A 55,513-nucleotide genomic window follows, 5' to 3' on the forward strand; every position below is an offset into this window, starting at 1 on the left:
CCTCGGTCTCGCCCTCGAAACCGGGGACGACGAGGGAGACCTGCGCGAACTGGAGGGGCTTGAGAGTGCTGCCCCAGCGGGCCCGCGCACCGAAGAGGTCGGCCAGGGCGGCGGCCTCCTCGGCGTCGTAGTCGCGCCGGGCCGGCTCGATGCGGAGCTGGCAGCGCAGCGCCAGCGCATGCACCCGCGCCCCGCCGGCGGCGGTGATCCGCAGCCGGAAGAGGAGGGTGGGGGCGGCGGCGTAGCGGTCGGCGCGGACACCGGTGCAGACGAAGGACAGATCGGTCACGGCCGCCGGCCCTCCTCCCGCGACTCCCGGGCCCGGCCCGCGATCTCGGCGAAGAACTCCGCCAGCGCGGCGCGAGCCTCGGTCCCGCCGTCGAAGCCCCGCCACAACAGCCGCAGCCGGCCGGTGAGTTCGTAGACGAGGTCGACCGGCACCAGGTGGCAGTCGATCCGGCCGTCGGTGCGGTGCAGCAGCAATGCCTCCACGTCGGGGGTGAGGAGCCCGGCCAGGCGGGTGGCGTCGCGGACGGACTGCCAAGCGTCCGGGGCGAGTTCGCTCTCCGTGGCACCGGCCGGGCTCGGGTAGAGCGCCACCACCCGCCCCAGTGCGGTGTTGTCCAGGAGGAAGGCGACGCCGACGGGGATCCGGAGCCGGTCCCAGACCGCGTCGTCGAGGCGGTGGCCGGAATCGGTCAGCACGCGGTCCGGGACGGTGCGGAACCGGCCGCCGCCGGCGCCGGGCCGCTCGAAGAGCAACGCGCAGTGCGGACAGGCACAGGCCAGCGCTCGGCTCTTGATGTCGGCCAAGTGGCGGTGCCGGCCCGCGAGTTCGGCGTTGCACAGTTCGCAGCGCTCGGGCTGTGCGGGCGCCGGGGCCCGGAAACGCCGCAGGCCGCCGTGGGCGGCCGTGCGCGGGGCGCTCACGACGCCGGGGCGGCGGTCGACGGGCGGCGGGAGATCTGGAGCAGCGGCAGCTCCGGCGCCGCGCTCCGCTTCTCCCAGGCCACCGAGGCCACCTCCGGCGCGAAGCAGGACAGTGCGCCCTCGACCGCCGGCCGGTCGGCCGCACCACCGCACCCGCAGCCGCCGGAGGAACTCTCCGCCAGCCGCAGCGCCCCGGTCTCCGGCACGAACTCCACGACCTCCACCGCGTCCTGGCTCCGTACGCTCACCAGCGCCCGGCCGATGCGGGTCAGGGCGTCCTCCGGGTGCAGGTCGTGCAGCACCAGCAGGCTGCTGACCAGGGCGTCGCCCAGCAGCGCGGCCCGCGGCCCGTCGGCGCCGGTACGCCGTTCGACCAGCTGCATGACGCGGGTCAGCCCGGCACCGTAGAAGTCCATCAGGACCCGGACGAGTTCCTCGGCGGTCGCGGCCGTCGCGGCGTCGCCGCGCCCGGTGAGCCGCTCCAGCAGTTCCTCGACCCGGCGGCCGGTCAGTTCGGCGTCCGGGGCGGCGGCGGGGGCGGTCATCCGGCCAGCCCGCTCAGCCCGGTGGGAACGTGCATGGTCTGCACGGTCCGGCCGCCGACGTACATGTGGACGCCGCAGGGCAGACACGGGTCGAAGCTGCGCACCGCCCGCATGATGTCGATGCCCTTGAAGTTCTCCGGGGTGTTCTCCTCGAAGATCGGGGTGTTCTGCACCGCGTCCTCGTACGGGCCCGGGGTGCCGTAGGAGTCGCGGGTGCTGGCGTTCCACGGCGTCGGCGGATACGGATGGTAGTTGGCGATCTTCCCGTCCCGGATCACCATGTGGTGCGAGAGGACGCCGCGCACCGCCTCGGTGAAGCCGCAGCCGATGGACTCGTCCGGCACCTCGAACTTCTCCCAGGTCTGGGTGCGTCCGGCGCGCACCTCCTCCAGCCCCTGCTCGGCGAAGTGCAGCGCCATGGCCGCCGCGTACGCCTGGAAGTAGGTGCGGGCGCGGTTGCGCTCCAGCGCGTTGCTCCACTGCGGGATCTTCCACTCGAAGCGGGCCTCGGGCCGGGTCATGCTGCGCGGCAGGTCGATGACGACGCTGTTCCCGGTGGCCTTGACGTAGGGGGTGTCGACGAGCCCGGACAGCGCCGTGGACCACAGGCGGGCGATCGGGCCGCCACCGGTGTCCAGCGCCAGATGGTCCTTGCCGTCGAACCAGCGCGGCGACATCACCCAGCTGTACTTGTCGTTGAAGTCCCGCTTCTGCGGGGCGGGGATGGTGTGCTGGTTCCACGGGTGCCGGGCGTCGATGGGATTGCCGAGCGGGTCGTGGGTGACGAACTTCTCCTGGCCCTCCCAGTCCTGGTAGTAGGAGCTGCCCAGCAGGATGCGGATGCCGAGGTTGATGTCCGTCAGGTCGTTGGTGACCAGCTTCCCGTCGACGATGATGCCCGGGGTGACGAACATCCGGCGGCCCCACTCCGACATGTTGCGGTACGTGAAGTCGCAGTGCTCGGGGTCGTTGAGGGCGCCCCAGCACCCCAGCAGCACCCGCCGCCGGCCGACCTCCTCGTAGCCCGGCAGCGCCTCGTAGAAGAAGTCGAAGAGGTCGTCGTGGAGCGGCACCACGCGCTTCATGAACTCCACGTAGCGCATCAGCCGGCTGAGGTAGTCGGTGAAGAGCTGGACGCTGGCGACCGTGCCGACACCGCCCGGGTAGAGCGTGGAGGGGTGCACATGGCGCCCCTCCATGAGGCAGAACATCTCCCGGGTGTAGCGGCTGACCTGGAGGGCCTCGCGGTAGAACTCGCCCTCGATGGGATTGAGGGAGGTCATGATGTCGGCGATGGTGCGGTAGCCGTGGTCACCGGCGTGCGGCGCCTCGGTGCGCTGGGCGAGCTCCCAGACACCCGGGTTGGTCTCCCGGACCATCTTCTCGCAGTAGTCGACCCCGACCAGGTTCTCCTGGAAGATGTTGTGGTCGAACATGTACTCCGCGGACTCGCCGAGGTTGATGATCCACTCGCCCAGGTGCGGGGGCTTGACCCCGTAGGCCATGTTCTGGGTGTAGACGGAGCAGGTGGCGTGGTTGTCCCCGCAGATCCCGCAGATCCGGCTGGTGATGAAGTGCGCGTCGCGCGGGTCCTTGCCGCGCATGAAGACGCTGTAGCCACGGAAGACCGACGAGGTGCTGTAGCACTCGGCGACCCGCTTCTGCTTGAAGTCGATCTTCGTGTGGATGCCCAGGCTGCCCACGATCCGGGTGATCGGGTCCCAGGACATCTCCGTCAGACCGCTGCCGTCACCGGCCGTCTTGGTCTTCGCTGCCATCGTCTGTGCCATGCCCTTCTTCGCGTACCGGTGGGGGGAACTGACGGAGCGTCGGGAGGGGCGGTTACCAGGGACGGCGGTAGCCGGTGGTCAGCTTCTCGCCGCGGTGCCGCCACTTGGGTTCGCTGTCCACGGTCTTGGCCGTGATGCCGCGCAGCAGGCGGATGACGTTGCCGTACGCGGAACTGGCAGTACTGGAGACCTTGGCGCCGGGCGGCTCGTCCATGAACGGCATGAACTTGTCCGGGAAGCCAGGCATGGTGCAGGCGATACAGACACCACCGACGTTGGGGCAACCGCCGATGCCGTCCATCCAGCCCCGCTTGGGCACATTGCATTTGACCACAGGGCCCCAGCAGCCGATCTTCACCAGGCACTTCGGCGAGTCGTAGGTGGTGGCGAACTCGCCCTGCTCGTAGTAGCTGCCCCGGTCGCAGCCCTCGTGCACGGTTTCGCCGAAGAGCCAGGTGGGCCGCAGCTGCTCGTCCAGCGGGATCATCGGGGCGGCGCCGGCCGCCTGGTAGAGCAGGTAGACCAGGGTCTCGGAGAAGTTGTCCGGCTTGATCGGGCAGCCCGGTACGCACACGATCGGGATGCCGGCCTTGGACTTCCAGTCCCAACCCAGGTAGTCGGGCACGCCCATGGCACCGGTCGGATTGCCGGCCATGGCGTGGATGCCGCCGTAGGTGGCGCAGGTGCCGATGGCGACGACGGCGAGCGCCTTGGGGGCCAGCCGGTCGATCCACTCGCTGGTGGTGATGGGCTGCCCGGTCTCCGGGTTGTCACCGAAGCCGCACCAGTAACCCTCGGGCTTGATGGCCTCGTTCGGCACGGACCCCTCGATGACCAGCACGAACGGGTCGATCTCGCCGCGTTCGCCCTTGAAGAACCACTCGATGAAGGTGTCCGCGCCCTGGGTGGGCCCGCATTCGAAGTCGATCAGCGGCCAGTGGACCTGGATCTTCGGCAGGCCGGGCAGGACGCTGAGCGCGATCTCCTCGATGCTCGGCTGGGTGGCGGCGGTCAGCGCCACCGAGTCGCCGTCGCAGCTCAGTCCGGCGTTGATCCAGAGGATGTGGATCGGGGACTCGTCGCCCTTCTGGGCGGGCGGGGAGGACCCGGTCGCGGTGGCGGGTGCGGCATCCATGGCGGTACGCCTCCTCGGCGAGGTGGTCGGCGGAAGCGCTCGGCACGGCTTCCGTCAACCTTCGTAACACCGCGAGGGAGACGTGGAGAGCCGACAAGGGCCGTTCCGGTGACGCACCTGCACCGGAACGGCCCCGCGGCCCGTGGGGGGTGGCTCTTGGGACTAGGACGGCACTCCGGCCGCCACCGTGGTCACCGTGAAGGTGCCACCGCACACCCGCAGCCCACCGCTGTGGGTGGTCATGGACTCCTTGGAGCCGGGCGGGTACACGAAGACGATCTGCGAGTTCTTCCAGCACGGGATGTCCGAGACACCCTCGTTGACCGTGTGCAGCACGGCGTGCGCGCTCTGTCCGGGCTGCAGCTGCACGGCGCCGCCGGCGCCGCCCTCGCGGCTGGCGGGCTCGCCGATCCCCGAACCGTCGCGCTGGATCAGCGAGACGCCCGGGAAGCCGCGCAGCGAGCACGCCTGCTTGCCCTTGTTGGTGAAGACCAGCGGAACCCGGATGTTGCCGGCGCCGACGTCGGTGCGCCCCAGGTGCAGCGACATGTTCGCCGCGGTGCAGCGGTCCGACTCCGTCATGGCGGAGGGGTCGGCCTGGCTGGCGTTGGGGACGCCCTTGGAGCCGCCCGAGGGCCTGGCTCCGTTGGACGGACGCGCCGAGTTGCCCGAGGACTGCGCGGAGTTGCCGGACGTGGGTGCGCTGCTCGCGGTGGACGTGGCAGGTGCGGCGGCCGACGAGGAGTGGGACGAGCTGTCCGTGCCGTTCTGGCAGGCGGAGAGCGTCAGCGCGGTGGCGGCGATCAGCGATCCGGCAGCGACACGGCGGCCGCGGCCGAGGGGCTTGGAGGTGAGCGACATGAGTCCCCCTCGTCTGGGTTGGTGGGTACCCTCGTAAAAGTGGGTGCGTACGGTCCGTCCGTTGCTCTTCCAGCGTGCTCCCGAGCACTGGCGGTCCGCTAACGAGGCACTAACACCCCACTAACGAGGCCGCGCGCCCGGTGATGACGCTGCCCCGGTGGCCGGTGTGACCAGCCGGAACTCCGGTGCGCCGCCAAGGCTCGCAGAAATCCGCGCGGATGCGGTCGCGGCACTACGAGGTTCGGCCGTTTCAGCATTCCTTCTCACCAACCCCGGAAGAGCGCTTCCATCCCAGGTGCCCCGCGCCGTAGGCCCATGCCCCTGGTAAGTACACAGGACCGGGCCCCGGGCGTCGATGCTGATGGTGCCGCTACACCACCGGCACGGACCGGGAGTCCACACTCGACCGAAATCCCACCATAGGGTGTAGACGAGACGCGTTCCTTGACGCTGAGGTTGCAGGGGAACCGCGCTTTTCGGCCGCCGAGGCGCGCGGCGGCACCGGGGGCCGCCGATGGTCGGCGCCGGCTCCCCCGCCCCCGGTGGACGCCGGCCGGGACCCGTTGCCGCCCTGGCCTCAGCGACCCGGGCAGAACGGCAACGCCTTGGCGTGCGGGGCGGTCGGGCCCACCGGCGAGAGCCGGCAACGACGCAGGCACGGCCGACAACGCCGGGGCATACGTGGCTTGACCGACCGGATGCGCCCGCGCCGTGGGGCACCTCCCGACCGAAGGCCGGGGAAGTACCCGGGGGCAGCCCCTCCGGCCCACCCATCGGGCGGAACCCGGGGCCGCCGCAACCGCCATGGCGGGTAGGCCGGCAACGAGAACAAGGGGACGCTCAGCGGCCCCCACCCGACGGGCGCGACGACTCCGACGGCTGGGACAGATCGAGGTCGAGCCGCTCGTCCGCACCCGCCGTGACGGATATCGGCACCGCGTGCGGCGGATATCCGGCCGCCGCCAAGGTGTAGTGACGCCCGCTCAGATCGGCGAAGGCATAGGCGCCGTCCGCCCCCGTGACCGTGTGGCCGACGACCGTCCCGTCCGCCAGCAACGTCACGGCGGCGTCCGCCAGCGGCCGCCCCTGCGACCCGCGGACCGTGCCCCGCACGGCAGTGGTCGGGAGCAGTCGCACCTCCTGCACCCCCTGCGCCGCCGGCCCGCAGGCGCCGTCCAACTGCACGGCGCGCGCCTGGGGTTGGTGCCCCACGGCGCTGAAGACGAGGGTGTAGTCGCCCTCCGGCAGCCCGGCGAGCGACCAGCGCCCCTCGGCATCGGTCGCCGTCCCGGTCACCACGTCACCGCGGGCGTCGGTGACCACGACGCTCGCACCGGCCGGCGCCGTCCCGTCCGGGCCGCCGAGCACGGTGCCCCGGAGGGGGCTGCCGGTCGCCGTCAGGACCAGGTCGGCCTCCGCCACCGTGCCCTCGCCGTAGTACGTGGTCGACAGGGCCTGCGGGGTGTGGCCCGGGGCGGCTCCGGTGAGGACGTAGGTGCCCGCGGCCGGGGCGGTGAGCGCGTAACTCCCGTCGGCCGCGGCCGTGGTGACGCCGGACTGCTGCCCGTGCCGGTCGATCAGCGTGACCGCGGCGCCCGCCACCGGCCCACCGGCGGCGTCGACGACCCGCCCCCGGAACCCGGCGGAGCCGTCGGAACCGACGGCCGCCTCCAGGAGCTGGTCGGGGCCAACGGCGTCGAGGCCGGCGGCCGCGTCGAGATCCGTTGCCGTGTCGAGGGCCCGCGCCTCGGGAGCGGCCTCTCCCGTCCCGTCGTTGTCCCCGCCCTGCGCACGCAACGTCGCGCCGGGGCCCGCCGGCTTCCGCGGCGAGGGCAGGAAGGCCGCCATCAGCACGCCGAGGGCGACCGCGGCGGTGGCGATCAGGAACGAGAGCCGGAACCCGGCCATCGTGGGCACCGCGACCTGCCCCAGCGGCTGGGACATATGCGCCAGCACCATGCCGATCACGGCGCTGGACACGGACGTGCCGATGGAACGCATCAGGGTGTTCAGGCCGTTGGCCGCGCCGGTCTCGGACGGGTCGACGGCCCCGATGATCAGCGCCGGCAGCGAGGAGTACGCCAGGCCGATGCCGGCGCCGACCACCACCGAGATGATGACGGTCTGCCAGGGGGCCTGCATCAGGCCGATCCCGGCGCCGTACCCGATCCCTATGACGAGCATGCCGAGCAGCAGCGAGACCTTCGGGCCGCGTCGGGCGGCGATCCGTGCGTACACCGGCGCCACCAGCATCATCGTCAGCCCCAGCGGCGCCACGCACAGTCCGGCCACCACCATCGACCGGCCGAGGCCGTAGCCGGTCGACGTGGGCAGTTGGAGCAGCTGCGGCAGCACCAGCGAGATGGCGTAGAACGCCACGCCGACCGTGATGGAGGTGAGGTTGGTGAGCAGCACCTCGCGACGGGCGCTGGTGCGCAGGTCCACCAGCGGATCGGCGATCCGCAGCTCCATCACGCCCCAGAGCGCCAGGATCAGCACGGCGGCTCCGAACAGGCCGAGCGTGCGGGGCGAACCCCAGCCCCAGTCACTGCCCTTGGTGATCGGCAGCAGCAGGGCGACGAGGCCGGCGGACAGGCCGAGGGCTCCGGCGACGTCGAAACGGCCGGGCGCCCGGACCGGGGTCTCCGGGACGACGAGCAGGGTGAGCAGTATCGACAGCACGCCGAGCCCGGCGGCGGTGAAGAACAGCGTGTGCCAGTCGGCGTGTTGGGCCACCAGGGCCGCCACGGGCAGGGCCAGTCCGCCGCCGACGCCGATCGAGGAACTCATCAGCGCCATCGCCGAACCCAGCCGCTCCCGGGGCAGTTCGTCGCGCATCAGGCCGATGCCGAGGGGTATCGCGCCCATCGCGAAGCCCTGGAGCGCCCGGCCGACGATCATGATGACCAGCTGGCTGGTGAATCCGCAGATCAGCGAGCCGACGACCATGACGGCGAGGCTGGCCAGCAGCATCCGCCGCTTGCCGTAGAGGTCGCCGAGGCGGCCCATGATGGGCGTGGCGACGGCGCCGGCGAGGAGGGTGGCCGTCATGACCCAGGTGGCATTGCTGGGCGCCGTGCCGAGCAGCGTCGGCAGGTCCTTGATGACCGGCACCAGCAGCGTCTGCATCACCGCGACGACGATGCCGGCGAAGGCGAGAACGGGGACGATCCCGGCGTGCTTCCTGCGGTGCCGGTGGCGCTCGCCCCCGGAGCGCGGGGGCGACGGTGGTGCGCCGGCGGAGTCCGCCGACCTCGCGGGGGGCTGGTCCGTCGTCGTCTGGGTCATGCGGGCGGCCTCCAAGGCGGCAGGAGCGAGCGGAGAGAGTGCGCCGTGCGCGACGGCGCGCAGTGCATGGTGCGTGGTGCATCGGCAGGGGACGCCCCCTGATACGTGCGTGATGAACGCATCACCCCGGGGGGCTATTCCGAGACATGCGCCCCGGCCTCGGGCACCGAGTAGTGATCTTGCTCACGACCCGCGCGCCGGGCGGCCACGCGCACCGGTCCGCGCCAACTGCCGTACGCCGCACGGTCGGTCGGCCTCGTCCTTGCGCAGGCCAACCCCGTCCACCCAGTCGGCACCCCTCTCCCAGGGGCCCTTCCGAACGCTCCGTCCCGCCCTTTCCCCCGTCCGCTCCGCGGTCCGCCTCCGGGTCCGTACGCCACGCCGTGCACCGGCCCTCCCCCTCTCGTTTCGGACACCGGTTCCAGTGAACCGCACGCCACTGACAATGCGTCGGCCGAAGGTTCGACGAGGTTTCAAGGGGAGGTCAAAGGCGAAGCATGAACCCCGACGCGCGCCGGGGACGGAACCGGCTTACCGGTACAGCGGGGGACCTTCCCCTCCGGGGCCGAGTCCCTTAAGCGCGGCGGGCCTTCACGTGGCGGACTCCCGCACGGCAAGCCTTCGCGTGGCGGCTTTCGCGAAGCGGGCCCGCGCGTGACGCGGAACCCGGTGACTCGGCTACGGCGCCGCGTCCAACAGCGCCACTCGCGCGGCGGCGGACCGCGCACCGCCGGCGTCGTCGGCGCGCGCCGCGCCCTCCGCTTCCCTCAGGCGCCGGTGTTCCGCGTCGAGCTGCTCGCCGCGCTCCGGGTCGAGCCGGAGCTTGGCGAGAACGGCGGGCGCGGCGATGGTGGGCAGGCTGTGTTCGAAGAAGACAGCCAGCCGGTGGCAGAGGTCGTTCTGGTCGGTGAGCGCCTTCGACATCATCTGGAGTCCGGCGAAGGCCCCGACGAAGAGCTCGGCGGTGTCCCGCACGTTGACGCTCTCCAGCATCTCGCCCCGTGCCTTGGCCTCCTTGAGCAGGCCCTCGACGAACGTGGTCCAGGCCGACATCGACTGCCGGCGGTCGAGGCGGTTGGAGCCCTGCTCGATGGCCAGGCGGGCGGCGCCGCGCTGGAGCGCGTCATGGCGGAGCCGGTACGCGAGGATCTGGCCCGCGTCGACGAACTCCTGGAGCTTGATCTGCTGCGGCCGCACGGCGATGTCCATGACCTGCTCGTGCAGTACAGCGAGCGCGAGTTCTTCCTTGGAGGGGAAGTGGAAGTACAGGGCGCCCTTCGTCACGCCCGCGCGCGAGAGGATCTCCGCGATGGTCGCGCGATCGAAGCCGCACTCGTCGAAGACCGACGCGGCGGCTTCCAAGATCATTCGCCGGGTCCTGATCGCGCGGTCCTGACGTGCCACAGAACGCCTCCCGTCCCTCAAGGCCTTGAGTCTCTCAGCAATTCGCTGCCACTCAAGTCTCCTCCAGATCAGCGGTTCCCCCGTACCTCCGCACCCCGCACCGGCATTGAAAAGAAAACCGGATGGTACGTATCTTAAACCGTGTCCGGAACTTCTCCGTATGGATGCCTAGGGGCTGTCATGAGCGACACGTTGCAGGTCAGCAGCACACTTCGGCCCACGCCCCAGCGTCGGACGCAGTCGGTCCGGAACCACCCCGCCACGGCCCGCTCGCACGGCGCCGAGGACGCCGCGGTCCCCGGCGAACTCGTGCACCGACCCCGCCCGGAGGACGTGCTGATCACGTCCTGGCAGCGCCTGGGCGAGGGCCACTTCTCCCTGACCGGCCAATGGCCCCATGACCACCGGTACTTCGCCCCGAGCCACGGTCGGCACCACCTCGTCCTCGCCGGCGAAACCATCCGGCAGGCCGGGCTGCTGCTCTCGCACAGCGAACTCGGCGTCCCCGTCGGTCATCACTTCATCCTCAGCGACCTCGTCTACACGACGCACCCCGAACACACCGTCTCCGGGAGCGGACCGACCCCGCTGATCATCGACGTCAGGTGCAGCGACACCCGCATGCGGGCCGGTGCGCTGGCCGGCAGCCGGTTCGACATGACCATCCGCACGGGTGGTCGCCTCATCGCCACCGGGTACTCCCACGTAAGTGTGACCTCCCCCGGTGTCTACCGCCGGATCCGCGGCGAGCGGCTCACCGCCCGGTCCCCCCAGGGCCCCCTCAACCCGCCGGTCCCACCCGAGCTGACCGGCAGCGCCACCGACCGCGAGGTGCTGCTCTCCCCCACCGGACGGCCGGACCGGTGGCTGCTGCGGATCGCGCCGGGCCACCCCACGGTCGTCAACCCCGCCAACGACCATGTGCCCGGGCTCGCCTTGCTCGACGCGGCATTGCAGGCCGGCCGCGCGCTGCTCGCGCCCGACCGCTTCGTCCCGTTCGCCTTCGGCACGGAGTTCCGCCGTTACGCGGAACACGGCACCCCCTGTGTGATCGAGGCGCGCCGGATCGCGCCGGCGCTCCCCGGCACCACGACGGTCGAGGTCATCGGCGCGCAGGACGGTGAACCGGTCTTCACCTCGACGCTGACGGCGCTGGACCCGTCCCGCTGAGGGCGCGCCGGATCCGGCGGGTCGGGCACCGCGGCCCGTGGGCGGGCGGTTGCGGCGGGCCGGGTGACCGGCGCGCGCCGCCGCGGCCGCCTTCTCAGACGGCGTCCGGCACCGCCCCTTCGAGCCGCAGCAGCAGCTCCTTGCGCGCCAGGCCGCCCGCGTAGCCGGTGAGCGAACCGTCGGCGCCGATGACGCGGTGGCAGGGCCGGACCACCAGCAGCGGATTGGCGCCGATGGCCGTCCCGATGGCGCGGACGGCCGCCCGCGAGGCCCCGATGGTGGTGGCGATCGCCCCGTAGGTGGTGGTCGTGCCGTACGGGATGGCCTCCAGGGCCGACCAGACGCGCTGCTGGAAGTCCGTGCCGCGGGGGACGCACTCGAAGGCGAACGGGGCCGGTGCGCCGTCGAAGTAGGCGCGCAGCTGCCGGGCGATGTGGTCGAAGGCGGCCGGGTCGTGCGTCCAGTCGTCCCGCACGGCCGCCCCGCGCTTCTGGCCGGGCACCGAGAGCGAGACCAGCGCGGTGCCGCCGGGAGCGGTGGCCGATCGCTCGCCGACCAGCAGGAGTTCGCCCAGCGGGCTGTCGAGGGTGGCGTACAGGGTCATGCGGGGTCGTGCCCTTCTGTCGGGTTCTTCCGGTGCTGCTGCGGGCCGGCGGGCTCAAGGTCCCCGGCCGCCCAGAGGTAGTGGGTGGCGTACGAGCGCCAGGGGCTCCAGACTGCCGGGTCGCTGTCCGGGGCCGGTTCGCCGAGGAGGACGTCGGGGTCGCCCAACGCCCGCATCCGGACGTAGCCGGCGGTCCAGGGGCCGATGCCGGGGAGCCCGCGCAGCGCGCGTTCGGCCCGGTCGCGGTCGGTCCCGGCGTCCAGGGCGACCTCCCCGGTGGCCAGCGCCGTGGCGAGGGCGCGCAACGCGGCCGTCTGCGACGGGGACAGACCGAGCCCGGTGAGCGGCGCCCGCGCCAGTTCCGCGGCCCGCGGGAAGAGATGGGTGAGGGTGCCGGCGGGCCGGTCAAGCGGCTCCCCGTACGCGGCGACCAGCCGTGCGCCCAGGTCGCGGACGGCGGCGGTGCCGGCCCGGCCGCCGAGGACGGCGCGCATCGCGAGTTCGTCCGGGTCCACGGTCCCCGGGGAGCGCAGTCCCGGGCGGGCGGCGACCAGCGGGGCCAGTACGGGGTCCGCGCCGAGGCGTTCGCCGACCGCGTACGGGTCGGCGTCGAGGTCGAACAGGCGGCGGAGGCGCTGGGCGGCGGTGGTGAGGTCGCGCAGTTCGGCGAGATGCAGCCGGCAGTCCAACCAGCCGTCGCCGACGGCCTCGTCGACCTCGGCTATGCCGGCGCCGTCGGGCAGCCGGAGGGTGCGCCGGTACGTCCGCCGGCCGGGCTCGCCGGTGACCTCCTCGATACCGGCCAGGGCCCGCCGCTCCAGGTGGTCGAAGACCTGCCGGGCGGCGTACGGGCCCCGGAACGCCAGCCGCAGCGGCAGCACACCGGGGGTGGCGGACGGGGCGGCCGGGCCGGTGCGGGCACCGGGCCCGGGGCGGTTCGCCCGCAGGGCGCTCGGCGTGAGCGCGTAGATCTCCTTGACGGTGTCGTTGAACTGCCGGACGCTGGCGAAGCCGGCAGCGAACGCGATCTCGGCGACCGGCAGGCCGGTGGTCTGGAGCAACACCCGTGCGGTGTGCGCCCGCTGGGCCCGGGCCAGTGCGGTGGGCCCGGCGCCGAGTTCGGCGGTCAGCTGCCGCTGCACCTGGCGGGCGCTGTAGCCGAGGCGGGAGGCCAGCCCGGCGACGCCCTCCCGGTCGACCACCCCGTCGCCGATCAGCCGCATCGCCCGCCCCACGACGTCGGCCCGGGCGTTCCACTCCGCGGAGCCGGGCACCGCGTCGGGGCGGCACCGGCGGCAGGCGCGGAAGCCGGAGCCCTGGGCGGCCGCGGCGGTCGGGAAGAAGGTGACGTTGCGCCGCCGGGGGGTGGTGGCGGGGCAGCTCGGCCGGCAGTAGATCCCCGTCGTCGACACCGCGAAGAAGAACGCCCCGTCGAACCTGGCGTCCCGGCTCCGCACCGCCTCGTACCGGCTGTCCTCACTCATCACACCCCTACTGTGCGCCATCCCGCACCCGCCCTCTGGCGGAAATCGGACATGACGTTGGTGGGGTGTCCGGCGGCGCCTACGGGGCGGCGGTCCGGCGGCCGTGCGCTTGCCGCCCGAGGGGGCTCGCCTGGGCGGGGTGAGGGTGCGGCGCCGCGTCCCGGGCGGCGCGGAGGGCGCCCGGGACGGGATCACCGGGGCACCTGGGTCCGGAGAGGCCGGGGTCCGGAGAGGCCGGGGTCCGGAAGGGCCGAGGTCCGGAGGGGCCGGGCCGGGCCGGGTCACGCCGGCGGCATCGGCCACTCGTCCAGCGAGCCGCCGCGCCACTCGACGAGGCGGGGGTTGTCCAGCGCGATGTCCTCGGCGGGGTCGGCGACGCCCGCGCGGCGGAGGAACTCGGCCACGTCACCGCGGCCGTGCGCCAGGCCGACGATCTGCCCGTGCACCGTCACCCGGCGGCCACCGGACGGCGTCGGCGGGTGCACGATGACAGGCGGGTGCTCGGACATGCCTCCAGCGTGCGCCGGGCTCCGCGCGCTCGCACGTCGGCGGCCGGAACTCACCCGGACGGCTGGGCCGGACCGGACGGGGCCGACGGTGCGCCACAATCACCGCCATGACGATGGACGATCTTGCGATACCCCGGACCCCGGCCGCCCGCGCCGCACTGGAGGTGGCGCGCGCCTACTGCTCCCCGGCGCTGCTCAACCACTCGGTCCGCGCGTACCTCTGGGCGGCCGCCTACGCCTCCGCGCGCGACATCGCCCATGACGCGGAACTGCTCTATGTGGCCGCGATGCTCCACGACCTCGGCCTGGTCGAGGAGTTCGACAACCACACCGTGCCGTTCGAGGACGCGGGCGGCCATGTGGCGTGGGTGTTCGCGGCGGGCGCCGGCTGGCCGCCGGAACGGCGCACGCGGGCTTCCGAGATCATCGTGCGGCACATGTGGGACGAGGTGTCGGTGGACCGGGACCCGGAGTCCCATCTGCTGGTCTTCGGCACCTCGTTGGACATCTCCGGCCATCGCGCGGAGGTGCTTCCGCACACGCTCCACGCCGAGGTGCTGGACCGCTATCCGCGACGGGGCCTGGGCGCGGAGTTCCTGGCCGGCTTCCAGGACCAGGCGGCGCGCAAACCGGACAGCGCCGCGGCGGCGTGCGTACGCGCCGGCATCGCCGAGCGGATCGCCGCCAACCCGCTGGACGCGTACGGGGCGTAGGCCGGCCACCGCACCGGCGCCGCGGCCGCATGCGCGGTGGCCGCGGCGCCGGCCGCCGGACTCCCGGTCGTGGTCCGGGCGCCGCGTCCCGACCACGACCGGCGATCCGCTCCCGTTCCTCAGACCTTGAGCGGCTTGATCGCGGTGGGGGCGTGGCCGGGCTCGGTCGCCAGCTCCTCCCACTCGTTGACCTTGTCGATCTCCGCTGCCGCCATGGAGATGTCGGTGACCCGCTCCAGGATCGCCTCGACGACGACCGGGACGCGGTGCTCGGCGGCCAGCTTCCCGGCCTTCTCGAAGGCGGCACCCAGCCGGCTGGGATCGGTGACCCGGATCGCCTTGCAGCCCAGCCCCTCGACGACCTTGACGTGGTCCACGCCGTAAACGCCCAGCTCCGGCGCGTTGATGTTCTCAAACTCCAGGTTGACCTGGAAGTTGATGGCGAAGTTGCGCTGTGCCTGGCGGATCAGGCCCAGGTAGGCGTTGTTCACCAGGACATGGACGTAGGGGATCTTGTGCTGGGCGCCGACCGCCAGTTCCTCGAGCATGAACTGGAAGTCGTAGTCGCCGGAGAGCGCGACGACCGGGGTGTCCGGGTCGGCCTTGGCGACGCCCAGTGCGGCCGGGATGGTCCAGCCGAGCGGGCCGGCCTGGCCGCAGTTGATCCAGTGGCGGGGCCGGTAGACGTGCAGCATCTGCGCGCCGGCGATCTGGGAGAGGCCGATGGTGGTGACGTAGCGGGTCTGCGGGCCGAACGCCTTGTTCATCTCCTCGTAGACGCGCTGCGGCTTCATCGGGATGTCGTCGAAGTGCGTGCGGCGCTGGAGTCGGGCCCTGCGCTCCTGGGCGGCGGCGGCCCAGTCGTTGCGGTCGGGGAGCGCACCGGCGGCCTTGAGCTCCTTGGCGACCTCGACGAACAGCTCCAGCGCGGCCCTGGCGTCCGAGGCGATGCCGTAGTCCGGAGCGAAGATCTTGCCGATCTGGGTCGGCTCGATGTCGACGTGCACGAACGTCCGGCCCTTGGTGTAGAGGTCCAGCTTGCCGGTGTGGCGGTTGGCCCAGCGGTTGCCGATGCCGAGGACGAAGTCGGACTCCAGGAAGGTGGCGTTGCCGTAGCGGTGCGAGGTCTGCAGGCCCACCATGCCGGCGTTCAGCTCGTGGTCGTCGGGGACGGTGCCCCAGCCCATCAGGGTCGGGACGACCGGGGTGCCGGTCAGCTCGGCGAACTCGACCAGCAGATCGGCGGCGTCGGCGTTGACGATGCCCCCGCCGGCCACGATCAGCGGGCGCTCGGACGCGTTGAGCAGCGCGACCGCCTTCTCGATCTGGGCGCGGGTGGCGGCCGGCTTGAAGGCGGGCAGCGGCTCATAGGTCTCGGGGTCGAAGTCGATCTCGGTGAGCTGGACGTCGAGCGGGAGGTCGATCAGGACCGGGCCGGGGCGGCCGGAGCGCATCAGGTGGAACGCCTGCTGGAAGACCCCGGGGACCTGGGCGGCCTCCATGACGGTGGTGGCGGCCTTGGTGACCGGCTTGGCGATCGCGGCGATGTCGACGGCCTGGAAGTCCTCTTTCTGGATCACCGCGGTGGGGGCCTGGCCGGTGATGCACAGGATCGGGACGGAGTCGCCGGTCGCGGAGTACAGGCCGGTGATCATGTCGGTGCCGGCCGGGCCCGAGGTGCCGACGCAGACGCCGATGTTGCCCGGGTGGGTGCGGGTGTAGCCCTCGGCCATGTGTGAGGCGCCCTCGACGTGGCGGGCCAGCGTGTGGTCGATCCCGCCCGCGGCCTGGAGCGCCGCGTAGAAGGGGTTGATCGCCGCGCCCGGCACTCCGAAGGCGTTGGTCACGCCCTCGCGCTTGAGGATCTCCACCGCGGCACGGGCGGCTGTCATTCGAGGCATCGCGTACTCCTGCGTCGAGCGGTCGCGGGGCATGTCCGACCGAAGAAGTCGGCATTCAGTTTCACATTGTGGAATTTAAGTTTTGCTTGACGGAAGGAACGTAGAGGGCGCCGTGCGACCCGTCAAGAGGCGTTCACGGTCCGGCGGCCGCAGCGGAGGTCGAGAGGAAGGGGCGGGCCCCGGCCGCCGGCGCCGGCAGCCCCGACGGCCCCCGGCGCCCGGCGAACGGCCGCGGCGCGGACCGCGGCCGGCTCCGCGAGATCCGCGAGCGCGCCCCGTTCCGCACGTACCGTGAGCGGGTGGACCGCACGCGCGACCGGCTTCAGGCCGTCCTGGAAGCACTGCCCAGGGCGGCGATCGTGCAGAGCGGCGACGCGCACGTGGTCGCCGTCAACCGCCGCTTCATCGAACTGTTCGGCCTCGCCGGGGTGGACCACTCCCCCGGCGCGCCCCTGGGACCCGTCGTCGAGGAGGTGGCCGGCCGGTTCGCGGTGCGCCCGGACCCGATCGGTGCCCGCAGCACCGCACTGGCCGCCCGCCGGGTGCACCGCGCCGCCGAGTTCCCGCTCGCCGACGGCCGGATCATCCGGCGCGAGACGGCGCCCCTGTACGACGCGGACGGGCAGCCCTTCGGCACGCTGTGGACCGCCGAGGACGTCACCGAGGCCAAGCGCCGCGAGCACGCGCTGCACCGCGACAACGCCGCACTCGCCGAACTCGCCCGCCGGCGCAACGAGTTCCTCGCCACCGCCTCGCACAACCTGCGCACCCCGCTGACCTCCGTCCTCAGCTTCTGCGACCTGCTCGCCGACCCGGCCTCCGGGCCGCTCGGCCCCGAACAGCGGGAGTTCCTCGCCGCCATCCGCCGCAACGCCGAGCGGATGGCATCGGTGATCACCGCACTGCTGGAGGCCGCGGCGGTGCGCGACCCCCGGCACCGCCTGGAGTTCGGCACGGTGGACGTCCCCGCGATGGTCGAGCACGCCGTACTGGACCGGATGCCGACGCTGACGGCGGCCGGGGTGTTCACCGTGCTGCGCTGCCGGCCCGGCCCCCCGCTGCACGGCGACGCGCACCGGCTGGCGCAGGTACTGGACAACCTCCTGGAGAACGCGGCCAAGTTCACCCCGCCCGGCGGCCTGGTCGAGATCGATGCCGCGGCGGACGGCGACACCTGGCGCATCGAGGTCGCGGACACCGGTATCGGCGTACCGGAGCAGTACCGGGAGGAGATCTTCTCCGGCTTCGTCCGGGCCCCCAACGCCGAACACGGCGGCTACCCGGGCACCGGCCTCGGCCTGGCCTTCAGCCGGGACATCGTGCGCCGGCACGGCGGCGAGCTGACGATCTCCGGCGCCCCGGGCCGGGGAGCGGTCTTCACCCTCCGCGTGCCGACCGGCGGGCCCGGGCCGCAGGACGCCGCGAACGGGACAGCCCCGCGGTGACCCGCATCCTCGTCGTCGAGGACGACCCCGACGTGGCGACCGCACTGCGCACCCTGCTCACCCGCGCCGGGTACGAGGTGCTGGCCGCCGACGACGGCCGCACGGGGCTGCGCCGGCTCTTCGCCGACGACCCCGACCTCATGGTGCTCGACATCGGCCTGCCCGGGCTGGACGGCTGGCAGGTACTGGAGCGCACCCGCGACCTGACCGATCTGCCGGTCCTGCTGCTGACCGCCCGCGGGGCCGAGAGCGACCGGGTGCGGGGCCTGCGGGCCGGGGCCGACGACTACCTGCCCAAACCGTTCGGCAACGACGAGTTGCTGGCCCGTATCGAGGCGCTGCTGCGGCGCGCCGCGCCCGCGCGCTGGGCCGGGACCGCGCAGGACGAGGCGCTGCGGCTGGTGCCCGAGCGGCGCTCGGCGGTCTGGCGGGGCGCGGAGGTCCGGCTCAGCGACATCGAGTACCGCCTGCTCCAGATGCTGGTCCGCAATCGCGGCCGGGTGGTCACCACCGACCAGTTGCTCGACCAGGTCTGGGACGATCCGCAGGGCATCGGCCGGGACCGGGTGAAGTTCGCCGTACTGCGGGTGCGGCGCAAGCTCCAGCAGGCGGCGGGCAGCCCGGAGAGCGACCCGATCGAGGCGGTCCGCGGGATGGGCTACCGCTATCGGGGCGGCGGGGGCGGCTGAGCGCGGTCGCGGTCGTGATGGGGCCTGGTTGCCCGGCCCCGTCGTCGCACGCGCGGCGTTCGCCCGGAGGGGCGTGCCGGCACCGGACGGCGGACGGCAGACGGCAGACGGCAGCACCACGACCGGGGCCGGGGCCGGGCCCGTCGACCATGGCGCGGGGTGACGCAGGTCCCGTCCGGGCCGGGACCAAGGTCCCGCGCCCGGTGGACGCAGGTCCCCACTTCGGGGCCGGAGCGGGATAGCAACCCTCGGGCAACCGAACGTCATCCCTCGCGGCAACGGACGGCGGCGACCTTGGTGGACGTCCCCGCCGGCCCCTCCCTGGAGTCACCATGTCCGCCCTGCCGCCGCGCAGCGTCACCGTCGTCCTGGGCACCCGCCCGGAGCTCGTCAAGCTCACCGAGCTGATCCGGCTGCTGGGGCCCGCCGCCCATGTCGTGCACACCGGGCAGCACTACGACGAGGAACTCTCCGGCCGCTTCCTGGCCGAGTTCGGCATCCCCGAGCCGACCTATCTGACCGGGGTCGGCGGACAGCCCCGCGCGGTGCAGATCTCGGCCGCGCTGGCCCAGCTCGACGCGGTGCTGCGAAACGGTCCCGCCCGGGCCGTGGTCGTCCAGGGCGACACCAACGCCGCCCTCGCCGGGGCGCTCGCCGCCAACGCCCGCGCCCTCCCGCTCCTCCACGTCGAGGCCGGACTGCGCAGCCACGACCGCACCATGCCCGAGGAGCACAACCGGGTACTGATCGACCGGCTCGCCGACGTGCTGTGCGCGGCGACGCCCGAGAACCGCGCCAACCTGCTCGCCGAGGGCGTCCCGGCGGACCGCATCGACGTCACCGGCAACACCGTGATCGAGGCGGTGCACCGCCAACTCCCCGCCGAACAGGACCGGTTGGCGCACCTGGCACGCCTCGGCCTGACCCCGGACGGCTATCTACTGGCCACCGTCCACCGGCCCGAGAACACCGACGACCCGGCCGCGCTGCGGGCCGTCCTCGGCGAACTGGCCGCACTGGCCGCCGAGGTGCCGGTCGTGCTGCCGCTCCACCCGCGCACCCGGGCCAGCGCCGAGGCCGCCGGGCTGTCCGCGCTGCTCGCCCCGCTGCGGGTGACCCGCCCACTGGGCTACCGGGACTTCCTGGCGCTGGCCCGGCACGCGGCGCTGCTGGTCTCGGACTCCGGGGGCGTCCAGGAGGAGGTGACGGTCCTGGGCCGGCCGCTGGTCGTGGTGCGCAACTCCACCGAACGCCCGGAGGCGATGGCCGACTTCGCCACCCTGGTCGCCCCGGGCCCGGAGCTCGGCCGGGCCGCACGGGAGCGGCTGGCCCTGGGGGCGGCCGGCCGCGCCCGACTGGCTGCGCTGCCCAGCCCGTTCGGCGACGGCCGGGCCTCGCAGCGGATCGCGGACCTGCTGGCCGGCCTGGTGACCGCGCACACCGCGCCGTACTCCGCGGCCGCCTGACCGCCCCGACCCGACCGCGCCGCCCCACCGGAGGACCCCGTGTTCGACAGCCTGCTGATCTTCCTCTTCCCCTTCGCCCTGCTGGCCTGCTTCCTGCTCTACTGGGCCGGGGCCCGCCACGCCTACCGCACCCGCCCGACTACCCAACCCGGCGACCCGGCCACGCTGGACTGGCACTTCTTCGTCCCCTGCCGGGACGAGGAGGCGGTGGTCGGCGCCACCGTCACCCAGCTGCGCGGCGACTTCCCCGCCGCCCACGTCTGGGTGATCGACGACGACAGCGACGACCGGACCGGCCGCATCGTCGCCGGGCTCGCCGAGGAGGACCGCCGGGTCCACCTCGTCCGCCGGGTCCGCCCGGACGCGCGGACCGGCAAGGGCGACGCGCTGAACGCCGCCTACGACCAACTCGGCGAGTTCCTGCCGGAGGACACCGACCGCTCCCGGGTCGTGGTGTGCGTGGTCGACGCCGACGGACGGCTGGACCGCGGCGCGCTGGCCGCCGCGGCGGGACCGACCGGCTTCGGCGACCCCGAGGTCGGCGGCGTACAGGTGGGCGTGCGGATCCGCAACGTCGACGACGAGCGCCCGCTGCCCGAGCGCGGTCGGTTCCTCAACTCCCTGGCCCGGCTGCTGGTTCGCGTCCAGGACATGGAGTTCGCGGTGTCCAACGCGGGGATGCAGCTGCTGCGGATGCGCACCGGCTCGGTGGGACTGGGCGGCAACGGCCAGTTCACCCGGCTGTCCGCGCTCGACCGGATCGCCGCCACCGAGCGCCGCCCGTGGAAGCGCGGCGCACTGCTGGAGGACTACGAGCTGGGCCTGCACATGATCCTGGCCGGCTTCCGGATCACCCACCTCCCCGACGCCTGGGTCTCCCAGGAGGGCCTGCCGCACCTGCGCCGACTGCTGACCCAGCGCACCCGCTGGGCACAGGGCAACCTCCAGTGCGTCCGCTACGCCCCGCGCATCGTCTCCTCCCGCCACTACGGCGGCCGGGGCGTACTGGAGACCTTGTACACCTTCTGCCAGCCGGTGGCCCACCTGGTGACACTGGGACTGACCGTGGCGCTGCTGGTGCTCGGGGGTCTCGGCGAGCTGTTCCTGTGGCCGCTGGCACCGATCCTGGCGGCGCTGGCCGTCGGCCCGTTCGTCCTGTGGGGGCCGCTGTACCGCCGCGACCACGCGCCGGAGGCGTCCCGGCTGACGGCGGTGCTGTGGGGCCTCGCGCTGTGGCTGTACGCCTACCACCTGTTCGTGGTGTCGGCCCGCGGTTTCGTACGGATGCTCCGGGGGCGCAACGGGTGGGCGAAGACCCGGCGCAATGCGGAGCCGGTGACCGACGGGCCGGTGGCCAGGGAGTCTTGACGGCCCGTCAGGACCGGTATCTCGCCATTCGGACGTGGAACTGATCACATACCCAGCAGCTCATGGTCCCGGCGTGGTTGGGTAGTCGGGCGCCGGCGGCGCGCCTGTGCCCGGCTGCCACCGCCTGCCCGAACAACCTTCAGGAGTCACCACATGCCCGCCCCCGTCCCCCTCCCCGCCTCCGCGCCTGCCCCGGCGAGCGGTTCACCGATCTACGAGAGCCTGGTCTCGAAACACGGCGACGTGGTCGCCGAGAGCCGTCGTGCCGCGCAGGAGACCCAACGGGAGGCCGACCGGCTGCTGCACTTCGCCCCGCGGGACGGCAGGGACTGACCGACCGACATCGGAGGCGGGCCGAGGCGGATGCCCGGCCCTCCTCCGACGGTGCCTGCGCCCCGCTGCCGAGCCCCCATACACAAAAAAAGACCCGATCCCTCGTCTCACCCACCGAGACACCCTCACCGCTCAGGCACGGCGCCGACCGAACGCACCGGTGCCCGCCTGAAGAAAACAGGCGCGCACCGGCGTATCAACCCTTCCCACTCCAGGTACGGCTACTTGAACCAGTACCGGACGCCCTTGTGGCGCGAGCAGGTGCCTGAGAAGTGGATCGCGGCGGCCAGTCATCCGGCAGCACCTCGGGGCCGGACCGCGGATCATGAACGTGCCGGCTGGGCAGCCAGTCACAGGCGAAGAGAGGGATCCGAACCGTCACCGGGCTGCCTCTCCGGTTGCCAGTCACCTGGGCTAGCGTGACTGGCAGCGCATGAGGGGCCTGGAGGGCGAGATGAGCGACGGCGACGTGTCCGAGGGCGTCTTCTGGACGATCAGGGTGACCCAGCCGATCATGGTTCACCTCGGCCCCCTCCGGTGCCCGCAGTGTGATGCGGATCGGGACTGGATGGCGTTCGGCGCGTGGACGGATCCGGTACGGCTCGTATGCCCTGTCGGGCACGGCTGGACGCCCTGGGAGGACGACCCGGCGAAGGGCCGGTCGCTGATGCAGGAACTCATACTCGCCAGCGGCATCGAGGAATCCCAAGGCTGAACAGGCGGGGCCTTCGCCAGTCGGCTTCGCGCTCTGCGCATCTCAACAACGGTCAGTCATCCGGCAGTTGGGGTTCGCACCTCCCAGCCACAAGCCCTCTCCGAGGGATCTCCGGCAAGCTGTCCGAGGCGTGCGGATAAGCCGGAAGGACCCTGCTCCCGGTGGAGTGGGGCCCTTCCGGTGTGACGGCGATCGGCGTGCGCCTTGCAGGGAATCACCCGCTAGCGGATCGGCATTCCCGACAGCGTGCGGGCGATGACCAGGCGCTGGATCTCGCTGGTGCCCTCGAAGATCGTGTAGATGGCGGCGTCGCGGTGCATCCGCTCGACCGGGTACTCGCGGGTGAAGCCGTTGCCGCCGAGGATCTGGATCGCCTGGCCGGTGACCTTCTTGGCCGTCTCACTGGCGAAGAGCTTGGACATCGAGCCCTCGGCATGCTCGAACTTCTTGCCCGTGACGGCCATCCAGGAGGCGCGCCAGACCAGGAGCCGGGCGGCGTCGATCTGGGTGCGCATATCGGCCAGTTGGAAGGCCACGCCCTGGTTGTCGATGATCGGGCGGCCGAACTGCTCGCGGGTCCTGGCGTACTCCAGGGCCTCCTCGTAGGCCGCGCGGGCGGTGCCGACGGCCATCGCGCCGACGGCCGGGCGGGACGCCTCGAAGGTGGCCATCGCGGCGTTCTTGACCCTCCCCCAGCCTCCGGCCGGGGGGACCCCCATGCCGCCCTTGGCGCGCTCGCGGGCGCGGGCCAGTCGCTCGTCGAGCTTGTCCTTGCCGCCGAGCAGGCAGTGGCCGGGGACCCGGACGTTCTCCAGCACCACCTCGGCGGTGTGCGAGGCACGGATGCCGTGCTTCTTGAACTTCTGGCCCTGGGAGAGGCCGGGGGTGTTCGGCGGGACGATGAAGGAGGCGTGGCCCTTGGAGCCGAGGTCCGGGTCGACGACCGCGACCACGACGTGGACGCCTGCGATGCCGCCGTTGGTGGCCCAGGTCTTGGTGCCGTTGAGCACCCACTCGTCCTTGGCCTCGTCGTAGACGGCGCGGGTGCGCATGGAGGCGACGTCGGAGCCGGCGTCCGGCTCCGAGGAGCAGAAGGCGGCGACCTTGACGTCGTTCGCGTCGCCGTACATCTGCGGGACCCAGGTGCCGATCTGCTCCTCGGTGCCGTTGGCCAGCACGCCGACGGCGGCCAGGCCGGTGCCCACGATGGAGAGCGCGATGCCGGCGTCGCCCCAGAACAGCTCCTCCATGGTCATCGGGATGCCGAGGCCGGTGGGGTCGAAGAACTGCTGGGCGTAGAAGTCGAGGGAGTACAGGCCGATCTTGGCGGCCTCCTGGATCACCGGCCAGGGGGTCTCCTCGCGCTCGTCCCACTCGGCGGCCGCGGGGCGGATCACGTCGGCGGCGAAGCCGTGAATCCAGTCACGGACTTCCTTCTGCTCGTCGTTGAGTTCCATCGTGAACTCGGCCATGTCCCCTCCAGTGGTGCGCCGGCCAGCCGTTACTTCTGGTAACCAGAGTCTGTTACTCGTCAGTAATGGATGTCAACTCCTCCCAGGAGCCGAATACACCGCGAAGTTCGGGTGTCACGAGTGCGGGTGTTACGTTGCGCGAACACCACGGATTCACAAGGGTGGGGAGCGCGACCATGGACCGCATCGACAGCGCCGGACAGACCGGCACCGACCAGGCCGGATCGGACGGCGGCGACCGGCGGAACGCCACCGAGCGCAGACGGCGGGAACTGCTGGAGGCCGCCGAGCGCATCGTGCTGCGCGACGGCCCGGAAGCGTCGATGAACGCCATCGCCGCCGAGGCCGGCATCACCAAGCCGATCCTCTACCGGCACTTCGGCGACAAGGGCGGCCTCTACCGCGCCCTCGCCGTCCGGCACACCGACGCCCTGCTGGCCAACCTCCGGGCCGCCCTGGACGCCCAGGCACTGCGCCGGGAACGCGTCGAAGCCACCCTCGACGCCTATCTGGTCGCCATCGAGACCCGGCCGCAGGTCTACCGCTTCCTGATGCACCCGGCGGACGAGGACATCCCCTCGGAGTCCGGCTTCGACGTGGGCCGGCACTCCGCCCCCCTGCTGCGCCGGCTCGGCGAGGAACTGGCCACGGTCATCGCCGAACGGCTCGACCTGGAGCCGGACGGCGCCGAGCGGGCCCGGGTGTGGGGGCACGGCATCGTCGGCATGATGCACGCCGCCGGCGACTGGTGGCTGCGCGAACGCCCCTTCCCCCGGGAGCAGTTGGTGCGCCACCTCGCCGATCTGCTGTGGGGCCAGCTGGCCGTCGTCGAGGACCTCGCCGGCGGCCCCGGCTTCTAGGGTGTGTCTTCTGCAGACACGCCCTGGGGCCTGGACGAGCTTCCGGGCCCCGCCGTCAGACGGACTCCACCGCCCGGTCCTCCGTCGCCGCCGCCCACGGGGCACGGGCGACCGCGCGCAGCGCCCGGCGGCGGCGGAGACCGGTGAGGTGGTCGACGTAGAGGCCGCCGCCGAGGTGGTCGCACTCGTGCTGGAGGCAGCGGGCGAAGAAGCCGGTGCCGGTCACCGTAACCGGCTCGCCCGTGACGTCGAAGCCGGTCACCACGGCATGGTCGTGGCGCGAGGTGCCGGCCTCGATACCGGGCAGCGACAGACAGCCCTCGGGGCCGCGGAAGACCGGACCGTCCGCCTCGACCAGCGTCGGGTTCACGAGGTGCCCCAGGTGCCGGCGCTCCTCGTCGTCGGGGCAGTCGTAGACGAACACCCGCAGCGGGACGCCGATCTGGTTGGCGGCCAGGCCCACGCCGTTCGCGGCGTACATCGTCGCGAACATGTCCTCGACCAGCGCGGCCAGTTCACCGTCGAAGGTGGTGACCTCCTCGCAGGGCCGGGTGAGGACCGGATCGCCGTACAGGCGCATGGGACGAGGACGGCCGGAACTGCCGGGGATGGTGCGGTGGCGCATGGGCCCAGCGTACGGGCCGGACCGTCCGGACGACGTCACACGGGTGGCGGAATTCGGGTCGGCCGCCGGATCTCGATAGTCTGATCCCCGACCGAAGCCTCCGGCCGGTCGGCGGCCGCGGAGGAGACCCGTTCTCCCGGCAGCCCTCAGGGCAGGAGCGCGCCGGATGCAAGGAGGATCTAGGACGATGGCAGGCAACACGGAGCCGCTGTCGCCGCGGGCCAAGCTGGCCGTGACGGCCGGCAAGGCCGCGGCAGCGGTGTCGCGCGCGGCGGGCCGCGGCAGCGGATCGGTGATCGGCGGCCGGGTGGCACTCAAACTCGACCCCGACCTGCTGGCCTCGCTGGCCAGGCACCTGGACGTGATCTTGGTCTCCGCCACCAACGGCAAGACGACCACGACCCGGCTGATCGCCGAGGCGCTGCGGGCCGCCGGCCCGGTGGTTTCCAACGCGCTGGGCGCCAACATGCCCGCCGGGATCACGTCGGCGCTGGCAGGCGGCTCGGACGCCAAGTTCGGCGTCATCGAGGTGGACGAGAAGTACCTGGCCACGGTGGCGCGGGACGTCACCCCCAAGGCCATAGCGCTGCTGAACCTCTCGCGGGACCAGCTCGACCGCGCCGCGGAGACCCGCATGCTGGCCGAGCACTGGCGCGAGGGGCTGTCCGGCTCCAAGGCGCTGATCGTCGCCAACGCCGACGACCCGCTGATCGTGTGGGCCGCCTCGGCGTCCGCGAACGTGGTGTGGGTCGCGGCCGGCCAGGAGTGGAAGGACGACGCCTGGTCCTGCCCCTCGTGCGGCGGGGTCATGCAGCGGCCGGGCGACGACTGGTTCTGCGCCGAGTGCGGTTTCCGCCGCCCGACGCCCACCTGGGCGCTCTCCGGCGACCACGTGCTGGACCCGCACGGCAGCGCATGGCCGATCAAGCTGCAGCTGCCGGGCCGCGCCAACAAGGCGAACGCCACCAGCTCCGCCGCCGTCGCGGCCGCCTTCGGCGTGCCGCCGCAGGTGGCCCTGGAGCGGATGTACTCGGTGCAGGCGGTGGCCGGCCGCTACGACGTGGTCACCTTCCAGGACCGGGAGCTGCGGCTGCTGCTGGCGAAGAACCCGGCCGGCTGGCTGGAGACGTTCTCGCTCATCGACGGCCCGCCCACCCCGGTGATCATGTCGGTGAACGCGCGCGGCGCGGACGGCACCGACACCTCCTGGCTGTGGGACGTGGACTACCCCCGGCTGGCCGGGCACCCGATCTTCCTGCTGGGCGACCGCAAGCTGGACCTCGCGGTGCGCCTGGAGGTCGCCGGGCTCGACTTCGAGGTGTGCGAGAGCCTCGACGAGGCGGTCCAGATGGCGCCGCCCGGTCGGATCGAGGTCATCGCCAACTACACGGCCTTCCAGGACCTGCGCCGCCGCGTGGGCAACTGAGCGCGTTTCACGGACAAGGACGAGCGAGCATGAGTGACAACAGCCTGCGCGTGGTGTGGATCTACCCGGATCTGCTGAGCACCTACGGCGACCAGGGCAACGTCCTGGTGGTGGAGCGGCGGGCGCGCCAGCGCGGCCTGGACGTCCAGCGCCTGGACGTCCGGTCCGACCAGCAGCTCCCCACCTCGGGGGACATCTACCTGATCGGCGGCGGCGAGGACCGGCCGCAGCGGCTGGCCGCCGAGCGACTGATCCGGGACGGCGGTCTGGAACGCGCGGTCTCCAACGGCGCGATCGTCTTCTCGGTGTGCGCCGGCTACCAGATCCTGGGCCACGAGTTCATCAACGACCTCGGCGAGCGCCAGCAGGGCCTGGGGCTGCTGGACGTGGTGAGCACCCGCGGCGAGGGCGAGCGGTGCGTCGGTGACGTACTGGCCGACATCGACCCGAAGTTGGGGCTGCCGCCGCTGACCGGCTTCGAGAACCACCAGGGCGTGACGCACCTGGGCCAGAGCGCCCGGCCGTTCGCCAAGGTCCGGTTCGGCAACGGCAACGGCGTCGGCGACGGCTACGAGGGCGCGTACAACGAGACCGTCTTCGGTACGTACATGCACGGCCCCGTGATGGCCCGCAACCCGCACATCGCGGACCTGCTGATCAAGCTGGCGCTGGACGTCAACGCGCTGCCGCCGGCCGACGACCGGTGGTACGACGCGCTGCGCGAGGAGCGGATCGCGGCGGCGTCGCAGACCGCCTGACGGGCTCCGGCACGTCGTACGACGGCCGGATCCGGGTCGACTGGCCCGGATCCGGCCGTTTTCCGTCGGCGGGTGTCCGCACTTCGGTCGCCCGTGTGCCGGGACGCCGCGCGCTTGTAGGCTGAGCGTGATTCCCGCCGGACGACGGCGTCCGGGCGTCCGGTTGACTTGCAGAGGGTTCTACAGCAATGCGTATGGGTGTCCTCACGTCCGGGGGCGACTGCCCCGGCCTGAACGCCGTCATCAGGTCCGTCGTGCATCGCGCCACCGCCGACCACGGCGACGAGGTGATCGGCTTCAAGGACGGCTGGAAGGGCCTGCTGGAGTGCGATTACCGCAAGCTCGACCTGGATGCCGTCGGCGGCATCCTGGCGCGCGGCGGCACCATCCTCGGCTCGTCGCGGGTGCAGCCCGCGCATCTGCGCGACGGGGTCGAGCGGGCCCGCGGCCACGTCGCCGAGCTGGGGCTGGACGCGATCATCCCGATCGGCGGCGAGGGCACGCTGAAGGCGGCGCGGCTGCTGTCCGACGCCGGCCTGCCGATCGTCGGGGTGCCCAAGACCATCGACAACGACATCGCCGTCACCGACGTCACCTTCGGCTTCGACACCGCGGTCGGGGTGGCCACCGAGGCGCTGGACCGCCTCAAGACCACCGCCGAATCGCACCAGCGCGTGATGATCGTCGAGGTGATGGGACGGCACACCGGCTGGATCGCGCTGCACTCGGGCATGGCGGCCGGCGCGCACGCGATCGTGGTGCCGGAGCGGCCCTTCGACATCGACGAGCTGACCGCCCGGGTCGCCGAGCGCTTCGAGGCCGGCAAGAAGTTCGCGATCGTGGTGGTCGCGGAGGGCGCCAAACCGCGCCCGGGCACCATGGCCTTCGACGAGGGCGGCACCGACATGTACGGGCACGAGCGGTTCGCCGGGGTCGCCCGGCAGCTGTCGGTGGAGCTGGAGCACCGGCTCGGCAAGGAGGCCCGTCCGGTCATCCTCGGCCACGTCCAGCGCGGCGGTACGCCGACCGCCTACGACCGGGTGCTGGCCACCCGCTTCGGCTGGCACGCCGTCGAGGCCGCCCACCGCGGGCAGTTCGGGATGATGACCGCGCTGCGCGGCACGGACATCACGCTGGTGCCGCTCGCCGAGGCGGTGGCCAGCCTGAAGACGGTGCCCGGCGAGCGCTATGACGAGGCCGAATGCGTGCTGTGACCCGTTCGTAGCCCTCCTTCGGGACGCGACTTCCTACAGGCGCCCCCGGCCGCTGTACCGGCCGGGGGCGCCTCTAGGCTTGTCGCCGGAGCATTGGTACGAAACAGGAGCGAGCGGATGCATCACAGCGGGCATGGCATGGACGGCATGAACATGGACCTGCCGCCGTTCACGCTCGGGCGGGGCCTCGCGTTCGGCGGTGATGTGTTCTTCCTCGTCGGCTGCCTGCTGGCGCTGGCGCTGTACGGCTGGGCGGTGGTCCGGCTGCGACGGCGCGGGGATGCCTGGCCGATGGGCCGGACCGTGGGCTGGGTGCTCGGCGTGCTGACCGTGGCCCTGTCGATGTGCACCAAGCTGAACGACTACGGCATGGTGATGTTCAGCGTGCACATGGTCCAGCACATGATCGTCAGCATGCTCTCGCCGATCCTGCTGCTGCTCGGGGCGCCGGTGACGCTGGCGCTGCGCGCGCTGCCGACCGCCGGGCGCGGCCGCAAGGGCCCGCGCGAGCTGCTGGTGGCGCTGCTGCACAGCCGCTACATGCGGGTGATCACGCACCCGGCGTTCACCATCCCGATGTTCATCGCCAGCCTCTACGCGCTGTACTTCTCGCCGCTGTTCGACTTCCTGATGCAGTCCCGGGCCGGGCACATCGCGATGATGGTGCACTTCCTCGCGGTGGGCCTGGTCTTCTTCTGGCCGATCATGGGCGTGGACCCCGGCCCGCACCGTCCGGGGCACATCATGCGGATCCTGGAGCTGTTCGCGGGGATGCCCTTCCACGCGTTCTTCGGCATCGCGCTGATGATGGCCACCGAGCCGATGGTGGACACCTTCCTGCACCCCCCGGCCTCGCTGGGCATCGAGGCGCTGGCCGACCAGCAGGCCGCCGGCGGCATCGCCTGGGCGTTCAGCGAGATCCCCTCGGTGGTGGTGCTGATCGCGCTGGTCTACCAGTGGTACAAGTCCGAGGAGCGCGTCTCGCAGCGCGCGGACCGGGCCGCGGCGCGGAACGGCGACAAGGACCTCGCGGACTACAACGCCTATCTGGCATCGCTCCACGCGCGGGGGCGGTGAGCGGAGCGATCCACCGCGAGCGGCCGGAAACGGCCGTCGGGCGCGGAAGGTCATCTGGCGGCGCGGGCCGCGGGCCGGGGCCGGGGGGCCGCGGGGCCGGGGCGCCGCGGGTTTCCCCCCGCGGGGGGGGGGGGGGGGGCGCGGCCCCCCCCCGGGGGCGGGGCGGGCGGGGGGGGGGGGGCGGGCCGGGCGCGGGGGGGGCGGGGGCGGGGGCGGGGGGGGGGGGCCCGGCGCCGCGCCCCGCGGCGTTTTCCCCGGCGGGCGGAGTTGAGGAGGTTGCGGCGGTGCCCCGATCTGCCAGGACGATGGCCGTGTGCACGGTGTGCGGGCTGGTGGCGGCGACCGTCTACAGCGTGGTCTTCGGGGGGAACGGTCTGGTCTGGTTCCTGTGGAGTGTCCTGGCGCTGGCGACGGTCGGGGTGCTGACGGCCCGGCGGGTGTGAGCCGCGGCGGGAACCGGCCGCCGCGGGGCGGCGGTTGCGGGGACGGACGGTCAGAAGCGGAAGACCGGACCGGTGGCGACGTCCATCGTGCAGGCGTTGGCGAACTCCCGGCGCCAGTTGACCGGCACGCCCCGCCAGTTGCCGGAGGCGGTGACGGTGACCGGGTCGTACTCCCGGGTGCAGGGGTGGAGCTCGCCCCGCAGGGCGTTCAGATCGCCGTGCGCCCAGGCCAGTTCGTCACAGGCGGCGGCGCCGTGCGGATGGGCGCCGCGGAGGTCGGGGCAGGTGAGCCGCACACCGTGGATCCAGGTGTCGCGGGCGCCGGACACGGTCAGGAAGAGGCCGTCGGCGGTGTCCGGGGCGGCGGCGCGGGCGGATGCCGCGCCGAGTGCGGCGCACAGTGCCACGGTCATGCCCGCGGCCACGGTGGCGCGGGAGGTTCGGCGTCGGCTCACGGGCATCGGGTCTCCTGGATCGCTCGGGGCGCCGTCCCGGTGGGGAGCGCGCGGTGGCGCCGGGGACGGACGACGGACGGCGCCGGCGGCCCCGGGGCCTGTCGTCACCTTCCCGCCGTCGTCCGAAGGGCGGCCCCGCGGCATCTGGTGCGTGCTCTCGGTGTGCGGGGGAAGCCCCTGCGGACGTACTGGGGCTTTCGCCCGGTGCGGCGAGAGCGCGTGCCAGGCGTCGCGGGGTGACGACAGGCCCCAGGCCACCCCTCCTCGTCCCGGCGTACAAGGGGCCACGCCGTGCGGTCGCCCGGACGGGCCCGTGGACGCGCGGACGCCGCGGTGCCGGGAGCGTGACGGAGCGGCTCCCGGCACCGCGACGGCGACGGCCCCGCCCGCGCGGAACGGCGGAGGCGGGGCGTGGGGCGGCGGCCGGCGCGGACCGACAGCACGGCCTTCGCCGCGCTGTTCCCGGGCTGACGGCACGCCTGGGCCCACTCGTCGCGCTCCCGTCTGCCGGGCGGGCAACGGGAGTCCGACGGCGGGGCCCGGCATCGGCCGGACACGCGCCGGGGGCGGCCGGGAGGAAGATCCCGACCGCCCCCGGTGGTGGGTCAGCCGGCGGCCTTGGCCGTCTGCTTCGCCGGGACGGGCGTGGCGTGCGGGGCGCAGGTGACGTCCGTGGGGTCCGTGGTGCCCTTCAGGAAGTACGCGTCGACCCGCTCGTTGATGCAGGGGTTGACCTGGCCGGTGACGCCGTGCGAACCGGCGTCCCGCTCGGTGATCATGCGGGAGCCCGCGAGCCGCTTGTGCAGCTCGACGGCGCCGCCGTACGGGGTCGCCGCGTCACGGGTGCTCTGCACGATCAGCACCGGCGGCAGGCCCTTGCCGGTCTTGACCTCGACCGGGGTCTGCTGCTTGACCGGCCAGGTGGCGCAGGGCAGGTTCATCCAGGCGTTGGACCACGTCATGAACGGGGCCTGCTGGTGGATGCGGGTGTTGTCGCGGTCCCACTTGCTCCAGCTGGTGGGCCACTTGGTGTCCGTGCACTCGACGGCGGTGTAGACCGCGTTGCCGTTCTCGGACTGGATGTTGCCGGCCTTGTCGTCGGGGTGCGGCCCGGCGCTGTCGATCAGCGGCTGGGCGTTGCCGGCCAGGTAGGCGCTCCACGCCTGGGCGACCTCGGCCCACGCGCTGTCGTAGTACGGGGCGTTCTGGAAGAAGCCGGTGAGTTCGGCGGGGCCGACCACCCCGCCGATGGGCTGCTTCTTGGCGGCGGCGCGAAGCTTCTCCCAGGCGGCCTGGACCTTCTCGGGGGTGTCCCCGATGTGGTAGGCGGCGTCGTTCTTGGCCACCCACTGCTTCCAGTCGCCCCAGCGGGTCTGGAAGGCGACGTCCTGGTCGAGGTTGGCCTGGTACCAGACCGACTCGCGCGAGGGGTTGACGACGCTGTCGACCAGCATCCGGCGGACGTGGTCGGGGAAGAGCGTGGCGTAGACCGCGCCGAGGTAGGTGCCGTAGGAGACGCCGAGGTAGTTGAGCTTCTTCTCACCGAGCGCGGCGCGGACCACGTCCAGGTCGCGGGCGGTGTTGGGCGTCGTCATCTGCGACAGCATCTCGCGGCCGGTGCGCTCCAGGCAGCCCTGGGCGTACTGGCGGGCGAGCTTGCGCTGGGCGCGCTTGTCCGCCTCGCTGTCCGGCACCGGGTCGGCCTTGGGAGCCTTGACGAACTCCTGCGGGTCCTGGCACGAGATCGCCGCGGAGTGGCCCACGCCCCGGGGGTCGAAGCCCACGAAGTCGTATGCCTGGGCGGTCTTGACCCACAGCGCGCTCTTGTTGGTGATCCGGGTCGGGAAGCGCATGCCCGAACCACCGGGGCCACCGGGGTTGTAGAGGAGTGCGCCCTGCCGCTGCTCGGGGCCGCCGGTGGCGACGGCCCGGTCGACGGCGATCTTGATGGTGTGGCCGTTGGGCTTGGCGTAGTCGACCGGGACGGTGACAAAGCCGCACTGGATCGGGGCCTTCAGGCCCCAGTCGGCCGGGCAGTCCTGCCACTTGATGCCGGCCTTGGCGGCACGGGCGGCGGCGAGCGCGACGCCGCGTGCCTCGGCCTTGCCGCCGGTTCGCTGTTCGCCCGCGGCTGCGGGCGTGGCTATCGCGCCGGCGAGGAGTGCGCCGGTCACCAGAGTGCCGGCGGCGCCGAGCGCTACTGTTCGTCTCACGTGGTTGATCCCCCTGCATGGTGCGCCGCGTCGCGGCGATGATCACAGAGCTACAGGGGGATCCTGTCGTGTACGGGCCACGTTTGAACAGATTGCGCCACAATTTCTTTATCAATCCGTAGGGTTGGCGCACGCGAGAGCGGGAACGGTCGCCTGCCGCGGCACTTGACCGACGGCCCCCTCGCCCCATTCCACCGACGCGCGCCACGATGTCCGACCGCGCCCGTGGCGGGGTCCGTCCGGGACGTCGGCGGGTCCTTCCGCGCCGTCGGGCGGCCGGATGGCCTCCCCTCCCAGCGCTTGGTTTCGGCCAGTTGGTAAACCCACGAGGGGCGCACGGGGACGCCGGGCCGTGCGCCGGTTGAACGCTGGCCAACAGGCGGCTGCGCGGGGGTGAGCGGGCGTACGCCCGCGGTCAACAGAGGGCCGACAACGGGCCGACGAGAGGTGAGAACAGGCCAATTGACCCCGGCCTCACGCATATGCCGGTGCGCTTCACGCCGCCTTCAGTAACCTTCCGTGCAGGCTCTCCCACAGACCGCAAACGTGGGAGAGCCTCGCGTTTTGTTTTGTCCTGTGCTGCGCCGCATGGCGCGCTCGCCGGAGGGAGACGTCAGGTGCCCGGTATCGACCAGGTGTTGGCCCGTGCGATGGGGATACCCGGAGTCCGGGGGGCCGGTCTGACCGACTGGACCAGCGGGCTGACGTTGGGCACCGTCGGGCAGGCCCCGCACGGTGACCACGAGGCGGCGGCCGCGGACACCGCCGAGGTGGTCCAGTCGGTGGCGCGGAACGCCACGTTCGACACCACGGGCGGGAACGGCGAACCGCTGGAGGACCTGATCATCACGGCGGGGAGCAGCTACCACCTCATCCGCCTGATCCCCACCGCCTTCGACAGCCAGACCTGCCTCCATCTCTGGCTGGACCGGACGCAGGCCAATCTGGCCATCGCCCGATTGCGCCTGCGAGAACTGGCGGCGGAGCTGGTGACGGGCTGACGTCGCGCCATGAGCCGGACGCCACTGCCCCACGGGTCCCCGATCGGTGACGACGGCCGGTCCGGTCCGCTCGGCCGCTACGCCGCCGAACGGGCCACCGGTGCGCTGCGCGGCCCGGACGGCTGCGTCTACCTCCACGAGGGCGCGGTCTACTGCGTGGAGTGCCCGGCGGCGCCCGACCTCGGCGCCCGGCTCGCACAGGCCGGCCGGCTGTCGCCGGAACACTGGCGGCACGCGGCGGAAGCGGCCGGAGCCACCCACCAGGGCGGCCGATTCCTGCTCCGGCGGGGCTGGTTGACCCGCGGCGAACTGGAGATCGGCCAGCTCTCCGCCCTGCTCGACGCGGCCTGCTTCGTCCTGCCGCCGGCCTCCGGGGCCACCTCCTTCACACCGGGCGACGTGCACTGGCTGGGCGTGATCCGCCCGGTCGGCGCCGCCGCCCTGCTGGACGCGGTCGAGCGCCGGCGGGCACAACTCGACCGCCTGGACGCCTGGGCGGCCGCCGACGGCGCACCGGTCGTCCCCCTGCGGCCGGAACGGGACGGCCATCCGCCCCTCACCGGCCGGCAGCGGTGGCTGCTCGCCCACGCCGACGGCGTGCGCACCCCCGGCGAACTCGCCCACGCGCTCGGCCAGTCGGCGTTCTGCACCCTGTTGGAGGTGCGGCGGCTGGCCGCGGCCGGGCGAGTACGACTGCCGCCCGCGCTGCCGCGCCGGCGCCCCGGCACCCATCAGGAAGGACGGCGTGCGCGCGATGCCGCGGCGGAGACGACGGTCTGGCACCTCCCGGACCCGGGTGCCCTGGAGATCACCGATCCGGACGTCGCCCTCCTCGTCCGCCTGCGCACCGCCCTGGAGGAGAACCTGTGAGTCCCTGTGACCCCCGCCCATGAGGCGCGTATTCGGAATGCGCGCCAGAAGAAGGAGCATCAGAAGACCGATGACGAGCGAGACCGAGGCGATCGCATCCGGTATCCGGGACGAATTGCTCGCGTTGCGCGATCACGTCCGGCATCTGCACGGCGGAATGGTGGCGAGCGCGGACGGCATGGTGATCGCCCATGACCTGCCGGACATCGAACCCGACGGCCTGGCCGCGCTCACCGCCGCGGCCATCGGCGTCGCCAAGCGGCTCACCGACGCCACCGGACAGGGCGGGTTCGAGGAAGCCCTGACGCGCGGCAGCCGGGGCTACGTCGCGGCGTACGCGGTGGGGAACCGCGCGGTGCTCACCGCCGTGGCGGGACCGGACACCAACGTGGGCCGGCTCCACCTCCAGGCCCGGCGCACCGCCGCCCGGATCGCGGCCCTGCTCGACGCGCCACCGGGCCGATGAGCGGCCGGTCCGCCGACTGCCGGGTGCGGACCGGTGTCCACCGGCCCCGACCCCGGACGTTCCCGCCCCCGGCCGCACGGCGGCCGAAGAAGTCCACCCGACCCGTACGACCGAACATCCAGCGAATCCGGCAAGCCGGCGAACCCACCGAAAGGCACGACCCCTCATGACACAGTTGGAAACCGCCCTCGGCGAAGCGATGTCGACGATCGAGGGTGCGATAGGCGTCGCCCTCGTCGACTACACCAGCGGTATGGCGCTCGCCACGCTGGGCGATCCCCAGACGTTCGATCTCGATGTGGCGGCGGCCGGGAACACCGATGTGGTCCGCGCGAAGTTGCGCACGATGGAGATGCTGGAACTCCAGGGCACCATCGAGGACATGCTCATCACCCTGACCTCGCAGTACCACATCCTCCGGCCGGTGACGGGCAAGAGCGGCAGCGGCCTGTTCCTCTATCTGGTGCTGGACCGCAAGCGCGCCAACCTCGCGCTGGCGCGCCGCCGCCTCGCCCTTCTGGAGGCCGATCTGGAGGTGTGAGCCTCCTCAGCCGGCCGCGGCCCCGTCCAGCAGTCGCCGCAGCGACAGGCCGTCCGGTGCGACCGCGGTGGCCAGGGCGGCGGGTCCGGCGAGCGGTGCCAGGACGCCCTGGCCGGCGCCGTCACCGGACGCCCCGCCGAGCAGCCGCACCTCGGCCGGCCGGTCGGCGAACTCCGGCCCGCAGAGCAGGAGTTGGCCGACGGCGCGGTGCCTGCCGAGGACGGCGGAGCTGTCCCAGCCGGGGACTCCGGGCCCGTAGGCGGTCTCCTGGTCGAGCAGGGTGCGGCCGGCCTGGCGGACCGTCAGGCGGCTGCGGAGCGCACCGGTGTGCTCACCGCTGCGGCCCAGGACCTGTTCCTCGCGGAACACCAGGCGGGCGGTGGGCGCGAGGTCGATGGTGGTGGTCATCCGCAGATCGCTGCCCTCGGCGGAGATCAGCGGTTCCGGCAGCCATTCGAGCCGGGCGCCGTCGCCGACGGTCAAGTGGACGTCGTAGGTGGCGACATCGCCGGTCCGGCCGGGCAGCGCGACGGTCGCCGCGGCCGCGGTGATCCGCAGGGCGGCGCCCGCCTCCACGGTGGCCTCGATACGCAGCCGGTCGCCGCCGAGCGGGGCGCTCATGGCGCCGACCAGGCAGACCCTGGCCTGGTCCGCGGGTGACTGGATGCGGCGGAGCGCGAACGGGCCGGCGCCGTCCAGGACCGGCAGCCGGGTGGCGCCGCCCCCGTCGTCGAAACGGGCGACGATACGGGCGGTGGCCCGCAGGCCGCCCGCCGGGAGGGCGGTGGCCTGCGGTGCGGTGGGGAGGGTCAGGGTGCGGGTCATGCCTGGGCCGCGGTCCAGTCCGCCAGCCGCGCCCGGACCCACTCCGCCACCGGCTTGACGCCGCCGGGCTGCTTGAGGGCGGTGAAGGCGACGGGCAGGTCGCCGCGCTGGGCCTTGGCGTCGCGGGCCATGCCCTCCAGGTCCACGCCGACGTAGGGGGCGAGGTCGGTCTTGTTGACGACCAGCAGGTCGGCGGTGGTGACACCGGGGCCGCCCTTGCGCGGGATGTCGTCGCCGCCGGCGGTGTCGATGACAAAGATCTGGGCGTCGACCAGACCCTTGGAGAAGGTCGCGGTGAGGTTGTCGCCGCCGGACTCGACCAGGATGAGGTCGAGCGAGCCGAGGCTCTCCTCCAGGTCCTCGACGGCTTCGAGGTTGGCGGAGATGTCGTCGCGGATGGCGGTGTGCGGGCAGGCACCGGTCTCCACGGCGACGATCCGCTCGGTGGGCAGGACCGCCTCGCGGCGCAGGAACTCGGCGTCCTCGCGGGTGTAGATGTCGTTGGTGACGACGGCGATGGACAACTCGTCCCGCAGTGCGCGGCACAGGGCGGCGACGGTGGCGGTCTTGCCGGTGCCGACCGGGCCGCCCAGGCCGATGCGCAGGGCGCGCCGGGTGCCGTCGGGACGGAGGGGGGCGGCGGCGCTGTAGGTGTGCCGCTCGGGGAAGCCGTCCTGGTGGTCGAGGTGCATGGTGACTCCGGTGGTTCGTACGGCCGCGGGGTGCGCGGCGCGGTGGGTGGACGGAAGGTCAGGACGCGAACAGCCGGACCGGCCAGGCGGCGTGTGCTTCGGCGGTGATGTCGAGCAACGGCGCGGAGGCGGCGGGCAGGACGTCCGGGCCCTCGGTGACGGCGCGGTGCGCGGCGTCGGCGCCCGCCTGCGCGACCTGTTCGAGGTCGTCGGTGAGGCGGGCGAGGACGGCGGTGGCGTCGAAGGGGTCCAGGCTCAGCAGGCGGACCGCGGCGGTGGCCGGGCCGCTGATGTTCTCGTAGGCGACCGCGTGGGCGGCGTCCAGGGGGGTGAGGCCGGCGGACCGGGCGGCCAGACCGAGGACGATGGGCTGGTGGGCGCCGCGCGGGCGGGCCGCGGCCAGCGCGTCCAGCTCGGCGCTGGGCCAGGTGGCGCGGGCGGCCCGCATCATCTGGCGGCCGAGCCGGCGGGCGACCTGGCGCAGCGCCGGGACCGGCGTGCGGGCGTCCGCCGCGTCGTCCAGGAGGAGCGGGTCCAGACCGGCCGCGGCCGCGGCGGCGAGCCCCGCGGCGACCAGCCCCGCGGTGTGCAGCCGGCCCCGGCAGAAGGTCGCGAGGGTGGCGGCGTCCTTGATGTGCCCCGCGGTGACGGCCGGTTCGGCGCCGCCCGAGTGGGCGTGCCCTCCGGCGGGGAACCGGCCGTCGGCGAGGACGAGCAGCGCTGCGCGGCTCATCGTTGGTGCTCCGGATCGTATCTCGGCGGTACGTCAGAAGAGGAAGTACCGCTGGGCCATGGGGAGTTCGGCGGCGGGGGCGGGTTCGACCACCTCGTCGTCGATGGTCACCGTGAAGGTGTCGGGGTTGACGTGGACCCGCGGCAGGGCGTCGTTGTTGCGCATATCGGCCTTCTTGACCCCGCGGGTGGAGCGGATGGCCTCGAAGGACTTCCCCAGCGGGAGGCGCTCGGGGAGGTTGTCCTCCAGGGCCTGCTGGGAGACGAAGTTGACCGAGTTGCTGCCGGGGGCCCGGCCGGTGGCGCCGAACATCGGGCGGGGCAGGATCGGCTGCGGGGTGGGGATGGAGGCGTTGGCGTCGCCCATCTGCGCGTAGGCGATCTGGCCGCCCTTGATGACCAGTTGGGGCTTGACGCCGAAGAACGCCGGGTCCCACAGGACGAGGTCGGCGAGCTTGCCGCTCTCGACCGAGCCGACGACGTGGTCGATGCCCTGGGCGAGCGCCGCGTTGATGGTGTACTTCGCGACGTAGCGCCGGGCGCGGTGGTTGTCCGCGCGGCCGTCACCGGGCAGCGCGCCCCGGCGGCGCTTCATGACGTGCGCGGTCTGCCAGGTCCGCAGCACGACCTCGCCGATCCGGCCCATGGCCTGGGCGTCGGAGGACATGATCGAGATGGCGCCGAGGTCGTGCAGGATGTCCTCGGCGGCGATGGTGGAGGGCCGGATCCGGGACTCGGCGAAGGCCAGGTCCTCCGGGACGGCGGGGTTGAGGTGGTGGCAGACCATCAGCATGTCGAGGTGTTCCTCGATGGTGTTGACGGTGTGCGGCCGCGTGGGGTTGGTGGACGCGGGCAGCACGTTGGGCTCGGAGACCATCGCGATCATGTCGGGGGCATGGCCGCCGCCGGCGCCCTCGACGTGGAACGCGTGGATGGAGCGGCCGGCGATGGCGGCGATGGTGTCGCCGAGGAAACCGGCCTCGTTGAGGGTGTCGGTGTGGATGGCGAGCTGGGCGCCGCTCTCCTCGCACACCCGCAGGCAGGCGTCCAGGACGGCGGGGGTGGCGCCCCAGTCCTCATGGATCTTGAAGCCGAGGACGCCGGCGCGCAGTTGGTCGCGCATCGACGGCAGGGACATGGTGTTGCCCTTGCCGAGCAGACCGACGTTGACCGGGACGCTGTCCATGCCCTCCAGGAGCCGGGCGATGTGCCAGGCACCGGGGGTGATGGTGGTGGCCTTGCTGCCCTCGGCCGGGCCGGTGCCACCGCCGATCATGGTGGTGATGCCCGAGGCCAGCGCCTCGTCCGCCTGCTGGGGGCAGATGAAGTGGACGTGGGTGTCGATGCCGCCGGCGGTGAGGATCTTGCCGTTGCCCGCGATGACCTCGGTCTCCGGGCCGATGACCAGGTCGGGGTGGACGCCCTCCATGGTGTCCGGGTTGCCGGCCTTGCCCAGGGCGGTGATCCTGCCGTCGCGGATGCCGACGTCGGCCTTGACGATGCCCCAGTGGTCGAGCACCACGGCGCCGGTGATCACGGTGTCCGGCGCGCCCTGCGCGCGAGTGACGCGGGACTGGCCCATCGACTCGCGGATCACCTTGCCGCCGCCGAAGACCGCTTCGTCACCGGCCCGTCCGGGGCCCCCGGAGCGGTCCTCGGAGATCTCGATGACCAGGTCGGTGTCGGCGAGCCGGATGCGGTCGCCGACCGTGGGGCCGAAGAGGGCGGCGTATTCCTGGCGGGTCAGTTCAGACACCTTCGACTCCGTTCTCCCCCAGACTCCGTCCGGGGGCACCCCCATCTCCGGACGCTCGGAGACGGTGCAGGTCGTTCCACGGCTGCGGCCCGACGGCCTCCCGTGCGTTGCTCTCGTCGAGGGAGCCCGCGATCTCACCGCGCAGGCCCGCGACGATCCGCTTGCCGGCGAGGGGGACCAGCTCGACCTCGGTGGGGATGCCGGGCTCGAAGCGCACGGCGGAGCCGGCCGCGACGTTCAGCCGCAGGCCGTGCGCGGCCGCGCGGTCGAAGTCGAGGCCGGGGTTGGCCTCGGCGAAGTGGTAGTGGGAGCCGACCTGGACGGGGCGGTCGGCGGAGTTGAGGACGGTCATGCGCGTGAGGGGGAGGCCTTCGTTGAGGCGCACCGGCTCGTCGGCGTAGAGGATCTGTCCCGGGATCATGTTCTGCGCTCCCGTGGTCAGTTGATGGGTTCGTGAACGGTGACGAGCTTGGTGCCGTCGGGGAAGGTGGCCTCGACCTGGACGTCGTGGATCATCTCCGGGACGCCTTCCATGACGTCGTCACGGGAGAGCACCTTGCGTCCGGAGGACATCAGCTCGGCGACGGTGCGGCCGTCGCGCGCTCCTTCAAGGATGTGCACCGTCAACAGGGCGATGGCTTCCGGGTGGTTGAGCTTCACACCTCGGACACGTCGCTTTTCGGCCACGTCTGCCGCCACATGAATCAACAACCGTTCCTGCTCATGCGGGGTCAGTTGCATACGTTCCACCTCACAGGTTTCCACCCGGGCGCATTTACCCAGGTCACAGGCGTGAACATACCTGCATGATTAGATGTAGCACACAATGATTAAAGGGGGAGCAAACGGACTTCCACTAGTTGATCAGTAACTCCCTCATCGGGGAGGCTAGTTCGGCGAGATTTCGATGCCGATACCGGCGCGAGGAATTCCACACCCCCTGTCGCGCCTGGCCTAACCCACCGAAAATCACCGGCTGTTACCGCCCGGCGACTACTCCGGCGACCGCTCACCCCGCCCCGGCCTCCGACGCCACACTCCCCTCGCGGTGGCGCGTTCCCCCTCCCCAACTCCCTTCCGGAGTGCGGAAAAGCAGCCGGACAGCTCACGACCAACGGGAAATACCCCCCGAAAACAGGCGCCATTCCGATGCCCGGACGCAGCTGTCCGATATTCGCCCTTGACCGCAAGGAAAGCCCCTCGGAATCCTCATGCTCGCGTCAAGATTTCCGCTGCGCTTCACCCCCCACAACAGCATCGGAGCCTTCCGTGTCACGCTCAACCCGCATACGCCGCGCCGTCCTCACCTCCGGCGCCGCCACCGCCGTCGCCGCCCTGCTGGGCACCGCGGCGGTCGCCCAGGCCACCTCACCCCAGATCCAGGCCGCGCCGGACATCCCGGTGGCCGGCATCAAGGCCCACCTGGACCAGCTCCAGTCCATAGCCGACGCCAACGGCGGCAACCGCGCCCACGGCCAGCCCGGCTACAAGGCGTCGGTCGACTACATCAAGGGCAAGCTGGACGCGGCCGGATTCACCACCACCGTCCAGGAGTTCAACAGCGGCGGCGCCAAGGGCTACAACCTGGTCGCCGACTGGCCGGGCGGCGCCGAGGACTCGACGGTCATGGTCGGCTCGCACCTCGACTCGGTCGAGGCCGGACCGGGCATCAACGACGACGGCTCCGGCTCGGCCGGCATCCTGGAGGTCGCACTGGCGGTCTCCAAGGAGCACCTCCAACCCGCCAAGCACCTCCGGTTCGCCTGGTGGGGCGACGAGGAGGACGGCATGGTCGGCTCCCAGCACTACGTCGACACCCTGGGCGCCGACCGGTCGAAGATCTCCACGTACCTGAACTTCGACATGATCGGCTCGCCGAACCCGGGCTACTTCGTCTACCACTACGACGACAAGCTCGCGAAGGTCTTCACCGACTGGTTCGGCACCAAGAAGATCGCCACCGAGTGGGACACCGAGGGCGACGGCCGCTCCGACCACGCCCCCTTCCAGCAGGCCGGCATCCCGGTCGGCGGGCTGTTCTCCGGGGCCGACTACATCAAGACCGAAGCCCAGGCGAAGAACTGGGGCGGCACCGCGGGCAAGGCGTTCGACGCCTGCTACCACCGCTCCTGCGACACGTCGAAGAACATCGACGACACCGCGCTGCACAACAACACCGACGCCATCGCCAACGCGGTGTGGCAGCTCAGCTCCTGACGCCCCGGCGGCATGGACGGCCGCACCGCGCGGCCGTCCCCCAGGCCCTGTCGCCACGGTCCCGTCCGCAGACAGGAGACTGACGACAGGACCTCGCCGCGGTCACCCCTCCCGACCCGGTCGCCGATTCCCGGCGGCCGGGTCGCGGTGTTCCGCCGCGATACCGAAGCGCTGACGTTCGCCCGGAGCGGACGGCAGGTGCCGCATGGACGAGACCGTGCTGATCACCTGCTCCTGCTCCGCGGCCTCCTCCTCCCGCCCCAGCTCTTCGAGTCGTTCCAGGTCAGCGGCAGACACCAGCGCCACGAGCGGTTTGCCATGGCGGGTGACGACCACCCGCTCGCCGCCGTACACGACGCGGTTGATCAGATCCGCGAGCTCGGCCCGGGCTTGCGTCACCGGAATTTCGTAGGCCATGCTCCCATTCTAACGGGATGTACGTCCTGTACATTTTTTACAGACGGAAGGGAGCAGTCATGCTGCGGTCGACGGCCCGCTACGTCCTGCCGGAGTTCACCGAGCGCACCAGCTACGGAACCCGGACCCTGGACCCGTACTCCAAGCTGCTCGGCGAGCGGATCGTCTTCCTGGGCACGCCCCTCGACGACGCCTCCGCCAACGACGTGATGGCGCAGCTCATCCACCTCGAACACGCCGCACCGGACCAGGACATCTCGCTCTACATCAACTCCCCCGGCGGCTCGTTCACCGCGATGTGCGCGATCTACGACACGATGCGCTTCGTCTCCTGCGACGTGGAGACCGTCTGCCTGGGCCAGGCGGCCTCCGCGGCCGCGGTCCTGCTGGCCGCCGGCGCCCCGGGGAAGCGGCTGGCCCTCCCGCACGCCCGGGTGATGATCCATCAGCCGGCGTTCAGCGAAGCGGTCCAGGGCCAGGCCGACGACCTGCGGATCCAGGCGGAGGAGATGCTGCGTACCCGCAACAAGCTGGAGGAGATGCTGGCCGAGCACACCGGCCAGCCCCTGGAGCGGATCGCCGCGGACACCGAGCGGGACACCTTCTTCGACGCCCCCGCCGCCCAGGAGTACGGGCTGATCGACGGGCTCACCCGCGGGCGCAAGCGGTCCGTGCAGTCCTTCGAGGGGTGAGGGCGCGGTGCTGCCACCGGAGCTGCCGCCGCTGCCCGCGCTCACCCGGGCCGAGGGGGAACTGATCGACTCCTACCTGGCGGTGCTGGATCTGCTGGGCCGGATCAACCCGGCCCGCGGCGCCACCACTTACGCCGGCCTGCGCGCCGCCCAGGCCCTGGTCGGCAAGTCCGCCGAGCTGCGGGACGCACTGGCCCTGATGCACGACCGCGGGGAGAGCGAGCTGCACAGCGCGACCCTGGGGCGGGCGCTGCGGGTGCTGGACGGGGAGCGCCGGGCACGGCGGGTGACCGTGCCACCGCAGGACGAGCCCTGATCGGACGGCCGCGAGGGGCACCCTGAGGCCGGCGTGAGGCCCGTCCAGAGGGGGTGCCCCGCGCCGGGACACGGGCGGCTTCCGGGCGCCCGGACGGCGTAGCGTGCGGGGCTGCGGTAAGGGGGCGAGGAATTGCGCGGCTCACCGAAAATTCCCGCCCCCCTTGGGTTTCTGCCCTGGTCCGCGCCCCGCCGACGAGCCGATGACGGGGCCGGATGGAACAAATACACCCATTGGCGCCAAACGTGACCAATGTCACATACGGCATTTTCAGCTCGGAAATCGGGCGGGTAGTGCGTGACGATCCCTTTCGACGACAAGCCCCCGCCACAGCGACGGGGCGGTCCGGACGGACAGCAGCTTCCGCCGTCGTCCGGATCACCGGCTGACGAAGGGTTGCGCATGACCATGCGCGTGCAGCTGCCGCATCTCCTGGTGCGCGCCGGCACCGTCTCCGCCCTCACCCTGGTCGCCCTGGCCGGTCCCGTACCGGGCCTGGGTGCGACCGCGGAGGCCGCGAAGGCCCCTGTGCCCACCAAAGCGCTGCGGATCGCCGCCTCCAAGAAGGGCGCGCCGTACCGCTGGGGCGCCCAGGGACCGAACAGCTTCGACTGCTCAGGACTGACGCGCTACTCGTTCCGGCGCGCCGGGCGGGCCCTGCCACGCACCGCGGACCAGCAGTACCGGCACACCAGGCGCATCTCGCGTGCCGCCCGCAGGACCGGGGATCTGGTCTTCTTCCACTCCCGCCGCGGGATCTACCACGTCGGCATCTACGCCGGCGGCAACCGGATCTGGCACGCGCCCAAGACCGGCGCGGTAGTCCGGCTGGAGCGGATCTGGAGTCACGCCGTCTCGTACGGGCGGGTGCGCTGACCGGGGATGATGCCGGCGCACGGCCAACTGTCAGTGGTGCTCGGTAACTTGGCGATGTGACCTCGGAACTGAGCAAGCTGCTGACGGCCGCGGCGCGCGGGAGCTTCCCGCCCGCCGACGGGTCGGTGACGGTGCTGCCGCCGCCCTCCCCGCGCGATGCCGGGGTGGCGTCCTTCACCGCCCACGCCGTGGTGTTCGCCGACGTGCCGGCGTCATGGGTGCGCGAGCGGATACCGCCGGGCGACCTCGCGGCGCCGCTCGCCCCGCCGTTCCTCGGTGCGCTCGGCGCCCGGCTCGGCCGCGAGGTCCACACCGTCGACATGCTCACGATCGCCGAAGCCCTCCCCGGCCCGCCACCGCGGGCGCTGACCGAGGTCACCGACCACGACCACCCGCGGATATCCCGGGCCCTCCGGTTCCGCGACGCGGTACGGGCCTGGACGACCGCCGACGGCGGGACGGTGGTGGTCGGCCGCGGGGTGGCCGGCCGCTGGGAGATGGCCGTGGAGGTGGACGCCGTCGCCCAAGGGCGCGGGCTGGGACGGGAGCTGGCCCGGGCCGCGCGCCATCTGGTGCCGGCGGGCGAGCCGTTGTGGGCCCAGGTCGCACCGGGCAATGCGCGCAGCGTGCGGGCCCTGCTGGCGGCCGGGTTCCGGCCGATCGGGACGGAGGCGCTGCTGGTGCCGCCCGGGGAGCGCGATGAGGCGCTGCCGTCGCCCGCCCGGAGGGCGTGCCGGGCGGAGGGCGTGCCGCCCGGAGGGCGTGCCGGGCGGACGGCAGACGGCAGACGGCAGACGGGAGTTCGACGACCGCGCCGAGGGCCGTCCGGCGGATCGGGGCGGCGCCCCGGGAGCCGCATCGTTCCGGCGGGCCGTCGCCGTCAGGGTGCCGTGGCCGGCCACGGCACCGTCACCCAGACCGTCTTGCCGCCGGCGGCCGGCTCGACCCAGAGTCGGCCGCCCCGTTCCGCGGCCAGCGAGCGGACGATCACCAGGCCCCGGCCGTTGTCCTGCCGCACCGCGGCGGGCAGGCGGCGCGGCGGGCTCGGATGGCCGTCGGTGACGCCCAGACACAGCCGTGCGTCGTGGTCCAGGCGGAGTTCGACGGTGAAATGCGGGGACCGGCCGCGGGTGTGCTGGACGGCGTTGGTGGCGAGTTCGGAGACGATCAGGACGAGATCGTCGACGGCCGACTCCTCGGGCGGCAGGCCCCAGTGGACGAGGACGTCCCGGATGTGCCCGCGGGCGTCGGCGACCGAGGTGTCCAGGCTCGGCAGCGTGCGGGTGGATTCCTGGTGGTCTGCCATGACGGGCCGTCCCTTTCCCACCGAGGCGCGGCGTCGGCCCGTCAGAAACGCGCATGCCGGCCGGGGCTCACGTCCTCGGATGTGTGCTGTGCGCCAGACTGCCACCCATGCCGCCGATGTGGCGGATGATCGCCCAAGACATACGGACTCCTGTCGCCGGCCCTCGTCCGATGCGGTGAACTCTGCGGTGACGTAGGGCGTTTGAGGTGTCTGAGGCGGCCGGGGCGGTGCCGTGGCCCGGTGCGCCGCGGTGGCGGCGCTGCCGGGCGGTGACTTCAGGCCACCGGCGCGGTCGCCACGACAGCGCCGACCGCCATGGCGATCTGCGCGTCGGTCAGGTCGGCCCGGGCGGTCAGCCGCAGCCGGGAGATCCCGTCGGGCACGGACGGCGGGCGGAAGCAGCCGACCGCGAGCCCGGCCGCCCGGCAGTCCGCCGCCCAACGGACCGCCGCCTCCGGGGAGGGGGCGCGGACGGAGACCACCGCGGCGTCCGGGCGGACCGCCGTCAGGCCCGCCGCGGTGAGCCCGGCGTGCAGTTCCCCGGCCACCTGCCGGACCCGCGCCGGGCGGTGCGGCTCGCGGCGCAGCAACCGGAGGGCGGCCAGCGCCCCGCCGACCGCCGCCGGCGCCAGCCCGGTGTCGAAGATGAACGAGCGGGCGGTGTTGACCAGATGCTCGATGACCCGGGCCGGGCCGAGCACCGCGCCGCCCTGGGAACCGAGGGACTTGGAGAGGGTCATGGTCGCCACCACGTCGGCGTCTCCGGCGAGCCCGGCGGCGGCGAGCGCACCGCGGCCCCCGTCGCCCAGCACGCCGAGCCCGTGCGCGTCGTCGACCAGCAGCGCGGCGTCGCGGGTGCGGCAGGCGTCGGCGAGCGCGGCCAGCGGCGCGGCGTCGCCGTCGACCGAGAAGACCGAGTCGGTGAGCGCCAGCGCCCGGCCGTCGTGGCCGGCCAGCGCGGCACGGACGGCCGCGGGGGCGGCGTGCGGGACCACCTCGGTGCGGGCCCGGGAGAGCCGGCAGCCGTCGATGAGGGAGGCGTGGTTGCCGGCGTCGGAGACGACCAGGGTGCCGGGGGCGGTGAGCGCGGTGACCGCGGCGAGGTTGGCGGTGTACCCGGAGGACAGCACCAGCGCCGCCTCGAAACCGGTGAACGCGGCCAGTTCGCACTCCAGTTGGGCGTGCAGCTCGGTGCTGCCGGTCACCAGCCGGGAGCCGGTCGCGCCGGCGCCCCAGCGCTCGGCGGCCTCGGCCGCGCCCCGCGTCACCTCCGGGTGCCGGGCCAGCCCGAGGTAGTCGTTGCCGGCCAGGTCCAGCAGCGGGGAGTCGGCCGGGCGGGGTCGGAGGGTGCGGACCAGGCCGGCGCGGCGGCGTTCGGTGCGGGCGGCGTCGATCCAGTCGAACGCCGCGCCGGAGGACGGCCGGCGGGCCGCTGCGGCCGACTCGGCGGGCGCGGTCTGGGTGTCGTGCAACAGCGTCGGGGCGGGGTCCTGCGGCATCGGCGTCCTTCGTCTGTCGGCCGGGGCGACACGCCGTCCGCCCGGCCCGGTGAGCGGGCCCGGGGAGCGGTCGCGGCAACGGTCCTGCGCGGCCTCGATTGTGGGCTGTCGATAGACGTTAGCGGTCGTTCAACTCGAAGACGGTGTGGTGATACACACACCCCGATCGATGGCCATTGTGGGAATCCTCCTTGGCCGGGGGCCGGGCCGTACGCCAGGATCATCGCCATGGAGCTGCTGAACACACTGGTGGACAAGGGGCTGCGGCGCGAGGTGCCGACCCGTGACGAGGCGCTCGCCGTACTGGCGACGTCCGACGAGGAACTGCTCGACGTGGTGGCCGCGGCGGGGAAGGTGCGCCGCGAGTGGTTCGGGCGGCGGGTCAAGCTCAACTACCTCGTCAACCTCAAGTCGGGCCTGTGCCCGGAGGACTGCTCGTACTGCTCCCAGCGGCTGGGCTCGAAGGCCGAGATCCTCAAGTACACCTGGCTGAAGCCGGACGAGGCGTCCAAGGCGGCCGCGGCCGGGGTGGCCGGCGGCGCCAAGCGGGTGTGCCTGGTGGCCAGCGGCCGGGGGCCGACGGACCGGGACGTGGAGCGGGTCACGGAGACCATCTCCACCATCAAGGAGGAGAACGAGGGCGTCGAGGTCTGCGCCTGCCTGGGGCTGCTGAACGACGGTCAGGCGGAGCGGCTGCGCGCGGCGGGCGCCGACGCCTACAACCACAACCTCAACACCTCGGAAGCCACTTACGGCGACATCTGCACCACGCACGACTTCTCCGACCGGGTCGACACCGTCCAGCAGGCCCAGGCGGCGGGGATGTCGGCCTGCTCCGGACTGATCGCCGGCATGGGCGAGAGCGACGCCGACCTGGTCGACGTGGTCTTCGCGCTGCGCGAGCTGGACCCGGACTCGGTGCCGGTCAACTTCCTGATCCCGTTCGAGGGCACCCCGCTGGCCAAGGAGTGGCACCTCACCCCGCAGCGCTGCCTGCGCATCCTGGCGATGGTCCGGTTCGTCTGCCCGGACGTGGAGGTCCGGCTGGCCGGCGGCCGCGAGGTGCATCTGCGCAGCCTCCAGCCGCTCGCCCTGCACCTGGTCAACTCCATCTTCCTGGGCGACTACCTGACCAGCGAGGGCCAGGCCGGCAAGGACGACCTCGCAATGATCGCGGACGCCGGGTTCGAGGTGGAGGGCACCGACACCACCACGCTGCCGGCGCACCGCAGGGACGCGGCGGCATGCGGGGAGGCGGAGCCGGCGACCGCGCCGGAGGCCACCGTCCCGGGCCCCTCCGAGGAGACCCGCCGCGATCTGGTCGCGGTGCGCCGCCGCGGCGCCGGCACCGACCTGCCGCCCAATGCCTGAGCCGCTCACCCCCGATGCCCTGCTGGCGCTCGACCGGCAGCACGTCTGGCACCCGTACGGGCCGATGCCCGGCCGGAGCGAGCCGCTGCTGGTCGAGTCCGCCGCCGGCGTCCGGCTGCGGCTGGGCCGGCCGGCCGAGGGCCACTCCGAGCTGGTGGACGGGATGTCGTCCTGGTGGTCGGCGGTGCACGGCTACAACCACCCGGTGCTCAACGACGCGGCCCGCGGCCAGTTGGAGCGGATGAGCCATGTGATGTTCGGCGGGCTCACCCACGAACCCGCCGTCCGGCTCGCCAAGCGGCTGGTGGACATCACCCCCGCTCCGCTCCAGCACGTCTTCCTCGCCGACTCCGGTTCGGTGTCGGTCGAGGTGGCGGTCAAGATGTGCCTCCAGTACTGGCGTTCCCAGGGGAAGCCGCACAAGCAGCGGCTGCTGACCTGGCGCGGCGGCTACCACGGCGACACCTGGCAGCCGATGTCGGTGTGCGATCCGGACGGCGGGATGCACCACCTCTGGCAGGGCGTGCTGCCAGAGCAACTCTTCGCGGACGCACCGCCGGCCGGCTTCGACGCCCCTCTGGACGCCGGGTACGCGGCGCACCTGCGGGAGTTGATCGGCCGGCACGCCGACGCATTGGCGGCGGTGATCGTGGAGCCGGTGGTCCAGGGCGCGGGCGGGATGGCGTTCCACTCCCCCGGCTATCTGCGGGTGCTCCGCGAGGCCTGCGACGCCCACGGCGTGCTGCTGGTCTTCGACGAGATCGCCACCGGATTCGGCCGGACCGGAACCCTGTTCGCGGCCGAGCACGCCGGGGTCGCCCCGGACGTGATGTGCGTGGGCAAGGCGCTGACCGGCGGCTATCTGACGCTGGCGGCGACGCTGTGCACCACGGAGGTCGCCGAGGGGATCTCCCGCGGCGAACTGCCGGTGCTGGCGCACGGCCCCACCTTCATGGGCAATCCGCTGGCCGCCGCCGTCGCCGAGGCGTCCGTCGAGCTGCTGCTGTCCCAGGACTGGGCGCAGGAGGTCAAACGGATCGAGGCCGGACTCCGGGACGGGCTGGCGCCCGCCGCGGAGCTCCCCGGGGTGCGCGAGGCGCGCGTCCTGGGCGCGATCGGCGTGGTCCAGCTCGACCACCCCGTGGACATGGCGGCCGCCACCCGGGCCGCCGTCCGGGAGGGCGTCTGGCTGCGCCCGTTCCGCGACCTGATCTACACCATGCCGCCGTACATCACCGGCGACGAGGACGTGGCGCGGATCTGCGCCGCGGTGTGCGCGGCCGCCCGCGAGGGCTGAACCCGCGCCGCGGGCGGGGGCGGCCGGTCCGCCCCCGCCGGTCCCTCTCCCCCACCACCAGCGACGAGTTCGAAAGGGCACACCACATGTCGGTGCTGTTCGTGACCGGTACGGGTACCGAGATCGGCAAGACCATGACCACCGCCGCGGTCGCCGCGGCAGCGCTTCGCCAGGGCCGCTCGGTCGCGGTCCTCAAGGCCGTCCAGACCGGCGTCGCCCCGGACGAGCCGGGGGACGCGGCGGAGGTCGAACGGCTGGCCGGCCCGGTCACCCTCGCCGAACTCGCCCGGTATCCGGAGCCGTTGGCGCCCGACACGGCCGCCCGGCGGGCCGGCCGGCCGGCGGTGCGTCCGCACGAGATCGCCGAGGCCGCGCTGAAGCTGGCCGCCTCGCACGACCTGGTCCTGGTCGAGGGCGCCGGCGGGCTGCTGGTCCGCTTCGACGACGAGGGCCACACCCTCGCCGACGCGGCACGGCTGGCCGGCGCCCCGGTCCTGGTGGTCGTCGAGGCCGGCCTGGGCACCCTCAACTCCACGGCGCTGACCGCGCTGGCGCTGCGCAGCCACGGCCTGGACTGCCCCGGCGTCGTGATCGGCAGCTGGCCGGCCGAGCCCGATCTCGCGGCCCGCTGCAACCTCGCCGACCTGCCCCGCGCCGCCGGCGCCCCGCTGCTCGGCGCCCTCCCGGCGGGCTCCGGCGCCCTGCCGCCGGACGCCTTCCGCACCGCGGCCCCCGACTGGCTGGCACCGGAACTGGGCGGCACGGGGACGTTCGACCCGACCCGCCCCGGCTCCCAACCGGCCTCCTCTGCACGGTAGTTGACTCACTCATCGACCGGATCGGCGGTCCGCTCCAGGCGGGCTGCGCGGGCGTGCAGGTAGTGCTGCTCGGGGAGGCTGGTCGTCAGGCGGGCGGCGAGGCGGTAGGCGCCGAGCGCCGCGGCGCTGTCGCCCGCCGTCTCCAACAGGTGCGCGCGGACCGCGTGCAGCCGGTGGTGCCGGGACAACCGCCCGTCCCGCTCCAGCGGTTCGAGCAGCGCGAGGCCGACGGCGGGGCCCTCCACCATCGAGACCGCCACGGCATGGCCGAGGGTGGCCATCGGGCCGGGGCCGGCCTCCTTGAGCAGGCGGTAGAGCCGCACGATCTGCGGCCAGTCGGTGTCCGCGGCGTGGGCCGCCTCGCCGTGCACGGCGGCGATGGCCGCCTGCAGTTGGTAGGGGCCCACCCGGGCACGGGAGAGGGTGCGGGTGACCAGGTCCAGCCCCTCTTCGATCGATGCGCGATGCCACCGGCCGCGGTCCTGATCCTCCAGCGGGACCAGGCTGCCGTCGGGCCGGGTGCGGGCCGGGCGTCGGGCGTCGGTCAGCAGCATCAGTGCCAGCAGCCCGGCGATTTCGCCGTCATCGGGCAGCGCCCGGTGCGCGATGCGGGTCAGCCGGATCGCCTCCCCGGTCAGGTCCGCGCGGTGCAGACTCGGCGAAGTGCACCACGGGTCGTCCCATGTCCTTCCTCGAACCTCTCCTCGCTTCGCGGGACCTCTGGGCGGGTCCCTCACATCCGAGGTCGGAACCGTCCGCCGGGATTCGACATCCGGGCGGTCCCAGGGGCATGGAGCCGAAACGAAGCGATGGCTGTTCGCCGCGGATCCGGGTCAGACCGTCCAGGTGCGCAGTTCCTCGGCGATGGTGCGGACGTCCGCGGTGCCGTCCTTGACCAGGCGGGCCAGGTCGCGGACCTGTTCGGGGGAGATGGCGACCTTCAGGCCGCTGGCGACGAGGAAGCCGTAGGCGACGGCGCTGGCGAACATCGCGTTGGAGCGCTCCAACGCCGGTACGTGCAGCAGCAGTTGGAGCAGGGCGGCGGCGCGGTCCTGGGGCTCGGAGTAGACGGGGACGCCGAATATCTCCGCTTCGTGGCGGCCGATCGCGGCCATCAGGGCGCCCCAGTCGGTGACCTGCGGGTCTCCGGGCGTGTGCTGTTCGGCGATGAGGAGGAGCCAGGCGAGATCGATGCGCAGTGTCACGTTGTGCCCGGCTGTCCTTCCCGGTGGGGGTCGTCCCGGTGGTCGGGGGTGGAGCGGAGGCGGTCCGCTCCCGGGTCGAGGCCGAACTCCTCGGCGAAGACCCGCTCGTACTGCTTCATGAAGTCCGCGGCGGCCTCGACGAAGGTCTGGCCGACCTCGCCGGCGTCCCTGAGCACCAGCTCTTCGATGTAGCGGTTCACGCTGACCCCCCGTTGGAGGGCGCGCTCCCGCGCCGCTTCGGCGGTGGCCTCGTCGACCCGGACGTTCAACTGCGTTTTCGCCACCCTGCCAAGCTAGCGCGCAACTGCTAGCACCGACAAGGGTCGTCACCGGACTCCCCCGGCCAGTGCCGCACCCCGCGCAGCACGTCCAGGAACGCCCGCTCCGCGGGGGACAGCAGCCGGTCCCGGCGGCGGATGAGGCTGATCGGGCGGGGGTGCGGGGCCGGGGTGACCGGAAGCACGGCGAGGGTCCCGGCGCGCAGTTCGTCGACGACGGCGTGTTCGGAGATCAGGGCCAGGCCCATCCCGGCCGCGACGCACCGCTTGACCGCCTCCGGGCCCCAGATGTCGGCGCGCGGGGCGGCGGCCAACTCCCAGTCGGCCAGCACGCGTTCCTGGAGCGCGCGGGTCTGCGAGCCCGGTTCACGCAGCAGGAAGCGGGGGCCGGCGGCGGCCAGGTCGTCCGGGGCGACGGCGGTGCGGCCGGACAGCGGATGGTCGGGGGCGGCGATCAGGACCAGGCGCTCGTCGAGGACGGACTCCACGGCCAGGCGGTCGCCGAGCGGGGTGCCGGCCACCACGGCGATGCCGATGTCGCCGTTCGACAGCCGTTCCTGGACGGCCTCGTAGTTGCCCACGAAGACGTCGCAGTCGATGGCGGGGTGGCGCTGCTGGTAGCGGGCGAGGAGGGCGGGGAGCAGATAGGTGCCCACGGTCGTCGAGCCGCCGACCAGGAGGCGTCCGGTGACCAGGCCGCTGACCTGCCGGACGGCGGCCACCGCCTCCTCGGCGAGCAGGAAGACCCGCTTGCCGTACGCGGCGAGCACCTCGCCCTCGGCGGTCGGCCGGGCGCGGGTGCCGGAGCGGTCGATGAGGGGAACCCTGAGGGACTGTTCGAGCCGGCGCACCTGGTTGGAGACGGACGGCTGGCTCATGTAGAGCTTCTGGGCCGCGGCGGAGAAGCCCTGGTGCTCGACCACCTGCATGAAGATCCACAGTCGGTGGAGGTTGAGTTCCACGCCCCTCCCTCGGTCCGCGGCGCGCGGGGCGCCGCGGGGAAGCGTCATGATCGACTACGCCCGTCGACCCTAGCCCGGGGAAGCCCGCCGTGGACAGGGCGGGGACGTCCGGGCTTCCCCCTCGCCGCGCGCCGGCCCGCGCCGGGATCCCGCTCGGCTCAGCAGTGGCGCTCCTCCCCGGCGCACTGGAGGCGTCGGTCGGGACGCGGTACCGCTTCGGAATGACGCGGGTCGGCTCCGGGCTCATCGCCTTCGGGGCCCGCGCCATGGGCACCGTCGGGCTGCCGCCGGCGGGCGCCGCCGCGGGGTACGTGGCCCAGCGCATGCGCGCAGAGCCCGGCGACGATCAGCGCCAGACCGGCCCAGCCGGCGCGCGCGGGCGCCGCGACCCCGGTCAGCAGCGCCTCCCCGAGCAGGGTGAACGGCACCTCGGCCGCCTGGGTCGCCTCGACGGCGCCGAGCGCGGCGGGGTGGTCCCGCACCCGGTCGGTGGCCCGGAAGAAGAGGGTGGTGGCCACCACGCCGGAGAGCAGCGCGACGATCAGCGACTGCGTCAACTGGCCGCCGGACGGCGGGCCTTGGGTGACCGCGGCCACGCCGGCCAGGGCCAGCCAGAGGGGCAGCGACCCCAGCGTCATCGCGAGCGTGCGCTGCACCCCGTCCAGGCCGTCGAGCCCGAGCAGCCGGCGGTTGCCGAGCGGATAGGCGACCGCGGCGACCAGCACGGGCAGCGCCACCCGCAGTGCGTCGCCGGTCCCGGTGCCGCCGGCGTGCTGGAGCTGGGTGAGGACGACCCCGAGCACGATGAGCGCGGAGACACCGAGGGTGCGCAGCGGGACCCGGCCGCCGCCGAGCGCCCCGAGGGCGATCCCGGCGACGATCACCAGCTGCCAGGTGGCGGCCACCAGCCAGCCGGCGCCGTGCTCCCCGGCCCAGGTCAGCGGCGCGTAGAAGAGCCCGAAGCCGACCGTCGACCACAGCAGCCAGACGCCCGGGCGGGCCCGCAGGCTGCGCAGTACGGCGGGCAGGCCGCCGCGGACCGCGACCAGCGCGAGCAGCGGGAGGGTCATGAGGAGGTAGCGCAGGCTCGCGCTCCACATCCAGGAGCCGCCGGCCACGCTCATCATGCGGTTGAGCACGAAGGTGGTGGCGAAGCAGGCGGCGGCGAGAACGCCGAGGCCCATGGGGAGGACGATGCCGCCCCGTGTGCCGCGTGCGGATATCGGCACGGTTCTCCCTTCCCTCACGGCGCGCAGGACGCCTTTCGGCCGGCCCGGCACGGGATTCCCGGTCCGCCGGACCGGCCCGTCATGACCGTCCGGCGGGACCGGACCGACGATCACGCACAATTGACATCTGAAATGTTAGTGCGCCCCTCGACGTCCCGTCCGCCCGGGGCGGCCGCTTAGGATCAAGGGGTGACCGCACTGGAACCGGTGCCGAGAAGGCTGCTCCGCGACAAGGCGTACGACGCCCTGCTGGAGGCGATCGTCTCCGGCGAACTGCCCCCGGGGCAGAAACTCCACGACGGCGAGCTCGCCGACCGCCTGGGCCTCTCCCGCGCCCCCGTGCGACAGGCGCTGGCCCGCCTCACCGCCGAGCGGCTGGTGGTGTCCAAACCGCAGAGCTACACCCGGGTCGCCCCGGTCGTCGCCCGGGAGATCCGCGACGCGCTCGCGGTCGTCCAGGCGATGCACGCCCTCGCGGTCCGCACCGCGGTACCCCGCCTGACCGACGAGGACCTGACGCGGATGCGGGCGGCCAACGCCGCGTTCGTCCGGGCGCTGGACGCCGAGGACCCCGCGGCCGCCGTCGCCGCGGACGACGCGCTGCACGCCGTGCCCATCGAGGCCTGCGGCAACGAGGCGCTGGCCGAGACCGTGCACCGGTACACCCCCCTGCTGCGCCGCCTGGAGCGCCGCCGCTTCTCCAGCACCGCGGCGCGCGCCTCCGCCGCCCGGCACGACGCGCTGATCGACGCCTGCGCGGCGGGCGACATCGACACCGCGGTGACGCTGTCGGGCGAGATCTGGGCCGGACTCGAAGCGGAAGCGGCCGCGGAGGAGGCGGCCACCGCGGCCGAGAGGCTATGACACCCATAGCGCTTTCGGTGGTTCTGCGGCGCTGAGCAGCGGTGCTACCCATGAGGAGCGGGGCGGCACCGACCGCCGTCCCGGTCGACCGAACTCAGGGGTGGATCCGCAGATGAAGCAAGCCGGTGCCCAGCAACTGACGGTGAACGGCCGCGACTACGCCTGGCCGGCCCGGCCGGTCGTGGTGGTGTGCATCGACGGCAGCGAGGACGCCTACCACGAACGGGCCGTCGCCGACGGCCGGATGCCGTTCCTGGAGGGCATGCTGCGGCGCGGCAGCGATCTGCGCGCCGACTGCACGATGCCGTCCTTCACCAATCCCAACAACCTCTCGATCGCCACCGGCGTACCGCCGTCGGTCCACGGCATCTGCGGCAACTACTTCTACGA

General features: G+C 72.9%; 56 protein-coding genes and 2 pseudogenes (2 of these 58 running past the window's edge). 28 read left to right on the forward strand and 30 right to left on the reverse strand.

Going from position 1 to position 55,513, the window contains the following annotated elements; translation table 11 throughout:
* The 8 genes from ACIQE0_RS29675 to ACIQE0_RS29710 all read right to left on the reverse strand — a co-directional run.
* Positions 1-289, reverse strand: partial view of a DUF6084 family protein gene (locus ACIQE0_RS29675; protein ID WP_402338016.1) — the 5' portion only. The gene continues 404 nt to the left of window position 1, outside the view; the window shows 289 of its 693 coding nt (coding positions 1-289); it begins with the start codon at positions 287-289; the stop codon falls past the left edge of the window.
* Entirely contained in the window at positions 286-930 is a 645-nt protein-coding gene (locus tag ACIQE0_RS29680) for a DUF5947 family protein (protein WP_366338002.1), read from the reverse strand. The genes ACIQE0_RS29675 and ACIQE0_RS29680 overlap by 4 nt, the downstream gene beginning before the upstream one ends.
* On the reverse strand, positions 927-1,475 hold the full coding sequence (locus tag ACIQE0_RS29685; protein ID WP_402338019.1) for a hypothetical protein: 549 nt from the start codon (positions 1,473-1,475) through the stop codon (positions 927-929). The genes ACIQE0_RS29680 and ACIQE0_RS29685 overlap by 4 nt, the downstream gene beginning before the upstream one ends.
* Positions 1,472-3,253 carry a nickel-dependent hydrogenase large subunit gene (locus ACIQE0_RS29690; RefSeq protein WP_366338038.1) on the reverse strand — a complete coding sequence of 594 codons (1,782 nt, stop codon included), beginning with the start codon at positions 3,251-3,253 and terminating at the stop codon, positions 1,472-1,474. The genes ACIQE0_RS29685 and ACIQE0_RS29690 overlap by 4 nt, the downstream gene beginning before the upstream one ends.
* Before the next feature lie 64 nt (positions 3,254-3,317).
* Complete coding sequence (locus ACIQE0_RS29695) at positions 3,318-4,400, reverse strand: hydrogenase expression protein HypE (protein WP_366337998.1); 1,083 nt, start codon at positions 4,398-4,400, stop codon at positions 3,318-3,320.
* Between the two features lie 162 nt (positions 4,401-4,562).
* The gene (locus ACIQE0_RS29700; protein ID WP_402338022.1) at positions 4,563-5,261 is read right to left on the reverse strand and encodes a DUF4232 domain-containing protein; all 699 of its coding nucleotides are present in this window, start codon (positions 5,259-5,261) and stop codon (positions 4,563-4,565) included.
* 840 nt (positions 5,262-6,101) lie between these two features.
* On the reverse strand, positions 6,102-8,549 hold the full coding sequence (locus ACIQE0_RS29705; RefSeq protein ID WP_402338025.1) for an MFS transporter: 2,448 nt from the start codon (positions 8,547-8,549) through the stop codon (positions 6,102-6,104).
* Between the two features lie 678 nt (positions 8,550-9,227).
* Complete coding sequence (locus ACIQE0_RS29710) at positions 9,228-9,917, reverse strand: ScbR family autoregulator-binding transcription factor (protein WP_384092885.1); 690 nt, start codon at positions 9,915-9,917, stop codon at positions 9,228-9,230.
* A 216-nt stretch (positions 9,918-10,133) separates the two neighbouring features.
* Between ACIQE0_RS29710 and ACIQE0_RS29715 the strand changes: the two genes are divergently transcribed.
* Positions 10,134-11,123: a ScbA/BarX family gamma-butyrolactone biosynthesis protein gene (locus ACIQE0_RS29715; protein WP_402338029.1), complete on the forward strand. Its 990-nt coding sequence runs from the start codon at positions 10,134-10,136 to the stop codon at positions 11,121-11,123.
* A 94-nt stretch (positions 11,124-11,217) separates the two neighbouring features.
* Here the strand turns inward: ACIQE0_RS29715 and ACIQE0_RS29720 are convergent, their stop codons facing one another.
* The 3 genes from ACIQE0_RS29720 to ACIQE0_RS29730 all read right to left on the reverse strand — a co-directional run bounded on the left by ACIQE0_RS29720 (position 11,218) and on the right by ACIQE0_RS29730 (position 13,720).
* Positions 11,218-11,727, reverse strand: a complete 510-nt coding sequence (locus ACIQE0_RS29720; protein WP_402338032.1) for a methylated-DNA--[protein]-cysteine S-methyltransferase — start codon at positions 11,725-11,727, stop codon at positions 11,218-11,220.
* The gene (locus ACIQE0_RS29725; protein ID WP_402338035.1) at positions 11,724-13,211 is read right to left on the reverse strand and encodes an AlkA N-terminal domain-containing protein; all 1,488 of its coding nucleotides are present in this window, start codon (positions 13,209-13,211) and stop codon (positions 11,724-11,726) included. Before ACIQE0_RS29725 ends, ACIQE0_RS29720 begins: the two co-directional genes overlap by 4 nt.
* 281 nt (positions 13,212-13,492) lie before the next feature.
* Entirely contained in the window at positions 13,493-13,720 is a 228-nt protein-coding gene (locus ACIQE0_RS29730; RefSeq protein ID WP_402338038.1) for a hypothetical protein, read from the reverse strand.
* 107 nt (positions 13,721-13,827) lie between these two features.
* Here ACIQE0_RS29730 and ACIQE0_RS29735 point away from each other — a divergent pair, with 107 nt between their 5' ends.
* Positions 13,828-14,433 (forward strand): HD domain-containing protein, encoded by a 606-nt coding sequence (locus ACIQE0_RS29735; RefSeq protein WP_402338041.1) that lies wholly within the window; start codon positions 13,828-13,830, stop codon positions 14,431-14,433.
* A gap of 119 nt (positions 14,434-14,552) precedes the next feature.
* Here ACIQE0_RS29735 and gcl read toward each other — a convergent pair whose 3' ends face one another.
* On the reverse strand, positions 14,553-16,334 hold the full coding sequence (gene gcl, locus ACIQE0_RS29740; RefSeq protein ID WP_402338045.1) for a glyoxylate carboligase: 1,782 nt from the start codon (positions 16,332-16,334) through the stop codon (positions 14,553-14,555).
* Positions 16,335-16,633: 299 nt separating this feature from the next.
* Here gcl and ACIQE0_RS29745 point away from each other — a divergent pair, with 299 nt between their 5' ends.
* The 6 genes from ACIQE0_RS29745 (at position 16,634) to ACIQE0_RS29770 (ending at position 22,350) form a co-directional block, all read left to right on the forward strand.
* The gene (locus tag ACIQE0_RS29745; protein ID WP_402338048.1) at positions 16,634-17,779 is read left to right on the forward strand and encodes an ATP-binding protein; all 1,146 of its coding nucleotides are present in this window, start codon (positions 16,634-16,636) and stop codon (positions 17,777-17,779) included.
* Entirely contained in the window at positions 17,776-18,468 is a 693-nt protein-coding gene (locus ACIQE0_RS29750) for a response regulator transcription factor (protein WP_402338051.1), read from the forward strand. The genes ACIQE0_RS29745 and ACIQE0_RS29750 overlap by 4 nt, the downstream gene beginning before the upstream one ends.
* A gap of 332 nt (positions 18,469-18,800) precedes the next feature.
* Complete coding sequence (gene wecB / locus ACIQE0_RS29755) at positions 18,801-19,934, forward strand: non-hydrolyzing UDP-N-acetylglucosamine 2-epimerase (RefSeq protein ID WP_402338054.1); 1,134 nt, start codon at positions 18,801-18,803, stop codon at positions 19,932-19,934.
* 39 nt (positions 19,935-19,973) lie between these two features.
* Complete coding sequence (locus ACIQE0_RS29760) at positions 19,974-21,302, forward strand: glycosyltransferase family 2 protein (RefSeq protein ID WP_402338057.1); 1,329 nt, start codon at positions 19,974-19,976, stop codon at positions 21,300-21,302.
* A gap of 153 nt (positions 21,303-21,455) precedes the next feature.
* Positions 21,456-21,635, forward strand: coding sequence for a hypothetical protein (locus ACIQE0_RS29765; protein ID WP_366337970.1), 180 nt, complete (start codon positions 21,456-21,458; stop codon positions 21,633-21,635).
* 454 nt (positions 21,636-22,089) lie between these two features.
* Positions 22,090-22,350: a hypothetical protein gene (locus ACIQE0_RS29770; RefSeq protein WP_366337968.1), complete on the forward strand. Its 261-nt coding sequence runs from the start codon at positions 22,090-22,092 to the stop codon at positions 22,348-22,350.
* A gap of 221 nt (positions 22,351-22,571) precedes the next feature.
* On the opposite strand, the gene ACIQE0_RS29775 is transcribed toward ACIQE0_RS29770, so the two are convergent.
* Positions 22,572-23,822 (reverse strand): acyl-CoA dehydrogenase family protein, encoded by a 1,251-nt coding sequence (locus ACIQE0_RS29775; protein WP_366337966.1) that lies wholly within the window; start codon positions 23,820-23,822, stop codon positions 22,572-22,574.
* Positions 23,823-23,998: 176 nt separating this feature from the next.
* Between ACIQE0_RS29775 and ACIQE0_RS29780 the strand changes: the two genes are divergently transcribed.
* Positions 23,999-24,682 (forward strand): TetR family transcriptional regulator, encoded by a 684-nt coding sequence (locus tag ACIQE0_RS29780; RefSeq protein WP_366337964.1) that lies wholly within the window; start codon positions 23,999-24,001, stop codon positions 24,680-24,682.
* A gap of 55 nt (positions 24,683-24,737) precedes the next feature.
* Here the strand turns inward: ACIQE0_RS29780 and def are convergent, their stop codons facing one another.
* A complete protein-coding gene (def, locus tag ACIQE0_RS29785; RefSeq protein ID WP_402338060.1) occupies positions 24,738-25,307 on the reverse strand; it encodes a peptide deformylase in 570 nt (189 codons plus the stop codon).
* A gap of 187 nt (positions 25,308-25,494) precedes the next feature.
* On the opposite strand from def, the gene ACIQE0_RS29790 reads away from it, so the two are divergent.
* The 5 genes from ACIQE0_RS29790 to ACIQE0_RS29810 all read left to right on the forward strand — a co-directional run bounded on the left by ACIQE0_RS29790 (position 25,495) and on the right by ACIQE0_RS29810 (position 30,225).
* Complete coding sequence (locus ACIQE0_RS29790; protein WP_366337960.1) at positions 25,495-26,733, forward strand: MurT ligase domain-containing protein; 1,239 nt, start codon at positions 25,495-25,497, stop codon at positions 26,731-26,733.
* A 29-nt stretch (positions 26,734-26,762) separates the two neighbouring features.
* Positions 26,763-27,491, forward strand: coding sequence for a glutamine amidotransferase (locus ACIQE0_RS29795; RefSeq protein ID WP_366337958.1), 729 nt, complete (start codon positions 26,763-26,765; stop codon positions 27,489-27,491).
* A gap of 188 nt (positions 27,492-27,679) precedes the next feature.
* The gene (locus ACIQE0_RS29800; RefSeq protein WP_366337956.1) at positions 27,680-28,705 is read left to right on the forward strand and encodes a 6-phosphofructokinase; all 1,026 of its coding nucleotides are present in this window, start codon (positions 27,680-27,682) and stop codon (positions 28,703-28,705) included.
* Positions 28,706-28,822: 117 nt separating this feature from the next.
* The gene (locus ACIQE0_RS29805; RefSeq protein WP_384092937.1) at positions 28,823-29,782 is read left to right on the forward strand and encodes a cytochrome c oxidase assembly protein; all 960 of its coding nucleotides are present in this window, start codon (positions 28,823-28,825) and stop codon (positions 29,780-29,782) included.
* 284 nt (positions 29,783-30,066) lie between these two features.
* Positions 30,067-30,225, forward strand: a complete 159-nt coding sequence (locus tag ACIQE0_RS29810; RefSeq protein ID WP_402338063.1) for a hypothetical protein — start codon at positions 30,067-30,069, stop codon at positions 30,223-30,225.
* Between the two features lie 50 nt (positions 30,226-30,275).
* Here the strand turns inward: ACIQE0_RS29810 and ACIQE0_RS29815 are convergent, their stop codons facing one another.
* Together ACIQE0_RS29815 and ACIQE0_RS29820 are read right to left on the reverse strand one after the other, a co-directional pair.
* A complete protein-coding gene (locus ACIQE0_RS29815) occupies positions 30,276-30,686 on the reverse strand; it encodes an SSI family serine proteinase inhibitor (RefSeq protein ID WP_366336790.1) in 411 nt (136 codons plus the stop codon).
* Between the two features lie 599 nt (positions 30,687-31,285).
* The gene (locus tag ACIQE0_RS29820; protein ID WP_366336788.1) at positions 31,286-32,893 is read right to left on the reverse strand and encodes an alpha/beta hydrolase; all 1,608 of its coding nucleotides are present in this window, start codon (positions 32,891-32,893) and stop codon (positions 31,286-31,288) included.
* Positions 32,894-33,510: 617 nt separating this feature from the next.
* Here ACIQE0_RS29820 and ACIQE0_RS29825 point away from each other — a divergent pair.
* The 4 genes from ACIQE0_RS29825 to ACIQE0_RS29840 all read left to right on the forward strand — a co-directional run bounded on the left by ACIQE0_RS29825 (position 33,511) and on the right by ACIQE0_RS29840 (position 35,771).
* Positions 33,511-33,894 (forward strand): hypothetical protein, encoded by a 384-nt coding sequence (locus ACIQE0_RS29825; protein WP_366336786.1) that lies wholly within the window; start codon positions 33,511-33,513, stop codon positions 33,892-33,894.
* A gap of 9 nt (positions 33,895-33,903) precedes the next feature.
* Positions 33,904-34,764 (forward strand): hypothetical protein, encoded by an 861-nt coding sequence (locus tag ACIQE0_RS29830; RefSeq protein ID WP_402338068.1) that lies wholly within the window; start codon positions 33,904-33,906, stop codon positions 34,762-34,764.
* Between the two features lie 70 nt (positions 34,765-34,834).
* Positions 34,835-35,230 (forward strand): roadblock/LC7 domain-containing protein, encoded by a 396-nt coding sequence (locus ACIQE0_RS29835; RefSeq protein ID WP_402338071.1) that lies wholly within the window; start codon positions 34,835-34,837, stop codon positions 35,228-35,230.
* Positions 35,231-35,396: 166 nt separating this feature from the next.
* Complete coding sequence (locus tag ACIQE0_RS29840; protein ID WP_366336780.1) at positions 35,397-35,771, forward strand: hypothetical protein; 375 nt, start codon at positions 35,397-35,399, stop codon at positions 35,769-35,771.
* A gap of 6 nt (positions 35,772-35,777) precedes the next feature.
* Here the strand turns inward: ACIQE0_RS29840 and ACIQE0_RS29845 are convergent, their stop codons facing one another.
* The 6 genes and pseudogenes from ACIQE0_RS29845 to ACIQE0_RS29870 form a co-directional block, all read right to left on the reverse strand.
* Positions 35,778-36,596 (reverse strand): urease accessory protein UreD, encoded by an 819-nt coding sequence (locus tag ACIQE0_RS29845; protein WP_402338075.1) that lies wholly within the window; start codon positions 36,594-36,596, stop codon positions 35,778-35,780.
* Positions 36,593-37,288, reverse strand: coding sequence for an urease accessory protein UreG (gene ureG / locus ACIQE0_RS29850; RefSeq protein WP_366336776.1), 696 nt, complete (start codon positions 37,286-37,288; stop codon positions 36,593-36,595). Before ureG ends, ACIQE0_RS29845 begins: the two co-directional genes overlap by 4 nt.
* Before the next feature lie 58 nt (positions 37,289-37,346).
* Entirely contained in the window at positions 37,347-38,021 is a 675-nt protein-coding gene (locus tag ACIQE0_RS29855) for an urease accessory UreF family protein (RefSeq protein ID WP_366336774.1), read from the reverse strand.
* A 33-nt stretch (positions 38,022-38,054) separates the two neighbouring features.
* A complete protein-coding gene (locus tag ACIQE0_RS29860) occupies positions 38,055-39,776 on the reverse strand; it encodes an urease subunit alpha (RefSeq protein ID WP_402338080.1) in 1,722 nt (573 codons plus the stop codon).
* A gap of 115 nt (positions 39,777-39,891) precedes the next feature.
* A pseudogene (locus tag ACIQE0_RS29865) lies at positions 39,892-40,197 on the reverse strand (urease subunit beta); the annotation flags it as partial.
* Positions 40,198-40,214: 17 nt separating this feature from the next.
* Positions 40,215-40,517: an urease subunit gamma gene (locus ACIQE0_RS29870; protein WP_366336768.1), complete on the reverse strand. Its 303-nt coding sequence runs from the start codon at positions 40,515-40,517 to the stop codon at positions 40,215-40,217.
* Positions 40,518-41,045: 528 nt separating this feature from the next.
* Here ACIQE0_RS29870 and ACIQE0_RS29875 point away from each other — a divergent pair.
* A complete protein-coding gene (locus tag ACIQE0_RS29875) occupies positions 41,046-41,993 on the forward strand; it encodes a M28 family metallopeptidase (protein ID WP_366336766.1) in 948 nt (315 codons plus the stop codon).
* Positions 41,994-42,095: 102 nt separating this feature from the next.
* On the opposite strand, the gene ACIQE0_RS29880 is transcribed toward ACIQE0_RS29875, so the two are convergent.
* Entirely contained in the window at positions 42,096-42,410 is a 315-nt protein-coding gene (locus ACIQE0_RS29880) for a type II toxin-antitoxin system Phd/YefM family antitoxin (protein ID WP_402338084.1), read from the reverse strand.
* A gap of 59 nt (positions 42,411-42,469) precedes the next feature.
* Between ACIQE0_RS29880 and ACIQE0_RS29885 the strand changes: the two genes are divergently transcribed.
* From ACIQE0_RS29885 to ACIQE0_RS29900, 4 genes and pseudogenes are all read left to right on the forward strand, one after another.
* Positions 42,470-43,102, forward strand: coding sequence for an ATP-dependent Clp protease proteolytic subunit (locus ACIQE0_RS29885; RefSeq protein ID WP_402338087.1), 633 nt, complete (start codon positions 42,470-42,472; stop codon positions 43,100-43,102).
* A 7-nt stretch (positions 43,103-43,109) separates the two neighbouring features.
* Positions 43,110-43,418, forward strand: a complete 309-nt coding sequence (locus ACIQE0_RS29890; protein ID WP_366336760.1) for a hypothetical protein — start codon at positions 43,110-43,112, stop codon at positions 43,416-43,418.
* A gap of 402 nt (positions 43,419-43,820) precedes the next feature.
* Entirely contained in the window at positions 43,821-44,294 is a 474-nt protein-coding gene (locus tag ACIQE0_RS29895) for a C40 family peptidase (RefSeq protein WP_402338091.1), read from the forward strand.
* A 56-nt stretch (positions 44,295-44,350) separates the two neighbouring features.
* Positions 44,351-44,980 (forward strand): annotated as a pseudogene (locus ACIQE0_RS29900) (GNAT family N-acetyltransferase); the annotation flags it as partial.
* 194 nt (positions 44,981-45,174) lie between these two features.
* Here the strand turns inward: ACIQE0_RS29900 and ACIQE0_RS29905 are convergent.
* On the reverse strand, positions 45,175-45,600 hold the full coding sequence (locus ACIQE0_RS29905) for an ATP-binding protein (RefSeq protein WP_366336756.1): 426 nt from the start codon (positions 45,598-45,600) through the stop codon (positions 45,175-45,177).
* A 275-nt stretch (positions 45,601-45,875) separates the two neighbouring features.
* Positions 45,876-47,099 (reverse strand): 8-amino-7-oxononanoate synthase, encoded by a 1,224-nt coding sequence (locus tag ACIQE0_RS29910; protein WP_402338095.1) that lies wholly within the window; start codon positions 47,097-47,099, stop codon positions 45,876-45,878.
* Between the two features lie 228 nt (positions 47,100-47,327).
* Between ACIQE0_RS29910 and bioB the strand changes: the two genes are divergently transcribed.
* From bioB to bioD, 3 genes are all read left to right on the forward strand, one after another.
* Positions 47,328-48,470, forward strand: coding sequence for a biotin synthase BioB (gene bioB / locus ACIQE0_RS29915; protein ID WP_402338098.1), 1,143 nt, complete (start codon positions 47,328-47,330; stop codon positions 48,468-48,470).
* On the forward strand, positions 48,463-49,767 hold the full coding sequence (locus ACIQE0_RS29920; protein ID WP_402338101.1) for an adenosylmethionine--8-amino-7-oxononanoate transaminase: 1,305 nt from the start codon (positions 48,463-48,465) through the stop codon (positions 49,765-49,767). Before bioB ends, ACIQE0_RS29920 begins: the two co-directional genes overlap by 8 nt.
* An 86-nt stretch (positions 49,768-49,853) precedes the next feature.
* Positions 49,854-50,585 carry a dethiobiotin synthase gene (gene bioD / locus ACIQE0_RS29925; protein WP_402338104.1) on the forward strand — a complete coding sequence of 244 codons (732 nt, stop codon included), beginning with the start codon at positions 49,854-49,856 and terminating at the stop codon, positions 50,583-50,585.
* 5 nt (positions 50,586-50,590) lie between these two features.
* On the opposite strand, the gene ACIQE0_RS29930 is transcribed toward bioD, so the two are convergent.
* From ACIQE0_RS29930 to ACIQE0_RS29950, 5 genes are all read right to left on the reverse strand, one after another.
* A complete protein-coding gene (locus tag ACIQE0_RS29930) occupies positions 50,591-51,322 on the reverse strand; it encodes an RNA polymerase sigma factor (RefSeq protein ID WP_402338107.1) in 732 nt (243 codons plus the stop codon).
* Between the two features lie 96 nt (positions 51,323-51,418).
* Positions 51,419-51,790 (reverse strand): fic family toxin-antitoxin system, toxin component, encoded by a 372-nt coding sequence (locus ACIQE0_RS29935; RefSeq protein ID WP_366336745.1) that lies wholly within the window; start codon positions 51,788-51,790, stop codon positions 51,419-51,421.
* Positions 51,787-52,074 (reverse strand): hypothetical protein, encoded by a 288-nt coding sequence (locus ACIQE0_RS29940; RefSeq protein ID WP_402338110.1) that lies wholly within the window; start codon positions 52,072-52,074, stop codon positions 51,787-51,789. Before ACIQE0_RS29940 ends, ACIQE0_RS29935 begins: the two co-directional genes overlap by 4 nt.
* Before the next feature lie 23 nt (positions 52,075-52,097).
* Positions 52,098-53,030: a LysR family transcriptional regulator gene (locus tag ACIQE0_RS29945; protein ID WP_402338113.1), complete on the reverse strand. Its 933-nt coding sequence runs from the start codon at positions 53,028-53,030 to the stop codon at positions 52,098-52,100.
* 158 nt (positions 53,031-53,188) lie between these two features.
* Positions 53,189-54,259, reverse strand: a complete 1,071-nt coding sequence (locus ACIQE0_RS29950) for a multidrug resistance efflux transporter family protein (protein WP_402338116.1) — start codon at positions 54,257-54,259, stop codon at positions 53,189-53,191.
* A 189-nt stretch (positions 54,260-54,448) separates the two neighbouring features.
* On the opposite strand from ACIQE0_RS29950, the gene ACIQE0_RS29955 reads away from it, so the two are divergent.
* Positions 54,449-55,123, forward strand: a complete 675-nt coding sequence (locus ACIQE0_RS29955) for a GntR family transcriptional regulator (protein WP_402338119.1) — start codon at positions 54,449-54,451, stop codon at positions 55,121-55,123.
* Between the two features lie 112 nt (positions 55,124-55,235).
* Positions 55,236-55,513, forward strand: partial view of a phosphonoacetate hydrolase gene (gene phnA / locus ACIQE0_RS29960; RefSeq protein WP_402338122.1) — the beginning only. Its footprint extends 988 nt past the window's final position; only the first 278 of its 1,266 coding nucleotides appear in the window; its start codon is at positions 55,236-55,238; its stop codon lies beyond the right edge, outside the window.

The sequence above is a fragment of the Streptomyces sp. NPDC093097 genome (assembly GCF_044754325.1).
Classification (GTDB): domain Bacteria; phylum Actinomycetota; class Actinomycetes; order Streptomycetales; family Streptomycetaceae; genus Streptomyces.

Bases quoted from the DNA above. Each gene is read 5' to 3' on its own strand.
- ACIQE0_RS29685 (WP_402338019.1), bottom strand. From the start codon at position 1,475: ATGACCGCCCCCGCCGCCGCCCCGGACGCCGAACTGACCGGCCGCCGG.
- ACIQE0_RS29690 (WP_366338038.1), bottom strand. From the start codon at position 3,253: ATGGCAGCGAAGACCAAGACGGCCGGTGACGGCAGCGGTCTGACGGAG.
- ACIQE0_RS29695 (WP_366337998.1), bottom strand. From the start codon at position 4,400: ATGGATGCCGCACCCGCCACCGCGACCGGGTCCTCCCCGCCCGCCCAG.
- ACIQE0_RS29700 (WP_402338022.1), bottom strand. From the start codon at position 5,261: ATGTCGCTCACCTCCAAGCCCCTCGGCCGCGGCCGCCGTGTCGCTGCC.
- ACIQE0_RS29705 (WP_402338025.1), bottom strand. From the start codon at position 8,549: ATGACCCAGACGACGACGGACCAGCCCCCCGCGAGGTCGGCGGACTCC.
- ACIQE0_RS29710 (WP_384092885.1), bottom strand. From the start codon at position 9,917: ATGATCTTGGAAGCCGCCGCGTCGGTCTTCGACGAGTGCGGCTTCGAT.
- ACIQE0_RS29715 (WP_402338029.1), top strand. From the start codon at position 10,134: ATGAGCGACACGTTGCAGGTCAGCAGCACACTTCGGCCCACGCCCCAG.
- ACIQE0_RS29720 (WP_402338032.1), bottom strand. From the start codon at position 11,727: ATGACCCTGTACGCCACCCTCGACAGCCCGCTGGGCGAACTCCTGCTG.
- ACIQE0_RS29725 (WP_402338035.1), bottom strand. From the start codon at position 13,211: ATGAGTGAGGACAGCCGGTACGAGGCGGTGCGGAGCCGGGACGCCAGG.
- ACIQE0_RS29730 (WP_402338038.1), bottom strand. From the start codon at position 13,720: ATGTCCGAGCACCCGCCTGTCATCGTGCACCCGCCGACGCCGTCCGGT.
- ACIQE0_RS29735 (WP_402338041.1), top strand. From the start codon at position 13,828: ATGACGATGGACGATCTTGCGATACCCCGGACCCCGGCCGCCCGCGCC.
- gcl (WP_402338045.1), bottom strand. From the start codon at position 16,334: ATGCCTCGAATGACAGCCGCCCGTGCCGCGGTGGAGATCCTCAAGCGC.
- wecB (WP_402338054.1), top strand. From the start codon at position 18,801: ATGTCCGCCCTGCCGCCGCGCAGCGTCACCGTCGTCCTGGGCACCCGC.
- ACIQE0_RS29765 (WP_366337970.1), top strand. From the start codon at position 21,456: ATGCCCGCCCCCGTCCCCCTCCCCGCCTCCGCGCCTGCCCCGGCGAGC.
- ACIQE0_RS29770 (WP_366337968.1), top strand. From the start codon at position 22,090: ATGAGCGACGGCGACGTGTCCGAGGGCGTCTTCTGGACGATCAGGGTG.
- ACIQE0_RS29775 (WP_366337966.1), bottom strand. From the start codon at position 23,822: ATGGCCGAGTTCACGATGGAACTCAACGACGAGCAGAAGGAAGTCCGT.
- ACIQE0_RS29780 (WP_366337964.1), top strand. From the start codon at position 23,999: ATGGACCGCATCGACAGCGCCGGACAGACCGGCACCGACCAGGCCGGA.
- def (WP_402338060.1), bottom strand. From the start codon at position 25,307: ATGCGCCACCGCACCATCCCCGGCAGTTCCGGCCGTCCTCGTCCCATG.
- ACIQE0_RS29790 (WP_366337960.1), top strand. From the start codon at position 25,495: ATGGCAGGCAACACGGAGCCGCTGTCGCCGCGGGCCAAGCTGGCCGTG.
- ACIQE0_RS29795 (WP_366337958.1), top strand. From the start codon at position 26,763: ATGAGTGACAACAGCCTGCGCGTGGTGTGGATCTACCCGGATCTGCTG.
- ACIQE0_RS29800 (WP_366337956.1), top strand. From the start codon at position 27,680: ATGCGTATGGGTGTCCTCACGTCCGGGGGCGACTGCCCCGGCCTGAAC.
- ACIQE0_RS29805 (WP_384092937.1), top strand. From the start codon at position 28,823: ATGCATCACAGCGGGCATGGCATGGACGGCATGAACATGGACCTGCCG.
- ACIQE0_RS29815 (WP_366336790.1), bottom strand. From the start codon at position 30,686: ATGCCCGTGAGCCGACGCCGAACCTCCCGCGCCACCGTGGCCGCGGGC.
- ACIQE0_RS29830 (WP_402338068.1), top strand. From the start codon at position 33,904: ATGAGCCGGACGCCACTGCCCCACGGGTCCCCGATCGGTGACGACGGC.
- ACIQE0_RS29835 (WP_402338071.1), top strand. From the start codon at position 34,835: ATGACGAGCGAGACCGAGGCGATCGCATCCGGTATCCGGGACGAATTG.
- ACIQE0_RS29840 (WP_366336780.1), top strand. From the start codon at position 35,397: ATGACACAGTTGGAAACCGCCCTCGGCGAAGCGATGTCGACGATCGAG.
- ACIQE0_RS29845 (WP_402338075.1), bottom strand. From the start codon at position 36,596: ATGACCCGCACCCTGACCCTCCCCACCGCACCGCAGGCCACCGCCCTC.
- ureG (WP_366336776.1), bottom strand. From the start codon at position 37,288: ATGCACCTCGACCACCAGGACGGCTTCCCCGAGCGGCACACCTACAGC.
- ACIQE0_RS29855 (WP_366336774.1), bottom strand. From the start codon at position 38,021: ATGAGCCGCGCAGCGCTGCTCGTCCTCGCCGACGGCCGGTTCCCCGCC.
- ACIQE0_RS29870 (WP_366336768.1), bottom strand. From the start codon at position 40,517: ATGCAACTGACCCCGCATGAGCAGGAACGGTTGTTGATTCATGTGGCG.
- ACIQE0_RS29880 (WP_402338084.1), bottom strand. From the start codon at position 42,410: ATGGCCTACGAAATTCCGGTGACGCAAGCCCGGGCCGAGCTCGCGGAT.
- ACIQE0_RS29885 (WP_402338087.1), top strand. From the start codon at position 42,470: ATGCTGCGGTCGACGGCCCGCTACGTCCTGCCGGAGTTCACCGAGCGC.
- ACIQE0_RS29895 (WP_402338091.1), top strand. From the start codon at position 43,821: ATGACCATGCGCGTGCAGCTGCCGCATCTCCTGGTGCGCGCCGGCACC.
- ACIQE0_RS29905 (WP_366336756.1), bottom strand. From the start codon at position 45,600: ATGGCAGACCACCAGGAATCCACCCGCACGCTGCCGAGCCTGGACACC.
- ACIQE0_RS29910 (WP_402338095.1), bottom strand. From the start codon at position 47,099: ATGCCGCAGGACCCCGCCCCGACGCTGTTGCACGACACCCAGACCGCG.
- bioB (WP_402338098.1), top strand. From the start codon at position 47,328: ATGGAGCTGCTGAACACACTGGTGGACAAGGGGCTGCGGCGCGAGGTG.
- ACIQE0_RS29920 (WP_402338101.1), top strand. From the start codon at position 48,463: ATGCCTGAGCCGCTCACCCCCGATGCCCTGCTGGCGCTCGACCGGCAG.
- bioD (WP_402338104.1), top strand. From the start codon at position 49,854: ATGTCGGTGCTGTTCGTGACCGGTACGGGTACCGAGATCGGCAAGACC.